The 51,096-nt window shown below is 45.4% G+C and carries 44 protein-coding genes, 1 tRNA gene and 2 pseudogenes; 32 read left to right on the top strand and 15 right to left on the bottom strand.

Annotation, left to right across the window (positions count from 1 at the left end; genetic code table 11):
• Positions 1–169: 169 nt before the first annotated feature.
• The 10 genes and pseudogenes from C8R30_RS11770 to C8R30_RS11725 all read left to right on the top strand — a co-directional run.
• Positions 170–625 (top strand): annotated as a pseudogene (locus C8R30_RS11770) (DUF3473 domain-containing protein); the annotation flags it as partial.
• Positions 622–1,704, top strand: coding sequence for a FemAB family XrtA/PEP-CTERM system-associated protein (locus tag C8R30_RS11765; protein ID WP_090665610.1), 1,083 nt, complete (start codon positions 622–624; stop codon positions 1,702–1,704). The pseudogene C8R30_RS11770 and the gene C8R30_RS11765, both read left to right, overlap by 4 nt.
• Before the next feature lie 3 nt (positions 1,705–1,707).
• A complete protein-coding gene (locus C8R30_RS11760) occupies positions 1,708–2,931 on the top strand; it encodes a TIGR03087 family PEP-CTERM/XrtA system glycosyltransferase (protein WP_107783199.1) in 1,224 nt (407 codons plus the stop codon).
• A gap of 38 nt (positions 2,932–2,969) precedes the next feature.
• On the top strand, positions 2,970–4,568 hold the full coding sequence (gene xrtA, locus C8R30_RS11755) for an exosortase A (protein WP_258192029.1): 1,599 nt from the start codon (positions 2,970–2,972) through the stop codon (positions 4,566–4,568).
• Between the two features lie 153 nt (positions 4,569–4,721).
• On the top strand, positions 4,722–5,867 hold the full coding sequence (locus tag C8R30_RS11750; protein ID WP_090665605.1) for a TIGR03088 family PEP-CTERM/XrtA system glycosyltransferase: 1,146 nt from the start codon (positions 4,722–4,724) through the stop codon (positions 5,865–5,867).
• Between the two features lie 62 nt (positions 5,868–5,929).
• Entirely contained in the window at positions 5,930–7,867 is a 1,938-nt protein-coding gene (locus C8R30_RS11745; RefSeq protein ID WP_107790180.1) for an XrtA/PEP-CTERM system amidotransferase, read from the top strand.
• A gap of 91 nt (positions 7,868–7,958) precedes the next feature.
• Complete coding sequence (locus C8R30_RS11740; protein ID WP_090665602.1) at positions 7,959–8,951, top strand: polysaccharide deacetylase family protein; 993 nt, start codon at positions 7,959–7,961, stop codon at positions 8,949–8,951.
• The gene (locus C8R30_RS11735) at positions 8,951–9,889 is read left to right on the top strand and encodes a GNAT family N-acetyltransferase (RefSeq protein WP_090665600.1); all 939 of its coding nucleotides are present in this window, start codon (positions 8,951–8,953) and stop codon (positions 9,887–9,889) included. Before C8R30_RS11740 ends, C8R30_RS11735 begins: the two co-directional genes overlap by 1 nt.
• 53 nt (positions 9,890–9,942) lie before the next feature.
• Positions 9,943–10,488, top strand: a complete 546-nt coding sequence (locus tag C8R30_RS11730) for a low molecular weight protein-tyrosine-phosphatase (RefSeq protein WP_107790179.1) — start codon at positions 9,943–9,945, stop codon at positions 10,486–10,488.
• A 361-nt stretch (positions 10,489–10,849) separates the two neighbouring features.
• Complete coding sequence (locus tag C8R30_RS11725) at positions 10,850–12,034, top strand: porin (RefSeq protein WP_090665596.1); 1,185 nt, start codon at positions 10,850–10,852, stop codon at positions 12,032–12,034.
• Positions 12,035–12,151: 117 nt separating this feature from the next.
• Here the strand turns inward: C8R30_RS11725 and rluD are convergent, their stop codons facing one another.
• On the bottom strand, positions 12,152–13,210 hold the full coding sequence (gene rluD, locus C8R30_RS11720) for a 23S rRNA pseudouridine(1911/1915/1917) synthase RluD (protein WP_107790183.1): 1,059 nt from the start codon (positions 13,208–13,210) through the stop codon (positions 12,152–12,154).
• Here rluD and C8R30_RS11715 point away from each other — a divergent pair.
• Positions 13,188–13,988 carry an outer membrane protein assembly factor BamD gene (locus tag C8R30_RS11715; protein ID WP_090665594.1) on the top strand — a complete coding sequence of 267 codons (801 nt, stop codon included), beginning with the start codon at positions 13,188–13,190 and terminating at the stop codon, positions 13,986–13,988. The two genes, rluD and C8R30_RS11715, sit on opposite strands and share 23 nt — an antisense overlap.
• Before the next feature lie 88 nt (positions 13,989–14,076).
• Here the strand turns inward: C8R30_RS11715 and C8R30_RS11710 are convergent, their stop codons facing one another.
• Both C8R30_RS11710 and C8R30_RS11705 read right to left on the bottom strand, forming a co-directional pair.
• Entirely contained in the window at positions 14,077–14,523 is a 447-nt protein-coding gene (locus tag C8R30_RS11710) for a universal stress protein (RefSeq protein WP_090665593.1), read from the bottom strand.
• 74 nt (positions 14,524–14,597) lie between these two features.
• Positions 14,598–15,485 (bottom strand): alpha/beta hydrolase, encoded by an 888-nt coding sequence (locus tag C8R30_RS11705; protein WP_239654233.1) that lies wholly within the window; start codon positions 15,483–15,485, stop codon positions 14,598–14,600.
• Between the two features lie 164 nt (positions 15,486–15,649).
• Here C8R30_RS11705 and C8R30_RS11700 point away from each other — a divergent pair, with 164 nt between their 5' ends.
• From C8R30_RS11700 to C8R30_RS11675, 6 genes are all read left to right on the top strand, one after another.
• The gene (locus C8R30_RS11700) at positions 15,650–16,831 is read left to right on the top strand and encodes an EAL domain-containing protein (RefSeq protein ID WP_181258739.1); all 1,182 of its coding nucleotides are present in this window, start codon (positions 15,650–15,652) and stop codon (positions 16,829–16,831) included.
• Between the two features lie 33 nt (positions 16,832–16,864).
• The gene (locus tag C8R30_RS11695; protein WP_107790177.1) at positions 16,865–20,035 is read left to right on the top strand and encodes a hypothetical protein; all 3,171 of its coding nucleotides are present in this window, start codon (positions 16,865–16,867) and stop codon (positions 20,033–20,035) included.
• A 76-nt stretch (positions 20,036–20,111) separates the two neighbouring features.
• The gene (locus C8R30_RS11690) at positions 20,112–20,498 is read left to right on the top strand and encodes a RidA family protein (protein ID WP_258192028.1); all 387 of its coding nucleotides are present in this window, start codon (positions 20,112–20,114) and stop codon (positions 20,496–20,498) included.
• 18 nt (positions 20,499–20,516) lie between these two features.
• Positions 20,517–22,265: an NAD(P)H-dependent oxidoreductase subunit E gene (locus C8R30_RS11685; RefSeq protein WP_107790176.1), complete on the top strand. Its 1,749-nt coding sequence runs from the start codon at positions 20,517–20,519 to the stop codon at positions 22,263–22,265.
• Positions 22,266–22,273: 8 nt separating this feature from the next.
• Positions 22,274–23,020, top strand: a complete 747-nt coding sequence (locus C8R30_RS11680; protein WP_107790182.1) for a 2Fe-2S iron-sulfur cluster-binding protein — start codon at positions 22,274–22,276, stop codon at positions 23,018–23,020.
• Complete coding sequence (locus C8R30_RS11675; protein ID WP_107790175.1) at positions 23,010–23,549, top strand: NADH-quinone oxidoreductase subunit B family protein; 540 nt, start codon at positions 23,010–23,012, stop codon at positions 23,547–23,549. The genes C8R30_RS11680 and C8R30_RS11675 overlap by 11 nt, the downstream gene beginning before the upstream one ends.
• A 263-nt stretch (positions 23,550–23,812) precedes the next feature.
• Here the strand turns inward: C8R30_RS11675 and C8R30_RS11670 are convergent, their stop codons facing one another.
• A complete protein-coding gene (locus tag C8R30_RS11670) occupies positions 23,813–24,730 on the bottom strand; it encodes a DMT family transporter (protein ID WP_107783210.1) in 918 nt (305 codons plus the stop codon).
• A gap of 371 nt (positions 24,731–25,101) precedes the next feature.
• Between C8R30_RS11670 and C8R30_RS11665 the strand changes: the two genes are divergently transcribed.
• Complete coding sequence (locus C8R30_RS11665; RefSeq protein ID WP_107790174.1) at positions 25,102–26,130, top strand: universal stress protein; 1,029 nt, start codon at positions 25,102–25,104, stop codon at positions 26,128–26,130.
• Positions 26,131–26,575: 445 nt separating this feature from the next.
• Positions 26,576–26,716, top strand: a complete 141-nt coding sequence (locus C8R30_RS15935) for a hypothetical protein (RefSeq protein ID WP_177182249.1) — start codon at positions 26,576–26,578, stop codon at positions 26,714–26,716.
• 205 nt (positions 26,717–26,921) lie between these two features.
• Here C8R30_RS15935 and C8R30_RS11660 read toward each other — a convergent pair whose 3' ends face one another.
• The 7 genes from C8R30_RS11660 to C8R30_RS11630 form a co-directional block, all read right to left on the bottom strand.
• Complete coding sequence (locus C8R30_RS11660) at positions 26,922–28,145, bottom strand: ABC transporter permease (RefSeq protein ID WP_107790173.1); 1,224 nt, start codon at positions 28,143–28,145, stop codon at positions 26,922–26,924.
• Positions 28,142–28,882, bottom strand: coding sequence for an ABC transporter ATP-binding protein (locus C8R30_RS11655; protein ID WP_107790172.1), 741 nt, complete (start codon positions 28,880–28,882; stop codon positions 28,142–28,144). Before C8R30_RS11655 ends, C8R30_RS11660 begins: the two co-directional genes overlap by 4 nt.
• Positions 28,882–30,030 carry an efflux RND transporter periplasmic adaptor subunit gene (locus C8R30_RS11650; protein ID WP_107790171.1) on the bottom strand — a complete coding sequence of 383 codons (1,149 nt, stop codon included), beginning with the start codon at positions 30,028–30,030 and terminating at the stop codon, positions 28,882–28,884. Before C8R30_RS11650 ends, C8R30_RS11655 begins: the two co-directional genes overlap by 1 nt.
• A gap of 110 nt (positions 30,031–30,140) precedes the next feature.
• On the bottom strand, positions 30,141–31,673 hold the full coding sequence (locus tag C8R30_RS11645; RefSeq protein ID WP_420812406.1) for a M48 family metalloprotease: 1,533 nt from the start codon (positions 31,671–31,673) through the stop codon (positions 30,141–30,143).
• A gap of 420 nt (positions 31,674–32,093) precedes the next feature.
• Entirely contained in the window at positions 32,094–33,470 is a 1,377-nt protein-coding gene (locus C8R30_RS11640; RefSeq protein ID WP_090665570.1) for a phosphomannomutase/phosphoglucomutase, read from the bottom strand.
• Between the two features lie 118 nt (positions 33,471–33,588).
• The gene (locus C8R30_RS11635; RefSeq protein WP_090665568.1) at positions 33,589–33,792 is read right to left on the bottom strand and encodes a zinc-finger domain-containing protein; all 204 of its coding nucleotides are present in this window, start codon (positions 33,790–33,792) and stop codon (positions 33,589–33,591) included.
• Between the two features lie 21 nt (positions 33,793–33,813).
• Positions 33,814–34,734, bottom strand: coding sequence for a branched-chain amino acid transaminase (locus C8R30_RS11630; RefSeq protein WP_090665567.1), 921 nt, complete (start codon positions 34,732–34,734; stop codon positions 33,814–33,816).
• Between the two features lie 350 nt (positions 34,735–35,084).
• Between C8R30_RS11630 and C8R30_RS11625 the strand changes: the two genes are divergently transcribed.
• Complete coding sequence (locus C8R30_RS11625; RefSeq protein WP_090665565.1) at positions 35,085–35,582, top strand: retropepsin-like aspartic protease family protein; 498 nt, start codon at positions 35,085–35,087, stop codon at positions 35,580–35,582.
• Positions 35,583–35,690: 108 nt separating this feature from the next.
• Positions 35,691–36,941 (top strand): NADP-dependent isocitrate dehydrogenase, encoded by a 1,251-nt coding sequence (gene icd / locus C8R30_RS11620; protein ID WP_090665563.1) that lies wholly within the window; start codon positions 35,691–35,693, stop codon positions 36,939–36,941.
• Between the two features lie 157 nt (positions 36,942–37,098).
• Here icd and C8R30_RS11615 read toward each other — a convergent pair whose 3' ends face one another.
• Positions 37,099–37,302: a cold-shock protein gene (locus C8R30_RS11615; RefSeq protein ID WP_090665561.1), complete on the bottom strand. Its 204-nt coding sequence runs from the start codon at positions 37,300–37,302 to the stop codon at positions 37,099–37,101.
• 291 nt (positions 37,303–37,593) lie between these two features.
• Between C8R30_RS11615 and clpS the strand changes: the two genes are divergently transcribed.
• The 5 genes from clpS (at position 37,594) to ribD (ending at position 43,539) form a co-directional block, all read left to right on the top strand.
• Positions 37,594–37,902 carry an ATP-dependent Clp protease adapter ClpS gene (clpS, locus tag C8R30_RS11610; RefSeq protein WP_090665559.1) on the top strand — a complete coding sequence of 103 codons (309 nt, stop codon included), beginning with the start codon at positions 37,594–37,596 and terminating at the stop codon, positions 37,900–37,902.
• A gap of 1 nt (position 37,903) precedes the next feature.
• Positions 37,904–40,165 carry an ATP-dependent Clp protease ATP-binding subunit ClpA gene (gene clpA / locus C8R30_RS11605; RefSeq protein ID WP_107783214.1) on the top strand — a complete coding sequence of 754 codons (2,262 nt, stop codon included), beginning with the start codon at positions 37,904–37,906 and terminating at the stop codon, positions 40,163–40,165.
• A gap of 368 nt (positions 40,166–40,533) precedes the next feature.
• The gene (gene glyA, locus C8R30_RS11600) at positions 40,534–41,784 is read left to right on the top strand and encodes a serine hydroxymethyltransferase (protein ID WP_090665555.1); all 1,251 of its coding nucleotides are present in this window, start codon (positions 40,534–40,536) and stop codon (positions 41,782–41,784) included.
• Between the two features lie 112 nt (positions 41,785–41,896).
• On the top strand, positions 41,897–42,352 hold the full coding sequence (nrdR, locus tag C8R30_RS11595) for a transcriptional regulator NrdR (protein WP_090665553.1): 456 nt from the start codon (positions 41,897–41,899) through the stop codon (positions 42,350–42,352).
• Between the two features lie 116 nt (positions 42,353–42,468).
• Positions 42,469–43,539 carry a bifunctional diaminohydroxyphosphoribosylaminopyrimidine deaminase/5-amino-6-(5-phosphoribosylamino)uracil reductase RibD gene (gene ribD, locus C8R30_RS11590; protein ID WP_090665552.1) on the top strand — a complete coding sequence of 357 codons (1,071 nt, stop codon included), beginning with the start codon at positions 42,469–42,471 and terminating at the stop codon, positions 43,537–43,539.
• A 9-nt stretch (positions 43,540–43,548) separates the two neighbouring features.
• On the opposite strand, the gene C8R30_RS11585 is transcribed toward ribD, so the two are convergent.
• The 3 genes from C8R30_RS11585 to mpl form a co-directional block, all read right to left on the bottom strand.
• Positions 43,549–44,088: a response regulator transcription factor gene (locus tag C8R30_RS11585; protein ID WP_090665550.1), complete on the bottom strand. Its 540-nt coding sequence runs from the start codon at positions 44,086–44,088 to the stop codon at positions 43,549–43,551.
• Between the two features lie 51 nt (positions 44,089–44,139).
• Entirely contained in the window at positions 44,140–45,411 is a 1,272-nt protein-coding gene (locus tag C8R30_RS11580) for an ATP-binding protein (protein ID WP_090665548.1), read from the bottom strand.
• Positions 45,412–45,529: 118 nt separating this feature from the next.
• A complete protein-coding gene (gene mpl, locus C8R30_RS11575) occupies positions 45,530–46,915 on the bottom strand; it encodes a UDP-N-acetylmuramate:L-alanyl-gamma-D-glutamyl-meso-diaminopimelate ligase (protein WP_090665803.1) in 1,386 nt (461 codons plus the stop codon).
• Positions 46,916–47,373: 458 nt separating this feature from the next.
• Here mpl and gluQRS point away from each other — a divergent pair, with 458 nt between their 5' ends.
• The 6 genes and pseudogenes from gluQRS to C8R30_RS11545 form a co-directional block, all read left to right on the top strand.
• The gene (gene gluQRS, locus C8R30_RS11570; RefSeq protein WP_090665545.1) at positions 47,374–48,300 is read left to right on the top strand and encodes a tRNA glutamyl-Q(34) synthetase GluQRS; all 927 of its coding nucleotides are present in this window, start codon (positions 47,374–47,376) and stop codon (positions 48,298–48,300) included.
• A 106-nt stretch (positions 48,301–48,406) separates the two neighbouring features.
• Positions 48,407–49,564 carry an NAD(P)/FAD-dependent oxidoreductase gene (locus tag C8R30_RS11565; RefSeq protein ID WP_090665543.1) on the top strand — a complete coding sequence of 386 codons (1,158 nt, stop codon included), beginning with the start codon at positions 48,407–48,409 and terminating at the stop codon, positions 49,562–49,564.
• Positions 49,565–49,590: 26 nt separating this feature from the next.
• Positions 49,591–50,061, top strand: a complete 471-nt coding sequence (locus C8R30_RS11560; RefSeq protein WP_090665541.1) for an SRPBCC family protein — start codon at positions 49,591–49,593, stop codon at positions 50,059–50,061.
• 86 nt (positions 50,062–50,147) lie between these two features.
• Positions 50,148–50,600, top strand: coding sequence for a PAS domain-containing protein (locus C8R30_RS11555; protein ID WP_090665539.1), 453 nt, complete (start codon positions 50,148–50,150; stop codon positions 50,598–50,600).
• 162 nt (positions 50,601–50,762) lie between these two features.
• A tRNA-Ser gene (locus C8R30_RS11550) sits at positions 50,763–50,850 on the top strand.
• Between the two features lie 123 nt (positions 50,851–50,973).
• Positions 50,974–51,096, top strand: a pseudogene (locus C8R30_RS11545) (ISAzo13 family transposase); the annotation flags it as partial.

Genomic DNA, 51,096 nt, shown 5'->3' with positions numbered 1-51,096 from the left:
AATCAGAGATGGGTGCTGGGTGAAATTCGTGTTTTTTATGCGAATTCTCTTAAAAAACACAATTAGGAACATATTTGAAGGAATAATTTCATTGCGCTTCTAGGAAGTGCTTAAAAATTAGGCAGCTCACTGTCGAAAAAATGGGGTTTTCGGGCTGACACTAAATAGTCAAAATCTTTGGGCATTCGATTTGCTGGAAGAAACGGGTTACCGATATAGCTCTAGTGTCTATCCAGTACGACACGATCATTACGGTATGCCAGATGCGCCTCGTTTTGCATTTTATCCAAATCCAAAAGCAAAATTACTGGAATTACCCGTGACCACGGTCAGCCTGTTTGGACGAAACTTTCCTGCTGGCGGAGGAGGGTATTTCAGATTATGGCCTTATGCTGTTTCGCGATGGTTTATTCAGAAAGTGAACGACCATGATCAACGTCCAGCAATATTTTACTTTCATCCTTGGGAGATCGATCCTGAACAGCCTCGTCAGAAGGGTATCGGTATGAAAACACGCTTTCGTCATTATCTGAACCTTGATTGTATGGAAAAACGGATCAGATTACTAATGAATGATTTTAACTGGGGGCGTATGGATGAAATCTTTCTGGATCATGCGGGATGAGCACTCCGGATGTTGGCGCTCATCAACAGGCTAGGGTTCCACTATTTGCTGATATCGCTAATGTATTTTTACTGCAAACGGACGCTGTCGCTGCATGGGATGATTTTGTCGCAACGTGCCCAGATGCAACTTTCTTTCATCGAGCGGGCTGGCAGTATGTCATCGAGCAGGCTTTCGGCCATAGAACCTGGTTTCTTTATACGGAGATGGCAGGAGAGATCCATGGCATATTGCCCTTGGTGGAGATTGATAGTGTTCTTTTCGGCCATTCACTGAGTTCATTACCTTTTTGTGTTTACGGTGGGATAGCTGCCCAATCCGATGTGGCTCGATCGGTGCTCGATGATGCCGCTCAAAGGCTGGCTGCCCAATTAAAGGTTGATTACTTAGAGTATAGAAACCTTAAACCCTTTCATACCGATTGGCCAACCAAAAATCTCTATGTGACATTTCGCAGAGAAATCAATGATGATAATGAGAGCAATCTGCTGGCTATTCCCCGCAAACAGCGGGCAATGGTACGTAAAGGTATTAAAAATGGATTGGAAAGCTGTATTGATGAGGTTGTCGACCGATTCTTCTATGCTTATTCTGTGAGTGTCCATCGTTTGGGAACGCCCGTATTTTCAAAGCGTTACTTCCAACTACTTAAAACAACATTTGCAGAAGATTGCGAATTACTGATCATCACACAAGAAAATGAAGTGGTGAGTGCTGTCATGAGCTTCTATTTTCGAGATGAAGTTTTACCCTACTATGGAGGAGGGACAGATAAAGCTCGAGATTTGGCGGCCAATGATTTTATGTATTGGGAATTAATGCGGCGTGCCTGTGAACGTGGCTATAAAATATTCGATTTCGGGCGGAGCAAGCAGGGTACAGGCTCTTTCAGCTTTAAGAAAAATTGGGGTTTCGAGCCTCAGCCCCTTTTTTATGAATATCAACTGCATCAAGCAAAGGCCATACCGGATCACAATCCACTTAATCCAAAGTATCAATTCTTCATAAAAGCTTGGCAAAATCTTCCTTTACCGTTAGCCAATCTAATCGGCCCGCATATCGTGCGCAATCTAGGTTAACAGATGCAAGCTGCACTGCTTTATCTAACACATCGGATTCCTTATCCCCCCAATAAGGGCGATAAAATTCGCTCGTATCATTTGCTGAAGTATCTTAGTAAGCATTATCGTGTTTACTTGGGGACATTCATTGATGATGAAAGGGATTGGAAATATGTCGAAGAAGTGAAAGCTTTCTGTGAAGACGCCTGCTTTATCAAACTGAATCCTTTCGCTGCACGCATCCGCAGTCTTACTACACTTTTATCAACAAAACCGCTTACGCTATCTTATTATTACAATGCGCAGCTGCGCGCTTGGGTGGATCAGCAGCTTAAACGGAAATCAATCAACCGTATTTTGATTTTTTCATCTGCAATGGCGCAATATACTGATTGCGCATGTGATTGCCACCGAATTGTCGATTTTGTTGATGTGGATTCAGATAAATGGCGTCAGTATGCAGAGGCTAAAGCCTGGCCACAAAGCTGGGTTTACCGGCGGGAAGCAGAATTGTTGCTTGCCTATGAGAAGCAAGTTGCCAGAAATTATGACTATGTGACCTTTGTATCCGAGAAAGAAGCCGGCCTATTCAAACAGCTTGCACCAGAGGTTGCTGATAAAACACGCTTCTTTAATAATGGTGTCGATGTCGAGTATTTCACACCCCATTTTGATTATGCCAACCCCTACCCAGGAGATGCAGCAGTACTCGTTTTTACGGGGGCCATGGATTATTGGCCCAATATTGATGCAGTAAGCTGGTTTGCACAAGCTATTTTTCCTGCGATTCGTGCAGAAATACCGCGTATGCAGTTTTACATCGTGGGGGCTAGACCCTCTCGAGAGGTCACGGCGTTAGCTCAACTACCTGGCGTCACCGTAACAGGTGCAGTAAAGGATATCCGACCTTATATCGCACACGCTGCAATGGCGGTGGCACCTTTACGGGTAGCGCGAGGTATCCAGAACAAAGTACTAGAAGCGATGGCAATGGGGAAAATAGTGATCGTGTCACCCCAGGCAATGGAGGGTATTTATGCCGTTCCTGAATCGGAACTTTTTATTGCTAGTGACGCAAATCAATTTATTGATAAGATCATTCTGCTAGCCAAAGAGAATCGGCTAACCAGCAATGTCGGTCAGGCCGCAAGATTACGGGTACTACAAGATTATAACTGGACAGAGAACTTAACTAGGGTAGATTCCCTGTTTGCTGACAATGTCGGTAAAAAACAGATCAAGTGACGTCATAATGGGCCGTTAATTTTTAATTGATATTATCGATGAGTAATGTTGACAAGGCTATGAATACGAGATTATCAGCAGAAATAGGAGGGGATATTTCAACCAGAAGCCAGCTAGCACCTGTCTTCATTGTTCTTCTCGTTATTAGCCTGATTCTGGGCGTGTACTATGAGGTGACGTGGTCGATCGTCTCAATTTGGATGAGATCCGAAACTTATGCACATGGTTTTCTCATTTTTCCATTTAGCGCCTACATGATCTGGAAGCAGCGGCATCGTCTTGATGCGTTAAGGTGTCAGCCAAGTATTGGATGGGTGTGGGTGTTGGGAGTCATCGGATTGAGTTGGTTGCTGGCGACACTGGCAAGTGTTCAGATAGTCGAGCAGTATGCCTTGATTGCGATGATACCCGTAACGGTATGCATTATTATGGGCTATCGGGTAGCTTGGGCAATTGCTTTCCCGTTGGCCTACCTTTTTTTTGCTGTGCCTGTTGGTGATGCGCTCATACCGCCCTTGATCGATTTTACGGCAGATTTTACGGTTGCTGCGTTACAAATGACGGGTGTTCCCGTTTACCGGGAGGGTACTTTCTTTAGTATCCCAAGTGGTAATTGGTCAGTGGTTGAAGCCTGCAGTGGTCTGCGGTATTTGATCGCCTCGGTGACGCTTGGCACCCTTTATGCCTATCTCACCTATCGGAGCTGGGTAAGGCGCGTGCTTTTTATCATTTTATCCATCATCGTACCCATTATTGCCAATGGGATGCGAGCTTATATGATCGTAATGACGGGGCATCTCAGTGATATGCAACTGGCCGTGGGGGTGGATCACCTGATTTATGGCTGGATATTCTTTGGTTTAGTGATGATATTGTTATTTTGGATTGGTTCATTTTGGCGAGAAGATCAGGAAGATCAATCTGAGACTGGAAATGGGAAACAAGCGATTACCGATCATCAAACGAATGGTACGGTTTCGCTTAAGCAAACATTGTTGGCAGCAAGCTTAGTAGTGATTACGGTATCGATTTGGCCCGCTTACGCAATCTATCTAGAATCAATTTCGCAAAACGACACATCTCCTGAAATAGATATCGCCGATCCTCTTGGAAAATGGAGGGTTAACTCAGAACCGTTCGTTAACTGGGCGCCGACCTATGTAGGTGAGCCTCATAAATTCTATTATCACTTTGAGGGAGCAGATCAGGCTGTCGGTGTTTATATTACTTATTACCGCAATCAGAACCAAGGTTCTGAACTTATTAACTCCGGAAATGTGCTGGTTTCTGATAAGTATTCAGGCTGGCGTCATCTAAGAAGTACCAAGCGTAATATTTCATTGGGTTCTGAAGCACTCTTGGTTACGCAGCATCAACTTACTGCACATACAAACAATTTGCTGGCATGGAGATGGTATTGGTTGGGTAATGAGCAAACAGCTAATCCCTATTTGGCTAAGGCTATTCTTGCAATCAACAAGTTGTTGGGAGAAGGTGACGATGGAGCAGAAATCATCATCACAGCAATCTACGATGATCGCCCAGAGGAAGCGGAAGTGGTGCTACAAGGTTTTATTGATGACATGTTTCCCGCAATAGCGAGTGGGTTACGTACTGCATATTACGGTGAACAATAAGCTGCCATCATTGCTTTTAAAAGATGTGTGTTGTCAGAGAAGGTTAGTCTACATGCATGAGTCAGTTGAGGGATTTGAGCGATAGGTTGAAGGGCCATCTTTTTTAAGCATCCTGCATTTTGCTGCTAATCGTTTTTATTCATTAGGGAGATAATGAATTCCACTTACCCTCCGCTTATCGTTCATGTTATTCATCACCTCGGTGTCGGCGGGTTGGAGAATGGGCTTGTGAATCTGATAAATGCGATCCCACCCGAACGTTACCGACATGCCATCATTTGCCTAAAGGGATATTCTGATTTTCATCAGCGTATTAAAAGAAAAGACGTGACCATCGTTGCATTGAATAAGCGTGAAGGAAATGATTTCCGCATTTACCCGAGTCTTTTTAAAATATTCAAACAGCTTCAGCCAGATATCGTACATACCCGTAATCTTGCTACTATGGAAGGTCAGGTAATTGCTGCTTTGGCGCGAATAAAGGCGCGTGTGCATGGAGAACACGGTCGGGATATTTTTGATCTTGAAGGAAAGAGCCGCAAATATAATTTATTGAGGAAAGCCATTCGCCCGCTTGTACATCACTTTATTGCAGTGAGTAAGGATTTGGAGAAGTGGCTGATTGATACGGTGAAAGTAGATCCAGATCATATCGATCAGATTTATAACGGTGTTGATATTCTGCGTTTTTCTCCCAGCGATACGTTGCCTTTTACCGCCGCGCCGGCTGGTTTTATCAATCAACATTCTTTTGTCATCGGAAGTGTTGGGAGAATGGCCGGCGTAAAAGATTATCCAAACTTAGTACAGGCCTTCTTGCTCACATTGGAAAAAATTCCTGAAGCAAGGAAGTATTTTCGGCTTCTCATTATCGGTGAAGGAGAGGCGCGGGAGAAGTGCATTACGATGCTGCGGGTTGCTGGTGCTGAGAATTTAGCCTGGCTTCCGGGAGAACGTGCTGATATACCTGATTTGATGCATATGATGAGCCTTTTTATACTGCCCTCCTTGGCAGAAGGGATCTCTAACACCATTCTTGAGGCGATGGCGAGTGGTTTACCTGTGATCGCAACCAGGGTGGGGGGAAATATCGAGCTAGTAAAAGAGGATGAGACTGGCAAACTCATCCCGCCTGGAAATCCTGAGAGGCTTGCTGAGACGATGTGTGATTATTATATAAACAAGGGTCTGCTGAGAAAGCATGGGATGGCTGCGCGCCGATTAGTTGAATCCCGTTTTAGCATGGATGCGATGACTCAAAGCTATCTGAAAGTTTATGATAAAGTTCTTGGGTTGTGAATCTATTGGCTGATTATTAAGGATTTTCGTAAAAACAAAATGAAAATAAAAGGGAAATAATTATGTGCGGAATCGTGGGGTTATTCGATACGCACAGCAAAAGCGAAATCGATCGACGGCTGCTGGGTAATATGAATCAGACCCAGATTCATCGCGGACCAGACGAAGGCGAGATATATACTGAGCCTGGAATGGGTTTTGGTCACCGCCGATTATCCATAATGGATGTTTCCGGGGGGCAACAGCCTTTATTTAATGAAGATCGCAGTGTCGTCGTCGTTTTCAATGGCGAGATATACAATTACCAGGAGTTGGCGAAAGAACTTATCGATCTGGGGCATCACTTCCGGACTCACTGTGATACCGAAGTGATTGTGCATGGTTGGGAAGAGTGGGGGGAGCAATGCGTCGATCGATTTCGCGGAATGTTCGCTTTCGGTTTATGGGATCGTAACCAAGATACCCTTTTTTTGGGGCGCGATAGACTCGGTATCAAGCCACTTTATTACACAATGTTGACAAGCGGATTATTCATTTTTGCGTCTGAGCTTAAGGCGTTGCTTGCCCATCCGGAATTTGTCAGAGAAATGGATGTTCAGGCCATTGAAGATTATTTTGCCTATGGCTATGTGCCTGAGCCCAGAACCATTTTTAGGCACGCATGCAAACTTCCACCCGGTTATACCCTCACGCTGCAAAGTGGTCAGCAATTACCACAGCCTCGTCAGTATTGGGATGTTCCTTTTCAAATGCATGATAAATCAATGGATGAGCGTGAACTCCAGGATGAGTTGATTGTCCGTTTGCGCGAGGCTGTCGGCAGTCATCTTATGAGTGAAGTGCCTTTGGGCGCTTTTCTTTCGGGCGGTGTCGATTCGAGTGCAGTTGTGGCCATGATGGGAGGATTAATGAAGGATCCCGTCAATACCTGTTCAATATCCTTTTCCGATCCGGCTTTTGATGAATCGGACTATGCTCGGAAAGTGGCGGAACGTTACCAAACACATCACTATGTCGATCAGGTCGAACAGGATGACTATGATCTTATTGATAAACTGGCTTCCTTATACGACGAACCCTTTGCAGATAGTTCAGCCTTACCAACGTATCGAGTTTGTGAACTTGCCAGGAAGCGCGTGACAGTAGCGTTATCAGGGGATGGTGGGGACGAGAATTTTGCTGGCTATCGCCGTTATCGATGGCACATGTATGAAGAGCAGCTGAGGTCCAGATTACCAATAGGTATACGTCGGCCTTTATTTGGTTTGTTAGGTCGTCTCTATCCCAAAGCAGATTGGGCACCAAGATTTTTGCGAGCCAAAGCAACTTTTGAAGCCTTGGCACGTGACTCGATAGAAGGCTATTTCCATAGTGTCTCCATTATGGGTGATAAAATGCGCCAGCGACTTTTCAGCCCATCTTTTCAGCGTGATTTGCAAGACTACCAAGCGGTAGAAATATTACGTGATCACGCGAATAAAAGTCCGACGAAAGATCCCTTGTCCATCGTGCAATACCTGGATATGAAAACTTATCTTGTCGGTGATATTTTGACCAAGGTGGATCGTGCCAGCATGGCGCATTCCCTGGAGGTGCGCGTACCGTTATTAGATCACAAACTGGTTGAATGGGTCTCGGGCCTTCCTGCTTCGTTGAAATTACATCACCGTGAAGGGAAATATATTTTTAAGAAAGCATTAGAAGATTATTTACCCAAAGATGTGCTCTATCGTAACAAAATGGGATTCTCGGTACCGCTGGCAAAATGGTTTAGAGGTGAGTTACGTGATAGAGTACGCCAATCATTACTCGGTAAGACATTGGCAGAAACGAATATTTTTAATATGGATTTTATTGAGGAAATGCTAGATCAGCACCAATCGGGCAGAAGCGATTACAGTGCTCCGCTATGGACGTTACTCATGTTTGAATCCTTTCTGCGGAATATCACGCATAGCGAAAATACCGTCACATATACCAATAACAAGGCAAATGCGTGATCTTTTCAGTGAATTTATATTGGGAATCTCATGGGAGCTTTATCTTTTTCCATTTTTCCCCAATTCATGGAAGTGAGCTTGAAGACATTTCATGTTGAATGTTTTTTTGACGATCGATACTGAAATATGGCCATTTTCTCCAGGTTGGCCGGTTCGACCTTTAGCGAGCGATAAGTTAAGTTTTTCAGAAGAAATCGATACCTATCTCTATGGTAAAACCACGCAAGGTGAATACGGTATACCTTTCCAAATGGCGATTCTTAATCGCTATGGGTTGAAAGCCACTTATTTTCTGGAACCACTTTTTGCAGATAAGGTTGGGATAGCTTGTTTGTCGGAGGTGGTAGGCTTGATTCAGAATGGCGGTCATGAAGTACAGCTTCACATGCACACCGAGTGGTTGAGTGAAATCAGTGACGCCTCTATTCCAGCAAGATTTAAGCAGTATATGCATCAATTCTCGCTGGAAGAACAGACCGCCTTGATCGGTAAAGGAATAAGAAATTTGCAAGCTGCAGGTGTAAAAGAAATTCGTGCATTCAGGGCCGGAAGCTATGGCGCGAATCTGGATACACTGCGCGCAGCTTTGAATAATGGTTTATCGTTCGACTCAAGCCACAATTTTTGCTATCTCGGAACGGATTGTAAGATTCATCCGAGTGCGCTAATGCTGCAGCCACAAAAAATGGAAGGGATTTGGGAATTTCCGATCTCATTTTTTCAAGACTATCCTGGACACTACCGGCATACGCAACTGGCTGCTTGTGCTTTCAATGAGCTTAAAACAGCACTACTCGATGCCTGGCAAGCAGGCTGGTTTTCATTTGTAATCGTTTTGCACAGTTTTGAATTGATCAAGGGCAAAACACCTTCGATACTTTCGTTACCAGATAAAACCAATATTAAACGCTTCCGGTTGCTCTGCGAGTTTCTTGCAACTCACCCTGACAAATTTCGCACTGTGCTATTTTCTGAAATCGATACCGCATCCATTCCAGAGATCAATGCAATCAAGCCTCTTCGTTCCCGTTTTCATCATACGGCGAGACGATTTGTTGAGCAGGGCATAGCGAGGTTGACTTAATGGAACATTGGTTGGAGAAATCGATTCATTTCAATTTTCGTATGGGTGAATTGACACTTTTTACTTGGCAATTGCCTGCACTTGTTTCCAATCAGCACTTTACTGAGATGTCGAGTGATCTGGTATCGCTTCAATCATTTCCGGAATATTTTTCCAGCACGCGAGAAGTACTTGTGATACGTTCCCATCCTCTTGAGGCGCCGATACCCAGGTTAACCGTACTATCGCAGGCCATTCGTTATGTTTCATCCTATTACAAGCGATACTGGGTAGAATTTAATGGTGATTTTGATAATTACTTAAAGAAATTTTCAACGAAATCAAGAAATACATTAACCAGAAAAATTAAAAAATTTACCGAATTCTCGGGAGGTGAACTCGCTTGGCGAGAGTTTGTGCATGTCGACGAGATGACCGAATTTCACCGCTTGGCATTGGAAGTCTCTGTTAAAACTTATCAGGAGAGATTGCTCGATTGTGGTCTTCCCACAAGCCAGGCGTTTATAGATACTATGTTGGCGCTCGCCAAACAAGATAGGGTGCGCGGTTACATCCTTTTTCATCAGAGTAGGCCGATTGCCTATATTTATTGCCCTATTCACGATGGGATTGTTTTTTATGAATATGTTGGGCATGATCCTGATTTCCAGCGATGGTCACCAGGCACGATATTGCAATATTTTTGCCTTAAAAGCCTTTTTGATGCCAAAAAATTCAGATTATTCGACTTTACCGAAGGAGAGGGCGCTCATAAGGCGTTTTTTTCAACCCATAGCAAATACTGTGCAGACATTTATTATTTCCGCCGGACATGGCGCAATCTTGCCATGCTGAGATTGCATGCCGGGGTAGATGTACTCTCAAACGGTATAGTAAAAATATTAGAAAAGCTGAGATTGAAAGCCTATATCAAAAAGTTGGTCAGATCAGCCGCGTAAAATAAGATAGTGTTAATAATGATTGGAATTAGACGAGTAACAACAATATAGAAATGGAGCTAAATAATAAAATTAAAGTTTTATTTGTCTGTATGGGCAATATTTGCAGATCGCCTACTGCAGACGCAGTATTCCGGCATCAAGTTAAATCAGCGGGATTGGAAAAATGGATTTACGTCGATTCGGCAGGTACCCATGCCTATCATATTGATGAGCCTCCAGACAGACGCGCTCAAAAAGTGGCGTTAAAGAGGGGGTACAGTATGCATGAATTACGCGCGCGCACTGTCGAGTCGAATGATTTCGAAGCGTTTCACTATATTCTTGCAATGGACAAGAATAACCTGGCTGCACTTCGTGAGCGTTGTCCGCAACAATACACGCATAAACTTGATCTGCTCATGCGCTACAGCAGTCAATGGGATAAATGTCAGGAAATTGCAGATCCCTATTTTGGCGGCAGCCATGGATTTGAGTTGGTGCTCGATTTAGTGGAAGACGCCAATCAAGGCTTGTTAAAGCATATCCTCAGTCAGGAGCGGGGAGACTCTATACAGCCCCGGGCAGAACTGATTTCTGGTTATCGAAAAGAAACCTAATAGCTGCTGCTTATTTTTCTGTAGCCTGATAATTGGAAAAGTATTTATAGAGCGTGATATACCTATACCTATATATATATCAACAGGCCAGTGTAATGCTGACAAAGCTGGAGCTGGCTATGGCGTTGAATTATGTTTTTGACCAAAAAAACAACATAATTCAAAAAAGACAAAACGATTCTTTTTATTTGCGAAACATTCTGTTGCCTGAAAGACACGTATCATAGTATTCTCAACCCTACAATAAGAATGGTTGTTAATGAGCTGGACCGGTAAGCGAGCTTGATTTGCGAATAGGGTTTAGCCATTGCTTTATCCAGTACGAGAGAAGGGAATTAATCAACTTAAGGGAGGGATATGTATGCGTCTTGTTCGTCACAGAAAGATTAACACATGGCCGCTGCTACTATGTGGGATGGTTCTTACTTATCCTGCTTACGCAGAAGATAAGGGGTTAGTTGAAAATTTTACGGGTTTCAAGGTCAATGAAACACCGTTTATGCAATCGTTAGGTGTCAAATTCGGAGGGTGGGTGGATATTGGGTTTGCGGGGAATCCACACGGCCCTAAAAATAGCTCAAATGCACCTGTAACTTTTAACGATGGTGCCAATCATTTTAACCTTCATCAGGTTTATGGTTTTATCGAAAAAGAAGTCAATGTGGGTGGAAAGGAATGGGATGTAGGGTTTCGTGCTGACCTATTATATGGTCGGGATGCGAGATTTACTTTCGCAACAAATTTTGATAGAACAATTTTAGGTGATGATCCAAAACATCAACTCGTATTTCCACAATTATACGCAAGTGTATATGCACCCTATGGGAATGGGATAACAGCGACGATCGGACACTTTTATACGATCATGGGCTATGAATCTGTACCTTCACCCAATAACTTCTTCTTTTCACATGCTTATACCATGCAATATGGTGAGCCCTTTACCCATACCGGCGCATTACTATCCTATCCTGTTAATGAAAATATTACGATTCAGGGCGGGGTTGTCACTGGATGGGATGCCTTTTTTAGGCAACCAGCCAATTTTCTCGGTGGGGTGAGCTATACCACCGATGACGAAAGAACGGCATTGTCAGCTACCTTGATTACGGGGAGCGTGGAAACAGGCGGACTAAACAATGACCACAATCGTACCTTATATAGCATTGTGTTGGAGCACGATATTACGGAAAGGCTGCATTACGTGCTGCAACATGATCATGGAATAGAACAAAAAACATCTGCTTCCCATTCGGCAAGTTGGTACGGTATCAATCAGTATCTCATTTATGATATCGCAGCCAATCTTGGCGCTGGATTACGTTTTGAATGGTTCCATGATAAGGACGGCGCTAGAGTCCTGGCCGATGGTAGAAAGGAACATTTTATCGCTATTACGGGCGGACTGAATTATAAGCCAATAGCAGGATTAACTTTGCGTCCAGAAGTGCGGTACGATCTTGCGACTGAGAACAATACCGTATATCGGGATGGTAGAAAGGGTGATCAGGTACTGCTCTCAATCAGTGCAATTTTTCATTTCTAGATTCATCACCTTTACTGAGTATGATAAGACTGGGATTGAAACATGTATCTATACCCCGCTGCTGGCAGCGGGGTATTTTATTTCTACAGTCTTCAATAATAGGTTGCAATCATTTGCTTATCTCGTCCCGTGACTTGAGGATATTTGTTCGCTCCGCAAGGCTTGCAAGAGTGAATCCATATCGTCAGGCAAATCAGAATACCAGCTCATGATTTCGCCATGCTGAGGGTGGGCTAAGGAAAGTTGCTGCGCATGAAGCGCCTGCCTTGGAAACTGCATCATGAATTGAGCCATGAATGGGGATGTCTTTCTAGGCCTACCCGTATAAACGGGGTCGCCCACGAGGGGATGGCCTATGCTATGCATATGAACCCGTATTTGATGCGTGCGTCCAGTTTCTAGACTGCAGCGAAGCAGCGTGCAGCCATGGAAAGCTTCTAAGATTTGGTAGTGAGTACGCGCAGGCTTGCCTTGTGAGCTGACGGCCATTTTAGTGCGTTGCACAGGGTGCCTACCAATTGGCGCATCGACGTAGCTACTTTGTTTGACTTCACCGAGGACGACAGCGAGATAATCCCGTTTGACAGTATGCTGCTGCAATTGGCGAACGAGACTGATTTGCGCTTCAATTGTCTTGGCAACAACAAGTAAACCACTTGTATCTTTGTCTAATCGATGCACAATGCCCGCTCGGGGAACGTCATTGAGTTGGTGAGCATGATGCAAGAGCGCATTTAAGAGCGTGCCCTGCCAATTTCCGTTACCTGGATGTACAACCATGCCCGCAGGTTTATCAACAACAAGTATATGAGCATCTTCATAAATGATGTTGAGAGGGATCGCTTCTGCGGTATGGGCCTCATTGACTGATACAATATGGGGATACACACTGATTTTTTCGTTTCCCCATATTTTTTGTTTAGCACTCACGATGTGACCGTCTACACGTATGCGCCCCTCTAGTATCCACGATTGCAAACGGTTGCGCGACCATTGGGGGAGCAATTGCGCGAGTAATTGGTCTAACCGCTGTCCAGCGCTTGTCAGTGGGGCGATAAATTCGATTGGTGATTCTAGTTGCGGGGTCAGCGTGGATGAGGATGACTTTGCGCTATAATTTTTAATGGTTTTTTCGGTTTCTAGAGGTAATTTTATGTGGCATCGTTTAATTCTCATTCTGGTTTTTGGATTATCGGCATGTGGCTTGCTAAAAGAAAAGTCGGTCGATCAGAGTCAGTGGTCAGCGAATAAATTTTATTCCGAGGCTAAAGAAGAATTAAACAACGGTAATTATGCCGCTGCTATCAAATTATTTGAAGCACTGGAGGCACGGTATCCCTATGGACGCTACGCGCAACAGGCGCAACTTGAAACAGCCTACGCCTATTATAAGGATCAGCAACAGGCCTCCGCTATTGCGGCGGCGGATCGGTTCATCCAGCTTTATCCACATCATCCAAACCTTGACTATGCATATTATATCAAGGGGTTAGCAAACTTTCACGACGATCTTGGCATCTTGGGCTACATCACATCGAAAATTATCAACCAAGACATGAGTGAGCGTGATTCAAAGGCTGCGCGCGAATCCTTCGAGAATTTCAAAGAATTGGCGACTCGGTTTCCCAGGAGTAAATATACGCCTGATGCACTCAAACGCATGGCGCATCTAGTCAATGTCGTCGCTAAAAGCGAGATCTATGTTGCTCGTTATTATATGAAGCGTAAAGCTTACGTTGCTGCGGTAAGGCGTGCCCAATTTGTTTTAGAGGAATATCCGCAAACACCTGCAACCGAAGAAGCTTTGTATATCATGGCGAGAGCTTACGACGAAATGGGGCTGACTGATTTGCGAGATGATGTCGAGCGTGTGATGAGAAAAAATTTTCCAGAAAGTGAATTTCTCTCCGATTCAGGGCCATTAGGAAAAAAATCGTGGTGGAAAATATGGTGAGTTTGAATAGCAGGGGGATGTGCTAAGCGAGACAGAGCCGTTTACGCTAACTCACTAAGATTCTGCAAGGTAAATTTCAGCGTTTTCTTCAGTCCATATCTTGAAGACGGACAGCTAACACATCGCATGGCGCGTGGTGGAGTACACCAGTCGCCGTAGAGCCTAAAAGTAATGCAAGACCATGACGTCCGTGCGAACCCACAACGATCAAGTCAACACTTTGTTCGTTCGCAATGCGGATGATCTCTATTTCTGGTTTACCCCAAATTAACCAGCGTTGAGCAAGATCGAGGGTTAATCTACTTTCTATTTGAATGAATTTCTCTTTTTCTGACTCGAGCAATTCATAAGATGAGCCGGAATCAAGGGGAATGACGGTACCATAAGCGGTATCGGGCATCGGGATGTTATCCAATACATGAATGATGCTCAGCTTAGCCTTATAAAAGGTCGCTAACCGCTCAGCTTTACGTGCTACATAGCTATCTTGATCTGAAAAATCAACCGCCAACAAAATATGCTGATAATCAGCCACTATTTACACTCCTTTAATTTACTGAAAAGATTTATGGTATGAAACCCTATAAACCTATATGTGCTCTTTATGTGCTAGAGATATTGATCGAGAAATGAGGAAACGCGCTCCTCATAGCTTTTGCTGTCGTAGGTATGCATATTGTAATGACCTGCTCCCGGGACGATCCATAATTCTTTGGGTTGAGGGGCCGCATTAAATAATCGTTCGGCTTCAGATTGTGTGGTATGCCTATCATGAGTGCCTGAGATAAAAAGGACAGGGGCGGTTAGGTTGCTTATCCGGTCGATAGGATTGAGTTCCTCAATGGAAAGATCCAAAAGCATTGATAAATAAGAAAGCAATAACGGCTTGATCCATAATCCGAATTCACCGAGATGCAATTTAAGCCGATTTTCGACCGCTTGTTCGAATGTCGGATGGAGCGATTCCAAGACTAAGGCGTCAAGCTTCGGTGGGGGATTTGCCAGCAGAATAGCCGCTGCGCCCAAGGTGACGCCGATAGCGGCAATTTTTTCGTGAGGATAATGGTTACGCAGATAAGTTACTGCCGTTTTGACATCTTCCGATTCAAGAAAACCAAAAGTGATGCGTTTTCCCGGTGTTTCGCCATGAGCCTGCAGATCGATGAGTAAGACACTATATCCTCGTTCATTCAAAAACCGAGCCCTCCCCAGCATTTCCAGGCGATTGCTGCGTATGGAGTGAACAAGTAGCACTATCCCTTGACCCCGCACGCCATTTGCTAGCCAACCCTGGACAGCATGATCTTGGCCAGCCGGAATTCTGACAGCTTCAACAGGAAAATCAGGCATGAGTGAACCTACGGCAGTCGATGCAGGGCCTGTCAGGATCTCGCCCAAAATCACAATCCCGATCGCGGCGGCAACCAGAATCGAAACAATCTGAATCAATAGCCAGCGGTATAGGGTTTTGGGGGTGAATTTTAAGGGGAATCGCAAAGTAATTAAGTAGGACTATCTGATCATAGAGTGTATTTTTATATCATGCTCATGAAACATAATCTATAGTAACAAATAAGATAGAAGCGCATCTCTTTGATTTGCTATGATGACTTAATTGGGGCGTAATCGTAATCTACGGGCAAGCGATGGGGCGGGATTATATGTCAAGCGATCAGCGATATATTTTTGTTGTTCAACTAAATCAACCAGAGCAGTTTAAAGCGATATTTGGTGAAGCAATTGTGAAATTTGCTTATGCCGATTTAACCCGTGATCTACAGCAATTGTCAGAAAATTTACTGCAGAAATATCAACTTTATGGCCCTATTGTCACCGAATATTTCGGACGCTGGTTTAGGTTATTTGGCCCAAAAAAATCTTTGATGCCCTTCGATATGCTGGAGCAGATACCGCTATTGCAAGAAGTAGGCATGGCAAAGATGCATCAATTACTGCTGGCTAATTTTGGCCAGGCTACGGGAAGTCGGCAGGATTTTAGAGTACTTATTCTCCCGGCGCCAGAAGAGATGCATCGTGAGGCAATTAATCAAGCGATTGATCTGGCGCTACTGACGCCCCCCGAGGCAGTCTCGTCGCTGCATAGTGCTGAATCACAGGCATTACTGCAATTACTGATCGAAGGGGATCGGCTGACAAGCTATTTCCAGCCCATTTATTCTCTGACTGATCAAAAAATTGTAGGGTATGAGGCTTTGACACGCGGGCCGGCTGATTCGGCTCTGTATTCTGCCGATGCGCTGTTTACTGCAGCACGGCAATTTGGCATGACACAGTTGCTTGAATTTGCTTGCCTTAAACGTTCGATCGATTGGCTGATTCATATTCCTGAACCTTTCTGGATATCCGTCAATCTAGGACCCGAGCTGTTCATGTCAACTCAATTCCAGCAATATTTAACCAACCCGCAAATCGTGCCTTTGCTAACACGCGTTGTATTCGAACTGACTGAACATCTGCCGATCGAATCGGCAATCAAGTTGCATAGCGTATTGACTGAACTTCGGAATGCTAGATTTAAATTATCTTTGGATGACACTGGTTGTGGCTTCTTCGATTTGTCGACTGTAGAGGCGTTGCGGCCGGAGATCATCAAGCTCTGCATCACGGTGATCAGCCGCATTGGCCGCAAAGATGGCGTGGAGCGGGATATTGCGAGAACTATTCAAGCCATTACCCGGCTGGGCGGTATTACGCTCGGTGAAGGCGTGGAAAATGCACTCCAGGCGGAGGTGCTTAAGCAATGTGGCGCCGGTTTGGCGCAAGGTAATTATTTTGGTTTACCCAAACCTGCGCATGAATTATTCACAACGCAAGATGATTAATGGCTTTGTTATTGTGATGCCGCTATTCCTCTCATGAATATGCAACATGACCGCAAAGGTTTACTGATTAATCCTTTGCCGATCATCATGCTGCTGCTCTTGGCAGCAGGTGTATTGGTCAAGAATATACCCTTGGAGAGCGCGCGTCCGAGTGATGCTGATCGAGTGAAATTCGTGCCAATCGGACAGCAGAATGTCGAAGCGCGGCTCTGGCAAGATCCTTTCGTCGCTATCGAAAAGCATGAAGAACGTTTTGTGCAGTCTGCGGCTACGAGTGCAGATGAATACCCAGATCAAACCGGACCACTGGCACCAGAGGTACTGCGCGCAAGAATCGAAACGCATCGGTTAGCGAACAGTAAGGTGACGGTATTAGCTGTGAGCGTTTTTGGGGGTTCTTTTGCCGAAGCGGCGGAAAGTCGGAGGCGTTCGCGTGTTGCAGTAGTCTCGGCGCTGGGTTTTCATGGTTATAGTCCCGCAAATCCGGATGCAATAGGCTATTTCCGTATGGAGCAGGGAAAGCTGTTACATGCTGAGGAGGCGGCGAGCGAGCATCAGGTCAAACAAATCACTATCCCTTTTGAGTGGTTCGAGAGAGATGAGCCATTCGCTTCTAAAGTATTGTTGCTTTGGTTGAATGAGAGCTTATACGAACCTGCGCTGATTCTGGACGAATTACCTTCGTTATTTGGGGAGGTGGTGTTGGTCGGCCCGGCTGGATCGGCCACGCTGATGAAATTAGTCCGCAGCGCCAACACAGCGCAGCGGGACCAACCCCCGCTGATTAAGATGTTTTCTCCCAGCGCGACGATTACTGATTGCAATTTGTCTGATGCGTTGGGTACAAGCAATCAGCAGCCGTGGCAATGTTTCTTGGATCGAGATCATTATCGGCAAATCCTGGAAAAGAGAAATATTGTGCGCACCATTGGTACCGATGATGTACTCGCCGTCACCTTGTTATGGGAACTTTGGCAGCGGGGGGTTAACCGCCAGCGGAGCTGGATGCCGGAAGGCGAGCAAGAAGTTGCGGTTTCTCGGCAAGATGAACCCTGCAAGGATGGGCTTGTGTTGATCAGCGAGTGGGATTCCGCCTATGCCCGCACATTATCGCAGAACCTGATGGATAGTTTTGCTGCGCTTTGTAAAACCAATAGAGGTACCTCGCCGCCAGTGCATCGCTACCATTACTTGAGAGGATTGGATGGGGTATTGCCTAGTGGTGAGAAACCTGCTGTAAAATCAGTGCAAAAGCATGATAGCAGCCAGACCATGGATTTACGTGCACAGCTTGAAGCAGCACCACCTGAACATGCCGAAGGGCTGAGTCAGTATGACTATTTGCGTCGGCTGGCTGGTGAGATCGTAAAATTAGACCGCGATCCACAGTTCGCGGCTCATGGTGTCAAAGCGATTGGTATAGTGGGGTCGGATGTTTACGACAAACTATTGATTCTGCAAGCCTTGAGAGGCTATTTCAAGGGTAAAATCTTTTTTACAACCGATCTGGATGCACGCTACTTACATGCCGATCAGAAAGATTGGGTGCGTAATCTCGTTGTGGCATCTAATTTTGGGCTGGCATTACATCCTTTGCTACAGCAATCCTCTTTGCCATTTCGTGACGGCTATCAAACTTCGGTTTACTTAGCGAGCTTAATGGCGCTTTCAACAAAACCTTTTGAGCATTGGTCTGGCCAGATACAGAAGTGGCTAAGACCGCAGATTTATGAAATTGGCCGAACTGAGGCAGTGCTGGTCGCATCACCGGCAGTAGAAGATTTGGCCAATTGGATCAACGGCCATAATCCAACAGGGGAGAGTCGTATCAATTACGCGACACTTTGTAATGATTGGACAGCGTGTGACCAGATAACACCGATCAAGCAATTAGGCATCTTTACGATTTCGCAACCATGGACGATAGGGCTGGCAGGCCTCTTGCTGGTAATTTGGCTAAGCATTACCAGCCGCCATGCACAACAGTTGGTATCGGTTTTCATGCATTCTTTTCGATCATCCCATCGCTTATCGAAATATTCTTACCCTGCCATATTTTGGGCCATCGTGCTGATTGTGATTACGTTCCCTGTACTGATGCTGATTTATCAGGCGATGCAGGCTTCAATCGAACAGGGAACGGGTGAGCCTTATGTCTGGTTGGAGGGGGTAAGCGTGTGGCCTAATCTCGTGATCCGCTTCATTGGTCTGATTACAATGCTGGCCCTGATAGGGATATTTATCGTTCGTATTCAGCGACAAGCTTTGGCCATCGCCGAGCGTTTCAGTTTAGCGATGCCTGCAACTGGGTCGTTGGCACGAAGTCGATTTTCTGCAATAGTGGCTGGACCCTATGTTGATCTGCTCGCGTTTGATGCAGATGGAAAAGTAAGACCGATGACGGCAACTGGTGAGGCTGAAGTATCCACTTTGTGGCAGAATTATTTGCGTGCTACCAGCTGGCGCGAGATGATCGGCTGGATCGCCTTGTCGACCGTAATTGTATTTGTGTTGAGCCTCGTAATCTTTAGCATTTTCGAGATTCCATCATTCCCCCATCGTGGTGAATTGGTCAGGCATTTGCACTATGCGCTCATGATAATGACCGCACCCGTGCTTTGGTTGATTATTTTCTGGATTGGCTATGAAAGCCGTGCGTGTACGCGATTTATCGATGCACTCGGCACCATCCGTCGGCAGTGGCCAACACACTTGCTTGACCGAGAAGCCAATGAAACTGGCATACCACGCCCTTATCTCGATGATTATCTTGACTTTCAGCTGATCGTTGCAGCAACACGACGCATCCAATGGCTCATTTATCTGCCGTTTGTATCGATCCTGTTCATGGTGATTGCACGCAGCGACCTGTTCGATGCCATGGATTTTCCATTGGTACTGATCCTGATTGTCATTGTTGCATTGCTTTATACGCTGTACACAGCCAGGTTGTTGAGTATCAGTGCGGCAACCCTACGCGCCAAAGTGTTGGCCCATTATGAAGAAGTGCTGTTACGGCTTGCGCAACCCAAGGTTCAACTGCACATCACTGCAGAGCAGATCAAGCAGTTGATCGAGCGGATTCGTAATACGCGTGAAGGCGCTTTCGCGCCTTTGACCCAGCAACCGGCAATCCAGGCGCTGCTCTTACCCTTTGGCGGGTTTGGGGGAGCGCAGTTGATTGATTATCTGTTTACTTTCTGATGATCGGGTTGACTTAGCATGGAGTCAGGTTAATCATAGCAACAGTCCACGGATGACCTTTATTCTTTGAGGAGAAATGATGACAAGACGGTTGATCAGTTCAGGTTCTACGTTTGAGGCGGAAATTGGTTATTCCCGCGCAGTAGTAGAGGGAGACTGGATTTTTGTATCAGGTACGACAGGTTTCGATTATTCCACCATGACCATCTCAGATGATTTGCTCGAGCAAGCCGAGCAGTGTTTCAAGAATATCGAATCAGCCTTGCGGCAGGCGGGTTCCGGTTTGCAGGATATCGTCCGAGTGACGTATGTACTGCCTAATGCGGCAGATTTTGAATTGTGCTGGCCGGTTTTTCGTCAATACCTGGGTAAGGTACGCCCGGCTGCCATGATGATTTCGGCGGGATTGTCCGATCCGCGTATGCGAATTGAGATCCAGGTAACAGCCCGGAAAAGTAGCTAAAATCAGTGGAATCCTGGCATGGCTGAGTCCCCGCATTTGCTGCATCGCTTGTACGAGATCCAGCAAAAGCATCGATATATTCCGGATGAGTCAATCGGCGAGGTGGCCGATCAGTTCGGCTTGCCTATCAGCCAAGTCAGGGCAGTCGTCGATTTCTATGCTTTCTTTTATACCTCTCCTCGAGGTGATTATCATATTTTGTTCAGTAACTGTACCAGCTGCGGCTACCAGGCTCGTGGGGTGGATTTGCTGCAATTGCTTAGCCAACAATTGGGGGTGAGCGTCAATCAAACGCGTGCGGATGGCAGGGTGAGCGTGCACGAAACTTCCTGCATCGGTTTATGTGATCACGGCGCATCATTGCTCATAAACGGCATACCGCTGGTTCGTCTGGATCCAGCAGGAATCTGGCAGATGGTGGGTTTGATCGAGTCCGGCAAACCGTTAACCGAGTGGCCGCAAGCATGGTTCCATATCGACAATACCCTTCATAAAAGGGGGCTGCTGCTCGAAACTGATCTGTCGCCAGGAGAAGGTTTGCAGGCGCTACTTGCGCGCGGGTGGGAAGAAATACTGGCTGAAATCGTTCAATCAAAACTGCGAGGGCGGGGAGGAGCTGGTTTTAACACCGGTCTCAAATGGCGCTTATGTAAAGAGGCGGTCGCTGAAGCACGCTATGTGGTCTGCAATGCGGACGAAGGGGAGCCAGGCACCTTCAAGGATCGCATGCTATTGCAGCAGTATGCCGATACGTTATTCGAGGGGATGACGATCTGTGCACATATCATCGGTGCACGCGAAGGATATGTCTACCTGCGGGGTGAATACCGCTATTTGCTGCCGCATTTGCAGACGATACTCGCACGCCGGCGACAAACTAGTTTATTGGGTAAGTCTATTTTGGCTAAGACAGGGTTCGATTTTGACATCGAGATTGTGGTTGGAGCTGGTGCATATATATGTGGCGAGGAATCAGCTTTGATCGAGTCCCTCGAAGGAAAACCCGGTATTCCACGCAGTCGTCCGCCTTTTCCGGTGACACAGGGTTATCTGGGACAACCCACTGTCGTGAATAATGTCGAAACGTTTATTGCGGCAGCCCATATCGCTTACAAGGGAGGCGCTTGGTTTAGTTCGGTGGGCACGGTCGAATCGGCTGGAAGCAAACTCCTGAGCATCAGTGGCGATTGCGCTGCACCCGGGATTTATGAGTATCCATTTGGTGTCACCCTACAGCAAATTTTGCAGGATTGTGGTGCCGATAACGTGCAAGCGGTGCAGGTCGGCGGCCCGTCGGGAATTTTGATAGATCAAAGCGCGTTTCATCGCCGAATCGGTTTTGAGGATGTGTCAACCGGTGGTTCTTTGATGGTATTTAGCGATCAGCGCGATGTGCTCGATATCATCTATCAGTTTGCAGCATTTTTTGCGCATGAAAGCTGTGGTTTCTGTACACCATGCCGCGTTGGCACGACCTTGCTCAAGCAAAACCTCTATAAAATCGTCACAAATCAGGGTACGCGTTACGATATGGCTGAGTTGCAGCATACCAGTGAGTTGGTCAGGCGCTATTCCCATTGCGGACTGGGTCATACCGCAGCGAATCCAATTTTGGACGGATTGCAGTCTTTTCCGCAGTTTTTCGAGCGACGATTGATTCAGCGTGATTTTTCACCCCATTTCAATTTGGATGCCGCGTTGGAAGAAGCCCGGCGGATGACACAACGTGATGATGTCGATGCGCACCTCGAACAAGACATTGAATGAGAATGGCCATGGTTACCGAACCTGAGGCGAGTTTGATCACTATCGATAACCAGAAAATCCCGTTTAAACACGGGCAAACCATTATGGATGCCGCGCTTGCAGCGGGTATTTATATTCCGCATCTCTGCCACTTCCCCGGTATTACACCCCATGGCAATTGCAAACACTGCACTGTCGAAGTCAATGGTAAACCGGTGACAGCGTGCACCACATTGGCCACAACTGGACAGAAGATACGTAACGATACCGTGGAACTCAACGAAGCACGCAAATCACTTACCCAAATGCTGTTTATCGAGGGGAATCACATCTGCCCATCTTGTGAGAAGACTGGGAACTGCCCCTTGCAGGCGATGGCTTATCATCTTGGCATGCTGGAGGGGCATTATCCTCAGCAGCACCCCGTGCGCGAGGTCGATGCTTCGCATCCAACGATCATGTTGGATCGGGACCGCTGCATTTTATGCAGCCTATGTGTACGTGCAAGCCGGGAAGTAGATGGTAAGAATGTTTTTGCCATTGCCGGCCGAGGCATCGATGCCCGCCTCATCGTCAATACCCCTAGCGGTAAACTGATCGATAGCGACATCGAGGTCGGTGATCTTGCTGCCAAGATTTGCCCAGTCGGCGCAATCCTGATCAAGGAGCGGGGTTATGATGTACCCATTGGCCAGCGCATTTTCGATCAACACAGAATCAGCGAGATTGGCTTGGAAAACGAGATTGTTAAAAGGGCTCCCTCTGATGACCCATAAACTCAAACTTGCAACGACATCACTGGCCGGTTGTTTTGGCTGTCACATGTCCTTCCTGGATATGGATGAACGGCTTGTGGAATTGCTGGAGCATATCGAATTTGACCGATCACCCTTTACGGATATCAAGCAAGTGGGTCCTTGTGATATCGGTTTAGTGGAAGGCGGTGTTTGCAATGCAGAAAATGTACACGTGCTACGCGCTTTCCGCACACAATGCCGAATTTTGGTTGCGGTTGGTGCATGTGCGATTAATGGTGGCGTACCGGCCATGCGTAACCACTACAGCCTGCAAGAATGCCTCGAAGAGGTGTACTTGAAGGGGGCCGGCTTGGAAAACCCTCATATTCCGAATGACCCCGAACTGCCTTTACTGTTGGATAAAGTTTATCCCGTCAGTGAAGTCGTCAAGATCGATTATTTCCTGCCTGGCTGCCCGCCTTCTGGGGATATCTTTTATAATTTCCTGAAAGATTTGATAAGGGGAAAAGTACCACGAGTGAACAAGCACGAGCTAAGGTATGATTAGGCTGGTGAATCTGCAATAAATCCTGTTGAATTCAAGCTAGGAGGGCGCCTGAGAAGAGACTGAGCTACTGGATGAGCCTGGGTGGCCGGATTTTCCGATCCTTTTAGTTGAATAGAACGACGATTCGCCTCAAATGATCGAAAAATTCAACTCAACCAAACTCATCTTCGCTACCATCGATATTCTCGGGCAGACTCATAGCAATTGTACGATCGATGTGTTGAGAAAATCAAAAAAGTTGGTCGATCAAACAACCGATTATTCTACCGTGGAGGATAAGCTGCTTTCGTTGGTCGTCTCATGTTTGAAGTCACAATCCCAGCGAAAACCAGTATGAAACCGACAAAATGATATATTTCAATCGATTCGCCCAGAAAGAGTACTGCAAGCATGCTGCTGAAAATGGGGATGGTATAGTAGATCAAGCTGGTTTTGACTGAACCGATTTTTTCTACTGAATATTGCCAGAGCAGCCATGCAATAAGCGATGCCGCGATACCTACATACAAAAATACCGACCAGGTTTGCCATGATGATAAATCTACAGTGTGCGCCTGTATTTCCCAGCCATAGAACGGCATTAATCCAAGCAAACCAAAGATCATTGCTATCGTCATTAACGTGACAGGGGACATGCCTGCCGGTTTGAACCGTAGCCCCACACTCCATCCAGCCCATATCAGTGCGGCGACAAGCGCCAAAATATCGCCTGGTCGCCATGCTTGTTTGAACAATGCGCTGATGTCGCCGTGATTGATAATGGTGAGTGCACCTAGACAAGCCAATACAGCACCAAATACGGGATATCGTGATAGCTTTTCTTCACCGACCAACCCCGCAATCAACAGTGTGAAGATAGGCGTGGCAGCCGAAATGATCGCAATATGACTGACAGTGGTGGTATGGGCGGCAAGGTAGATCAGCGTATTGAACCCGGCGACACCAATAAACCCCATAAAGAAAAGATAACGAAGATGAGCGGTGACAATTTGCCATTCCCGTTTTAATACCATCAAGCTGAATGGCAATAGTGCAAATAATGCGACTGTCCAACGCCCGAAAGCAAGGGTAAAGGGAGGTATCCATTCATGAACGCTCCGTGCAATCACAAAATTGCCGGACCAGATCAGACAAGCCAGTAATGCGCAGACGAGTGCAATAAGTGTGTTGTTATGAACCATGTATTTTTTATAAGGGTTTTCTGGGGATTACAAAATGAATTTTATCGTTGCGAAACATATTCTTGATTATCGCCTGATCATGCACAGTTTGAACTCCTGATGAGTAAAGCTGACAAATATTTGTATCAAAGAGGGTAAGGGAAAATACGTGCTTGTTTTTTTAAAAGATATCTGATGAAGTTGATTGACGATTATTTTTCCTTCGAGATATTTTCTTCGATCATCCAGTGTAGGGGTCAAAAGTCTGCTACTTCTTTCCGAAAAACAAGTAATTGAAGAAATCTTAAAATATTCATGTGTTGCCGTCTTATCTGGAGAAACGATATGGAAAGGCCTATACACGATCACGTTTATAAATAACGGGGATACGCATGATCAAGCGAGTGCTCATACCACTGGATGGCTCTGAATTGGCAGAGCGGGCCGTACCTCATTTGCTGCGCTTTATAACCTCAGAGCAGACTGAGCTTCTACTGATGACGGCTTTATCGTCCTCTGTTTTTCCTTTATTAAGCGATAAGATGAGATCTCTTACATCGGAACGGATCGTTTTATCGGACGAAAGTGAAGCAAGTGAGCAGATGCAAATGATAGCGCAGCAGCTAGTCCAAAGAGGGTTCAGAGTAGAAAGTCAGTTTTTACCGGGTGTGGCAGCTGAATGTATTTTACATTTGTCAGAGAAAGCTAATGTCGATTTGATCGCCATGTCAACACATGGAAGAACCGGAATTGAATTGGCGCTGTTGGGAAGTGTAGCGGACAAAGTGGTACGCAATGCGCGTTCCCCTGTTTTTATAGTCCCTTCCAAGCAATGTGCAGCTCAGGAAACGCTTGTCGTTAATGCGCGTTCCCCTGTTTTTATAGTCCCTTCCAAGGTTATGACAGAGACAGCCCCTCCGCCTCGAGCCATTGTTCTACCCCTTGATGGCACCACTTTAGCAGAAACAGCCTTACCCGTGGCTCGTCAGTTTGCAAAGGATACGGGGGCGGTCATTCATCTTCTTCGAGTCATTGAGTTTCGAGATTCTGAAGATGAGTTAGTAGCTGATGAAACCGCTATCGATTTAAATGAAGCGAAAGGACAGCCCGTCGTCCGGCAGGCAGCATGTTATCTAGAGCGGATACAGTTGCAGTTGCAGCTTGCGGGAGTAGTGTCTCGTTGCCATACTGTGGAAGGTGATCCGGCTGAAGCCATTATTCGTATGGCTCGGGCAGAAGATGCCGATCTGATCACTATGAGTACGCATGGCCGGAGCGGGGTAGAACGGATAGTTCATGGCAGCGTCGTCAGTCAAGTGATCAGCAACGCAATGTGTCCGCTGTTATTAATGAGGGGTAAAGTGCCCGTCGAAGCATTTGAGTGCGAAGGCAGCGCAGCTACTGCAAACTCATTTTGTTAGGAGTATGTCTGGTCTAGATGTGGGCTTTTGATAGAAAGCCTCACCCTGAAGATTGTGGCGTGATATTTCAAGGCTACCATCTTGTGGCTAAAAATAAGTTTTTCAGAAATGACAAGTAAGGTTGAAACTCATTTCTAGCCAGGCTAAGAAGGGTGAGAAAGCGTAAATAAATGTGCCAAGTGTTTTAACGCGGGTAATTAGAAAACTAAGACACTGATAATATCGTTATCTATTTGTTCTATATAATAATAGTGTGCCGCCTTGCTTTATGTGAGTAGGCCTATATTGGGTGACGAGTATTTGTGCAAAAAATAAATTTGCTGGACAGTGCATTATAATTCTGCTATTAAGAATACGGTCTTTCTAGATATGAATGGCCAAAGAGTTGTAAGTATATTTAAATATAATTAATTCATCATATTTGTTCATATAGGAGATTAAGAAAATGAAATTCGCACTCTTAGCAGCGATGCTTATGGCAATTACATTGACCGCTTGTGGTGATCCTAAACCAGCGCAGTATCCCCCAAGCATGATGATGGAACGTGAAACGATGCCTGATACAGGCGATGAGAAAAAAGACTAAAAAATAAAGAAGACTTAATAAGTGATAAAAATTTTAAACCGCCCTTAATAGGGCGGTTTTTTTAGGGGGATATATCGCTGATGTCTTTATTCGGTGTAAAGAGACGTTATCTCCATCTTTGTCTATAAGATAGCGGTGACCCTTGTAAAAGGGATAAATATGCCGCATAGCAGAAAATGTGTTGTTTGCAGAGGGTTTTACTAAGCTATTCATAACGCAATGCTTCGACTGGCTTTAAGGAGGCTGCTTTTTTGGCGGGGTAAAAACCAAAAAATACGCCGATGATAGAGACAAAGGTGAATGCGAGACCGATCATGCTGAGCGTAATGACGACAGGCATGTCGGCAATTTGACTGATTGCCCAGGCGCAAGTGATCCCAAGCGCAACGCCTGTTATACCACCCAGAATACAAATCATCAGGGCTTCCAGTAAGAACTGTGTGAGTATCGCTCGCTGGCTGGCACCGATTGCCATACGAATTCCAATCTCCCGGGTTCGTTCAGTTACGGATACCAACATGATATTCATAATACCAATACCTCCAACCAACAATGAAATTGAAGCAATGGCACCTAGCATCCATGCCATGATTTTGGCTGTAGTGCTTGCAACAGCAGCCAGTGCGGTCAGATTGCGTACCGTAAAATCATTTTCCATTTTGCCCGTGATGCGATGACGTTGACGGAGTAAACGTGTAATTTCCTGTTCCGCTTCTTCCATCATTTCGGCTGATTTTGCTTGAACCAGCATAAGATTGATTGAACCCGGGAATTGATTGCCCAGAACCTGACGCTGAGCGGTGGTCAGTGGGATAAGCACATTATCATCTTGGTCTCGACCGCTAAGACTTTGACCTTTAGCGGCAAGTACACCGACTACTAAAAAGGGTCTGTTACTAATACGAAGCGTTTTGCCGATAGGATCTTCTGTTCCAAATAAATTTTCGGCCGTAATTTTTCCAAGTACAGCCACGCGTGTAGCAGAGCGCACATCCGCTTCTGAAAAGATATCTCCGCGTTCTATTACCCAGTTACTGACTGTGAAATAATCCGGGGTTACGCCTGATATGCTTGTGCTCCAATTATTCGCGCCATAACTAAACTGTGCGATACCAGAAACAACGGGAGCGGTTGCTTCGACTGACGGAAGCTCTGCGATGGCTTGAGCGTCTGCCGCTGTCAGTGTTTTTACGCTCCCTATGCCAAAACGTAATCCACCCGAGGAAGTGGCCCCGGGTACGACGATCAGCAGGTGGCTTCCCATGGAAGCAATAGTGTTGTTGATATTCGCTTGGGCACCTTGTCCGATTGAAAGCATCAAAACGACAGCAGCTACACCGATGATCATGCCGAGCATGGTAAGCCCCGTGCGCAAACGATTAAGGCGTAGTGCGCGAAAGGACTCAGTGATAATGATCAGCAAATTCATACAGTCGTGGGGGATCGCATTTCATCTTGAACAATGTGCCCGTCTTTCAACCTAATTAGGCGGTTAGCGTAGGCTGCGATATCGTCTTCATGTGTGACCAATATGATCGTTATATCACGATCACGGTTGAGTTGCGCAAATAATGCCATGATTTCCTGGCTGGTTTGTGTATCAAGATTACCGGTAGGTTCATCCGCCAGAATTAACTGTGGCTGGTTTACCAGTGCGCGGCTGATCGCTACGCGCTGCTGCTGCCCGCCTGAGAGTTGATTCGGATAATGCCGTGTGAATTGACCGAGGCCAGTTTGCTGCAATAATGATAGCGCTTGCTTGCGGCTTTCACTTCGATTCATACCAGCGTACAGCAATGGTATGGCAACGTTGTCTAGGGCTGTCATGCGCTTGAGTAGATTAAAGCCCTGGAACACAAAGCCTATATTGCGATTTCTTACACGCGCAAGCTCATCGCCAGAAAAGGTCGCGACATTACGGCCAGCTAACCAGTAACTGCCTGCTGTGGGTGTATCAAGGCATCCTAGTATATTCATTAGAGTAGATTTTCCAGAACCGGATTGCCCCATAATGGCAATAAATTCACCAGGGTAAATCTCAAGATTGATATTAAAAAGGACCTGGTGGCAGGCTGATTGATTCTCGGGATGATCCAGGTTGTAGGCTTTACACAAATTTTCTACTCGAATCAGAGGTTGATTGGGAGCGATGTTTGTGCCTGACATTAGAACATCCTAAACCTGAAGTTACTGGCAGAGCCTTGGCTCTGCTTTTGAGCTGCATTATCACCGATAATCAGTAGGTCCCCCTCTTTTAGATCACCGGAAATCACTTCGGTGAAATTACCATCGGTGATGCCGGTAACGACATTGATTGGTACAGGTACTTTGTTTTCAAGGCGATAGAGAGGAGATTGATGAGCCTGTTTGTTGATAGGCATGGAAAGTAGGTCATTGCTCGGTTTATAGCGAAGCGCAGCATTAGGCACCCGAATGACTGCCGTTTTTTGTTCGACGATGAAGCGCACATTTGCCGTCATTCCAGGGAGTAAGATGCCATGATCGTTAATAACTGTCGCGACCACATTGTAAGTTACGACATTCTCTTGGATAGTGGGATTGAGGCGGATTTGCTTCACATAAGCAGTAAATTCTTGATCCTGAAAGGCATCGACCGTGAATATGATTTCTTGGTTGGTGTGGATTTGTCCAATATCCGCCTCAGCAACACTGATATTGATTTGCATTTGCCGGAGATCACGAGCAATCTGAAAAAGTATGGGTGTTTGGAAACTGGCTGCAACGGTTTGGCCAACATTGACGTCGCGCGCAACGACGACTCCTGAGATGGGCGATCGGATGACACTGTAGTTGAGGTTGGCGCGATCCCGTTCAACATTGGCTTGGCTGATTGCAACCTGCGCACGGGCTATATCCAGCTGTTGCTCGATTTCATCGAGTGCTTCATCAGAAATAAATCCTTTTTGCAACAACCTTTGGCCGCGATGAGCTTTACTAATTGCGTTTTTCAAAGTTGCCTGAGCGCTCTTAAAATTAGCTTCTGACTGGTGCAGCTGTGCTTTAAGCAAGGCAGGATCAAGTTCGGCCAAGATTTGGCCAATTTCGACTTGATCGTTGAAGTCTACATAAATTTTGGATACGGTACCGGAAACTTGTGTCCCTACATTGACCAACTCCAGCGGTGTCAGTGTGCCATTGGCTGAAATGATCTGCACAATATCGCCTCGATCCACTGCTTTAGTTCGATAGTTTTCTTTATTGGATTCCGATTTATTGTTGGTATAGCCATAAACAGCGCTAGCTAATAGGATGATCAGCAGAAAAATCAGTTTGTTTTTATGTTGTAAACGCATTGTCCGAACGTAATTGAAGTCTTGCTTAATTAAAATAGTAGCAGAGTGAATACCGTCGCGTGGAGGGTTGCATAACAGTAAGGGGGGTACGATAAGGTGGGATCAGTTCATCAATCTTTTTCGAAAGCGGCGACAAATTCTTTCAGTTGCCGCAAGCGTGCCTCCACGCTGGATAATTGGTAGAAATTACCATTGCTCATACGTAAAGCGATTTCTAATTGCTCAATTGCAGCATGGTATTTTCCTTCCTGGATATAGATTTCAGCCTGAGCGCGATGCTGAAGCATATGATTATCGAGCGCTGCGTGAGCCTTTGCTTCTAACCGATAAAGATTGATATCTTCATGAATGATTTGAGATTGTTTGTTGATAAAATCAAGGGCAGCCTGCGCGCTCTGATGATCGAGTAAAGCTGCGATATAATCGTAAATTAACGCACGGTGTTGAGGATATGTCTTTAATGCCGATTGATAAACTGCAAAAGCGTCCTTGATTTGTTTGTTGGCGAGCTTAACACGTGCTGCGAGCGTTTCAATCATGGCGCCAGTCTGTAAATACTCGCTTTCAACTAAAACAGGTTTACCCAAACGGTGATTTTTCAGTACGCCGAGAGATTGATCGGATTGTATTAGTCGATATAGTTCATTGAGCTCCTTATCCGCCCGCTGGAATTTTTTGTCGCGTAATAGGGCATAAATCAAGCCGTAACGCTCAGCGATTTCGTTTGCATAGCGTTTGTCCCGAATGCGAGAATCGAATTCTGCGACGGTGTCTGCAGGGTTACCTTGCAATGCTTTTAACTTGGCGCGGACTAAGTGAAAGTCGATGCTGTCTGGAACTTGACGGTATGCTAGTTCGCGAGTGCGGTTTTCTATATCTGCAATCCGCTCGTATGTGAGAGGGTGAGTTCTAAGGTAAGAGGGCGCACCGTTTTCATAGTAGCGTCCTGCATTCTGCAAACGCTCAAAAAAAGCTGCCATACCGTGCGGGTCAAATCCAGCTTTTTGTAATATATTAAAGCCGATCCGGTCTGCCTCCTTCTCGTGCTTGCGCGTAAAATTGAGACGAGATTGGATTGCGCCAGCTTGTGCAGTAGCGAGTACGGCTTGTCCAGCTTGTGGATTAGAACGGGAAGCAAGAATCGCTATAGCAAGCGCAGCAATGGACGTAATGAGGCCGATATGTTGCTGTCCAGAGATCATTCTTGCAAGATGCTTTTGGGTTACATGAGCAATCTCATGCGCCATGACGCCAGCTAGCTCGGATTCACTTTGCGCCGCGATAATTAGTCCGCTGTTAAAGCCCATGAATCCCCCTGGTAAAGCAAATGCATTGATAGAAGGATCTTGTAAAGCAAAAAATTCAAACGATTGATCAGGTTTTGCTTCGTTGGACGATGAAATCAAACGATTGCCTAGGTTATTGAGATAGCTATCGATTTCAGCATCGTTGAGATAGCTTGGATCTGCACGAATTTGGCGCATGATCTGCAATCCTATTTGTCGTTCCTGGCGAGGCGTGATTGTGGCTTGTGATACATCACCTAAGTCTGGTAACTCATCAGCGAAAATGCTCGCTGGAAATATGAGTGGAATGACGATAATCAAATAGAGAAACTTCATGCCAATTTGATAATTGTTCACAAGCCAAGTTCCCAAGTATATACCCCTGAGTAATTGAGATGACTGGGAGGCTGTCCGAGAATAGTGATCGTAGTGAGGGTGAAACTGGCAGAGCTGGATTTTTCGATCATTTGAGGCGAATAGTTATTCTATTTAACGAAAAGGATCGGAAAATTCGGCCTGGCAGGTTCGTCCGTAGTAGATCAACCTATTTTCGGATAGCTCCCTAACGTTTAAACGACATGAAGTGCTTCCTCCATTGTAAGGAAATACAAAATCGATGGAAGATTGAGGCAAGTAGGCATTACTTGCGCTCACTGGCAATCGACCAAGCATCATTCTTTCTGAAACGGGCTAGTCGTACCCGCTACGTACTACGCTATAACATTTTCTTGCCATAACGGGGCCAACAATGCTTGTTTATAGGGCCTCTATGAGTAGCTAGAAGGGTAAAACAGCGTCAGGTTTGAACGTCAAAATGACATTACGAAAATCTTGCTGAATACGATGTAACGCTTCTGGATTGTCAGCTTCAAAGCGTAATACTGCAACTGGAGTGGTATTTGATGCGCGGATCAGGCCAAACCCATCTTTGTATTCGACTCTCAGCCCATCAATGGTAATAATGCGCTCTGGATGATCAAAGCGAGCACTCTTCTGAAGTTGGGCGATTAGCGTATGGTTCTCGCCCTCTTTCAGTTTAATCTGCAGCTCCGGTGTATTAAGTGCATCTGGAAGTGCATGCAGGGTTGCATTGATATCACTTTGCTTGCTCAATAATTCCAATAGGCGCGCTGCTGTATAAAGCGCATCGTCAAAGCCATACCAACGTTCTTTGAAAAAAATGTGGCCGCTCATTTCACCAGCCAATAATGCGCCGGTTTCTTTTAATTTACCCTTAATGAAGGAATGGCCGGTTTTCCACATGATGGGCTTGCCGCCATGTTGTTCGATCCATTTCGCTAGATTGCGCGTACATTTCACATCAAAAATAATTTCCCCTCCAGGGTTCCTGGCCAATACATCTGCTGCAAATAACATAAGTTGACGATCAGGATAAATAATGCTGCCATCTTTCGTTACCAGTCCTAGCCGATCACCATCCCCATCAAACGCAAAACCAAGCTCGGCATCCGTTGTCTTCAATGTGCGAATAACATCCTGCAAGTTTTCGGGAACAGAGGGGTCAGGGTGATGGTTGGGGAAAGTGCCATCTACATCACAGAATAATTCTGTGACTTCACAGCCCATTTTTCGGTAAAGCTCGGGGGCGAATGCCCCAGTTACGCCATTGCCGCTATCAACGACGATTTTAATCGGACGGGTAAGCTTGACATCATCGACAATGCGCTGAATGTAAGTTGGCGTAATAAGATGTGTACGATAACTTCCTTCCCCGGTTATTAAATCATTATTTTCTATACGAATACGTAGAGCTTGAATGGTTTGTGCGGCTAGCGTTTCACCGCCCAGTACTATCTTCATGCCGTTGTAATCGGGGGGATTATGGCTGCCCGTAATCATAACGCCGGTATAGTCGCATAATTCGTGCGCTGCGAAATAGAGTATCGGGGTGGGCACCATTCCGACATCAATGACTTGGAGGCCGCTTTTTTGTAATCCATTTGCCAGCGCTTGCGCGAGAGAGGGGCTTGATAGTCGGCCATCTCGTCCTATTGCAATTGCTTTGAGTCCTCGTTCGCGTGCTTCAGAACCAATAGACTGGCCAATCATTTCGACAACATCACTTGTCAGCACGGTATCGACGACACCTCGGATATCGTAAGCTTTAAAAATTTCAGATGGTACTCTGTTCATGGCGTAATCCCTGATTGGTCGAGCTATATATTATTGGAAAGCAAATTTAGGTCATTCTGCTGGTTCTCTCCCGCAATCCTGATGGTTGATTCAATCTGAAATGCGGGAGGTCGTTGATTTAATGATGTCCTGCTTTGGCGCCACCTTTCAAAACGTAGTGCGTGCCGCAATAGGGGCATTGTGCTTCACCGGTAGCTTCAATCGGTAAAAAAACACGTGGATGCGCATTCCATAAGCGCATTGAGGGCATGGGGCAGTGCAGGGGCAGGTCTTCTTCGGTAACTTCAATTCGTCGTTGATCGAGAGTAGTCGGGTTATTCATTAAGTACTCCATTATACTAATTCAAACATAATGTAACCAATCGGTATGGTGCGTCGCCTTGCCACTAACGCAATCAAAAAACAAGGACTGCAATTGCTGAGTAATCGGGCCCCGTTTACCATTACCGATGATCCGATTATCCAGCTCCCGGATAGGCGTGACTTCGGCTGCTGTTCCGGTAAAGAATGCTTCGTCAGCACAGTAAACTTCATCTCTGGTAATGCGTTTTTCAATAACGGGAACACCCATTTCTTGTGCAAGTTCGATAACTGAGTTACGGGTAATCCCTTCAAGGCAAGAAGTTAAATCGGGCGTATAAAGTTTGCCTTTTTTGATAATAAAGATATTTTCTCCTGAGCCTTCGGCAACATATCCATCAACGTCCAGCAGCAAAGCTTCTTGGTAGCCATCCTGCGCGACCTCTTGGTGTGCCAAAATAGAATTTGTGTAGGTTGCTACCGATTTTGCGCGGCACATATTGATGTTGACATGGTGTCGGCAGAAGGAGGATGTTTTCACGCGTATGCCATTCTCGAGACTATCGGGACCTAAGTATGTTCCCCATGGCCAGGCGGCGACTGCGACATGAACTGTAAGGTTTTTAGCCGACAGACCCATTGCCTCCGAGCCATAAAAAACGATAGGACGGATATAGCCGGATTCTAAATGATTCTGTTTAACGACTTCTTTTTGTGCCTGCATTAAGGTGGTTCTATCAAAAGGCATGGCCATCTTGAAGATGTGAGCTGAATGAAATAGACGGTCAGTATGCTCGACTAAACGGAAGATGGCAGGTCCTTTGTCAGTTAGATAAGCGCGTAGACCTTCAAATACACCCATTCCGTAATGTAAAGTATGAGTAAGGATATGCGTGGTAGCATCTCGCCAAGGAATCATTTTTCCGTCGTACCAGATTACACCATCGCGATCTGCCATTGACATGGAGGGGCTCCCGATAAAAATTCGTAAAGCTACATTCTAGCGTATTTTTTGGCAAGTAATGATACATACTCCGCTTGATTGATCTGGCTGCTAAGCATTGCTTGGGATAGGGCAGGATAGGTCATGGGTTTTAGATGAGATAGATTTCATGACATTTTGATTAGGCGGGCGGGTTGAGTAACTAAAAAGAGCGAGCGCCTGGTTTTGATTTAAAATGTGTCGTCGTGCTGGATTAGAAATAACAGAAATTAATGCGGAGGAAAACTCTGCTGGGAGTTTGAACTAAGTTTTTACTCTGATTTTTTGATTATTTTTAGGCAGTCCATTTTCGAAAATGACACAATCTAATAATGCGTAATGATATTCCTTGGGGCCATGTTACAGCATTAGTGCTCAGCTGGTTAATCATCTTTGGATTTGCTTATTTATTTTTTGCAAATTGGCAAGAGCCTAAAATTGCCGTAGCCCAAAATAACCAGCAAGAAACCGAAATTGTGATTCCTCGATCGAGAGATGGGCATTATTACGTTCGAGGAGAGGTGAATGGATATCCGGTCGACTTTATGGTTGACACGGGGGCGAGCATTATTTCTATTAGCCATGAAGTGGCACGCGCAGCTCATTTACCGCGCGGAAGACCGGCAATTTTTTCGACTGCAGCAGGTAATATTATGGGGGAGATCGTAGCGGATCAAGATATCAAAGTGGGAAATATCTCCGCAAGAGGTTTGACTGTGAGTGTTGGTATACAAGGGCGGATCGGCTTGCTCGGGCAAAATTTCTTGCGCAAGGTAGAGGTTATCCAGTCAGGAGATAAAATGGTGCTGCGCGTAAACGGAAGCCGTTAAAGTTTGGATTGATTTCATGATAGCGGTGATGTGCAACTATTGGCATCACATGGTCGAGTAACATTAGATTTTGAAAGTATCTTATAACCCACTATTTTTGGAGATTTTATGTTTCAGCATATAAAAGTACCTGTCGAAGGCGAGAAAATTCTTGTCAATGATGATTTCTCGTTGACCGTACCTGATTATCCAATTATTCCTTTCATTGAAGGGGATGGTATTGGAATAGATATCACACCTGTCATGATAAAAGTTGTGGATGCGGCGGTGAGCAAGGTATACGGAGACAAGAAAAAGATTTTTTGGATGGAAGTATATGCTGGAGAGAAATCGACAAAGTTATATGGTGAAGATGTTTGGTTGCCAGATGAAACCCTCCAGGCTGCAAGGGAGTATGTGGTTTCAATCAAAGGGCCTTTAACGACCCCCGTTAGTGGAGGAATTCGCTCTATTAATGTGGCGTTACGTCAATTGCTCGATCTTTATGTTTGCTTAAGACCCGTTCGCTACTTTGATGGTGTGCCCAGCCCAGTTAAAAATCCAGAAAAAGTCGATATGGTGATCTTTCGTGAAAACTCAGAAGATATTTATGCTGGCATAGAGTGGCAAGCTGAATCTGCATCTGCGCAAAAGGTGATTAATTTTCTGATAAATGAGATGCAAGTCAAGAGTATCCGTTTTCCGCACTCTTCCGGAATTGGTATCAAGCCTGTGTCGAGAGAAGGGACGGAGCGGCTCGTAAGAAAGGCGATCCAGTATGCGATTGATAATAAGCGTTCATCAGTAACATTAGTGCATAAAGGCAACATCATGAAATTCACTGAGGGCGCATTTAAGAATTGGGGGTATGACTTGGCGTCAAGAGAGTTTAATGCTGAGCCGTTGGATGGTGGGCCGTGGATGAAATTGCCGGCAGATAAAGGGGGCATCATTATCAAAGACGTGATTGCTGATGCGTTTCTGCAGCAAATTCTGCTGCGTCCTAATGAGTATGACGTGATTGCTACGCTGAATCTTAATGGCGATTACATATCCGATGCATTGGCCGCACAGGTAGGCGGTATCGGTATCGCACCTGGAGCAAATCTTAGTGATTCAATCGCAATTTTCGAGGCTACGCATGGCACAGCGCCAAAATATGCCGGCAAAGACCAAGTCAACCCGGGATCGATCATTCTTTCAGCGGAAATGATGCTAAGGCATATTGGCTGGCATAAAGCTGCCGATACCATCATTAGCGCTATGGAAAAAACTATCCAAGATAAAATAGTAACTTATGATTTTGCACGTTTAATGCAAAACGCTACTGAGGTCACATGCTCCCGTTTCGGAGACGCAATCGTAACCAACATGGAATAGAAAGCAAAATCAGAATTCTATTAACCCCCCTGTCAATTTGTTGCTTGCATGACGTAGGGGGGTAGCTTAAATTTCCAAGAAGTTGATTTAGCCACCCTAGTTTTCGACTAGAGTGCCTTTTACTTGTAGTAATTAATCTTGTCTTGAATTTTTCGCCTTAGGCAGTCTGGATATTCGATGCTTGTTTCCCTTTTGGCCCTTGAGTTACTTCAAAGCTCACCTTCTGGCCTTCCTTCAGAGTTTTAAACCCCGTCATGTTGATTGCGGAGAAATGCGCAAACAAATCTTCGCTGCCATCATCAGGAGTTATAAAGCCAAACCCTTTGGAATCATTGAACCATTTTACTGTACCTGTTGCCATCACTACTTCCTATTAAAAAAACTGGGCCGGACACCCTAATACTATTTGAATTTCAAGACCACAAACAGCTCTAACCAGTACTGCGGAGAACTTGAAGCCAAACGCCAGTTGCTGTTTTACGCAAATTTTTAGCTTAAGTCAAGCCATCAAGTAAATTTTGAAATGGCTTATTTGCAGTAAAGTAGAATGATATATTTTAAGATGCTTGAAAATTTTGTCGTAATCGTCAAATATGTTAAAAAAGATTGTATGGTTTTGTAGCTTACGCTTTCTTTAATGGGTGGATGAGTCATGGCAACAAAAAATCGTGAAAACGGAATGCTGGAGGAAAGCAAAAACAAGATTAAACTTCCTCCCTTATACAAAGTGATGTTACTAAATGATGATTTTACACCTATGGATTTTGTGGTGATGGTGTTGCAAAACTTCTTTTTTATGAGCCAAGAAAAGGCTACTCAAATTATGCTTAAGATTCACACGGAGGGGGTGGGTATTTGTGGTATTTATCCCAGTGATATCGCTACGACTAAGGTTCAGCAAGTAAATGAATTTTCTAGACAGAATCAGCACCCATTAATGTGTGTTATGGAGAAAAACTGACATGATCGCACAAGAATTAGAAGTAAGTTTACACATGGCGTTTGTGGAATCACGCCAAAAGCGCCATGAATTTATCACAGTTGAGCATTTATTACTTGCGTTGCTCGATAACCCTAGCGCGGCAGAGGTGCTGAACGCGTGTGCAGTTGACATTGAAGATTTACGTGGCTTACTTCAGGATCATATCAATCGTCATACACCTATCGTCAGTGGGAACGGGGAAGTTGATACACAACCCACGCTCGGTTTTCAGCGAGTGATTCAACGTGCAATATTGCATGTTCAGTCATCTGGCAAGAAAGAAGTCACAGGTGCCAATGTTTTAGTGGCCATTTTTGGTGAAAAGGATTCTCACGCGGTTTATTTTTTGCAACAGAAAGGTGTAACCCGCCTGGACGTGGTGAACTATATATCTCATAAGATTTGTAAAGTATCGCAGAATAATGATCACAATAAGATTGAGGATGAGAATGATAGCGAGCAACAGCAGAATGCAGGGAATACCCTTGAGAGCTACACGGTCAATCTTAACAACCTGGCCATCGCCAATCGCATTGATCCCCTGATTGGGCGCGAAAAGGAAATAGAACGCGTTATTCAGACGCTATGTCGACGCAGAAAAAACAATCCGCTCTTGGTAGGTGAAGCGGGTGTAGGAAAAACGGCAATTGCGGAAGGATTGGCCAGGCGGATCACTGAAGGTGATGTGCCGGAAGTGCTTGCACATCATCAGGTGTATGCTCTGGATATGGGGGCTCTGTTGGCAGGGACCAAGTACCGTGGTGATTTTGAGCAGCGATTCAAAGCGGTATTGAAGCAGCTGGTTGATAATCCAAAAGCTATCTTGTTTATAGATGAAATTCACACTTTGATTGGCGCAGGAGCAGCTTCTGGCGGTACCTTGGACGCGTCTAATTTGCTTAAGCCCATGTTAAGTGCGGGACGCTTGAAGTGTATTGGCGCCACGACCTACAATGAGTACAGAGGGATTTTTGAGAAAGATCATGCGTTATCCCGGCGTTTCCAAAAAGTTGAAGTGTCAGAGCCTAGTGTCGATGAAACGGTAGCAATTTTGCGTGGCTTGAAAACACGTTATGAGAAGCATCATAACGTCAAATATACTGCAGTAGCATTGACGGCTGCCGCAGAATTATCAGCTCGCTTCATCGGTGATCGGCATTTGCCCGATAAAGCCATTGATGTCATTGACGAAGCGGGTGCAGCACAAAGAATCTTGCCAAAATCGAAGCAACGCAGGATTATAGGTAAGCACGAGATTGAAAGCATTGTTGCCAAAATTGCCCGGATACCCTCGCAGAGTGTTTCGAGTGATGATCGTAATAAATTAAAAACACTCGATCGTGACTTGAAATCGATTGTTTTTGGACAAGACGCAGCGATTGATGCTTTGGCATCAGCCATTAAAATGGCGAGAAGTGGTTTAGGTAACCCACAAAAACCTATAGGTTCGTTTTTGTTCTCTGGCCCAACCGGCGTAGGGAAAACCGAAGTGGCTCGCCAGCTTGCGTACGCAATGGGTGTTCCTTTGCATCGATTCGATATGTCCGAGTATATGGAGCGCCATGCCGTTTCAAGATTGATTGGTGCACCTCCAGGATACGTGGGATTTGAGCAGGGCGGTCTGCTTACTGAAATGATTATCAAGCAACCTCATTCTGTATTGTTGCTTGATGAAATTGAGAAAGCACATGGAGATATCTACAATGTCTTGCTGCAAGTCATGGACCATGGCACTTTGACCGATAATAATGGACGAAAAGCCGATTTTCGTAATGTGATTATTATCATGACTACCAATGCTGGTGCAGATTCTTTGACGAAATCGTCTATCGGTTTTGCTAAAGTAGCTAAAGTTGGTGATGAAATGGCTGAGATTAAACGCATATTTACGCCAGAATTTCGTAACCGATTAGATGCGATTATCTCATTCGCGCCATTGAGCAAGGAAATTATCTTGCGTGTTGCTGATAAATTCTTAATGCAGCTTGAGTCACAACTGCAAGAGAAAAAAGTAGAGGTTATCTTTAGCGAAAATTTACGTAACTATCTCGCCGAGCATGGATTCGATCCGGTAATGGGTGCTCGACCGATGTCGCGTCTTATTCAAGACACCATTCGGCGTGCGCTAGCAGATGAATTGCTGTTTGGTCGCTTACTCAATGGCGGTAGAGTGACAGTCGATATCAATAATGAGGGTATGATTGAACTTCAGTTTGAAGATAGTGCATGTGATATCCATTAAAATAAAGATTCCTAGCCCGTAGCAGAACGATAGATAAGGTTATGGAATAAAGCACAGTAATTTTCCTTCGCCATGATTATTTACTGACCGTGAGGTATTAAGAAAAAACCCGAGAAATATCAGATGAATGAAAGTAGGTGCTGCATCAATTTACACATCTAAATGTACTTAGATGTGAGCAGTGACCGGGGGGTATACTTAATATCTTTAAGTCTGCTCAAGATTTAAGGGTGTTTTTCCTGGTAGCATTACTCGATAACTATCAATCTTAAGATCTAGATCGTTATCTATACATCGCTGCTGCTATTCGAAATGGTAGAATGCAAAAATTTTTAAATATCTAATTTTTTCAAAGAGTAAATGCTGTCATGTTTTCGTATAAAAAAACAATAGAAATAGTCGATCCTGATTTATGGCAAGCGATTAAAGGCGAGATGCAGCGTCAAGAGGATCATATCGAATTGATCGCATCCGAGAATTATGCAAGCCCGGCTGTTCTTCAAGCGCAAGGATCGGTACTAACGAATAAATACGCAGAGGGATATCCTGGTAAACGCTATTATGGTGGTTGTAAACATGTCGATGTGGTGGAACAACTTGCGATCGATCGCTTGAAAGCGTTATTTAATGCTGAATATGTTAATGTCCAGCCGCACTCCGGTTCACAAGCAAATGCAGCCGTTTATTTGTCCGCACTTAAACCAGGCGATACGTTGCTAGGTATGTCCCTTGCGCATGGTGGGCATTTAACACATGGTGCCTCAGTCAATCTGAGCGGCAAAATTTTTAATTCGGTAGCGTATGGTCTTGATCCCAAGACAGAAGAAATTGATTACAGCGAGGTTGAACGATTAGCGCATGAGCATAAGCCTAGAATGATTGTTGCGGGTGCTTCTTCTTACGCAAGAGTCATCAATTGGAAATATTTTCGAAAGATTGCAGATGAAGTAGGGGCTTATTTATTTGTCGATATGGCGCACTATGCGGGATTGATCGCTGCGGGTTTTTATCCTAATCCAGTAGGCATAGCCGATTTCGTGACCAGTACGACCCATAAAACTTTGCGTGGCCCACGAGGTGGCGTGATTATGGCTAAGCAAGAATTTGAGAAAACACTCAATTCAGCCGTTTTCCCACAAACTCAGGGTGGTCCCTTAATGCATGTGATCGCTGCTAAGGCGGTCTCTTTTAAAGAGGCGGCAACCAAAGAATTCAGGGCTTATCAGCAGCAAGTAATCGAGAATGCTCGCGTCATGGCGAAGGTATTGCAGAACCGTGGATTGCGAATTGTTTCTGGGCATACTGATTGCCATATGTTCTTAGTCGATCTCCGTGCGAAGAATCTAACGGGCAAACAGGCGGAAGAAGCATTAGAGAGCGCTCATATCACGGTCAATAAAAACGCTATCCCTAATGACCCACAGAAACCCTTTGTAACGAGCGGCATACGGATAGGTACGCCAGCCGTTACTACAAGAGGCTTCAGGGAATTAGAGTCGGAACAATTGGCAAATTTGGTTGCCGATGTACTAGATGCGCCGGCTGATACTGCTGTTCTGGCGCGTGTCGCGCAAGAAGCAAAAAGGTTGTGTACTAAATTCCCGGTTTACGGAGAATGAAATCCTGGCTAAGTTGGAGTGTTGTTTATGGAGTAAGGCAAATCGAATCTTGTGGCAAAATTGTAAAAGCAATTTTGCAATTTTAGTTTGCACACTCGATTGACGTTTAATAATGAGATGCCCTTTCTGTAACGCTGAAGACACCAGTGTAATAAATTCGCGTGTGAGTGAGGAGGGGGATCGTGTGCGCCGCCGGCGGCATTGTGCAGCGTGTGGTAAACGTTTTACGACTTATGAAACAGTAGAGTTGCATTTACCGCGAGTCATTAAGCAGAATGGTAACCGCGCAGAGTTTAGTCGCAATAAGCTTATGACAGGCTTCTTGCGTGCGCTGCATAAGCGACCTGTACCTACTGAATATGTGGATGCAGCGATCGACCGCATCGTTCAGAAATTGCTCAGTCTGGGCGTAAGGGAGATACCATCACGCAGTATTGGTGAGTTGGTGATGCAAGAGCTTTATAAGCTCGATAAGGTCGCGTATATCCGCTTTGCTTCCGTATACAAAAGCTTCCAAGATGTGGGCGACTTTCAGGATGTCATCAAAGAAGTTCAGGAATTACACTAGATCTTAAAAAATTGTCTGTAGCGAAAATGAATAGTTGGGCAGCAACAAAGCCATTACTTGTAGAATAATTTGTGCCAGACAATTCTCTAGATTTTTCCCCTAGCGATTATGCTTTCATGTCTCAAGCTTTGAGGCTTGCTGAAAGGGGGTTATATACTACGAGCCCCAATCCGCGTGTTGGGTGCGTCATCGTAAAAAATAACCAAGTAATCGGTACAGGCTGGCATGAACGCGCGGGTCTGCCCCATGCTGAAATCAATGCGCTGCGTTCTGCTGCCTATGAAGTAAAAAATGCGACTGTTTACGTAACCCTGGAACCGTGCAGCCATTATGGGCGGACACCTCCCTGTGCACAAGCACTCATCGAAGCGGGTGTGGCTAAGGTGGTGGTGGCGATGCAAGACCCCAATCCCTTGGTAGCAGGAAAAGGGATCGCCCTGCTGCAGCAGGCAGGCATTATGGCCCAGTGCGGTTTATTAGCGGCACAAGCACGCGCGCTCAATATTGGTTTTGTGACTCGCATGCTTCATCAACGGCCTTGGGTAAGATTGAAAATAGCAACAAGCCTGGATGGTAAAACAGCGTTGATCAATGGGGAAAGTCAATGGATTACAGGCGAAGCTGCACGTATGGACGGGCATCGATTGCGTGCCATGTCTTGCGCCGTCTTGACCGGAATGGGGACAGTCAAGCGGGACAATCCTCAATTGTCGGTGCGCCTTATCGAAACCACACGCCAGCCAGTGCGTATCGTGCTTGACAATCGCTTAGAAATTTCACCCGATGCGAAGTTGTTGCAAAGCGGGAGGGTATTGATTTTCTCTGCTCAAGGGGATGAGGATAAAAGAAAAGCGATAGAAGAGAAGGGCGCGTGCGTATTTATCTTGCCGAGTACTAATGGTAAGGTCAATCTCAATCTGATGATGGCTAAGTTAGCCAATCTGGAAATTAATGAAGTACTCGTCGAAGCAGGGGGAGGGTTAGGAGGCGCTCTGCTGCAGGCGGGGTTGGTTGACGAACTCTTTGTTTATCTTGCACCTTGTATATTGGGTAGCCAAGCGCAGGGGATGTTGAATCTGCCCGTGCTAACCAGTCTAGCTAACAAGCATAATCTTGAATTTACCGATTTTCGTATGGTGGGGAAAGACATTCGAGTGACGGCAAGGATAGTGAATACTAATCTGTAAGGTCTATTGCTAAATTGGTTTTTTGGCCAGCTTGCGCTGTAATGTTCTCCGGTGCATATTGAGAATTCTTGCAGTAACAGAAATATTGTTATTGTTTTCGGTCAGAATACGATGGATATACTCCCATTCCAAGCGGCCTACTGAAAGCGGGTGTGCGCTTATGGGGACCTCGGTGTCACCCGAAGTGCGTTCGAAAGCTGCCATGATGTCGTTCACATCAACCGGTTTAGCCAGATAATGTGTCGCACCGAGCTTGATGGCTTCAACAGCAGTTGCAATGCTGGCGTAACCCGTCAGCATGACGATACGTGTCCCAGGATCGAGTTTTTTGATTCTATCAACCAACGTCAAGCCGGACTCGTCGGCTAGTTTGAGATCAATAATGGCATATTCAGGCATAAGCGCTTCTACTTTTTCCAACGCGGAGGTAATGGTGTGAGTACACGTAACATCGAATCCCCGTTTGGTCATTGCTTTGGCTAATACCTCGCAGAAAACTGGGTCATCATCGACAATAAGTAAACTGGGATGTTCGCTGGATTCATTCATAGGTTAGGGTTTCTTAGCTCAGAACATTTGTAGTGGATAAATACGCTTGCTTTAAGATATCAAGGGAAGGGAGACATGTATGCAAGCGCCTCCCTCGGGGTGATTGAATAAACGTACACTGCCGCCAAAACGCTCGATATTGGCATTTGCAAGAAACAATCCAATGCCAAAGCCTTGTCCCGGCGCTTTACTGGTAAAAAAAGCTTCGCCTGCCCGTTGCATGGCTTCTTTGGTCAATCCTTCGCCATCATCATGAATTTCTAGATTGAGCATCTGTTGATCCCAATGACTCTTGATCTTGACTTCATTGGTTGAGGCGTCTGCAGCGTTGTTCAGCAAGTTTAGGATAGACTGGCTGAGTAATTGCGTGTTCATGATGCGTGGTACGGGTTGTACACCATCGGACAGATAGTTGAATTTCGTCGAAGGTCGAATAAGCTGCCATTTAGTCAGGATTTGTTTCAGAAAGTAATCTACGGGCTGGCTATTCCCATCCTCGACGCGTGCTTGTCCGGCATTGGCGAGTAGCTGCGTCAATGTTTGCTTGCAATGGGTGATTTGGTTACGCAGGATTTGGATATTATTCTGGAATTCTTCATTCTGAGGGAATTCGCGTTGTAACTCTCCAGCAATAACTGCCATGGTCGAGAGCGGGGTGCCGAGCTCATGGGCTGCACCGGCAGCTAACGTGCCTAGTGCGATGATTTGTTCGTTGCGTAGCGCTTGTTCTCGTGCCTGGGCAAGATCCTTATCGCGATCGCGGATGGAACTGCTCATTTTAACGACAAACCAGGCAATCAAAATAGTACTTAACACAAAGGTCAGCCACATCCCCGAAATATGTAGATTAAATTCCATCAGATGCGCGCTATGATCATCCGAGTGATCATGCGGCAGTGGGATGTATTCAAATAACAGGATGGTATAGCAAGTTATCGTAATGCCAGCGATCGCCCAAGTATAGCGCCAAGGCAGGATCGCTGCAGCAATGGTGAGGGGCAGTAAATAAAGCGAGATAAAGGGGTTGGTCGAGCCCCCGCTCAAATACAGTAATGCGGTTAACGCAAATATATCAATCAGAAGCTGCGCAAAAAACTCTAGATTCGAAACAGGAAAAGTATGGTGCAATCGAACCCAAGTGAAAAAATTGAGTAAGCTGAGGATGACGACAACGATTGTCATCTCGGTCCACGGTACTTCTATTTCAATAGCGGAGTAGACGAAGACAAACAGAATGCATTGCACGACGATTGCGATGCTTCTCAAAAAAAACAAACGCTGCAGATTTTTACTCAGGGGGGATTGATGAAAAATGTTAAACATTTGGGCTGCTAATCAGGCATGACGTATTTTGTCTCAACATTAACGTAAAACAACTGTTTAGGCTATGTGACAAATTGTCACACCTTTAGTTGTTAAAAAGGGGGTTATAAATGCTGAGTCAATGATGATGTTTGCTGAGGGAAGTCTGTAGTTTTTCGTGAATGCCCTCAAAGCCGCCATTGCTCATGATCACGATATGATCGCCTGGGAGTGTGGCGAGCGTAATCGCGTCGACCATAGGCATGAGTTCTCCATAGAGATGCGCTTTTTTTTCTAGTGTGCTCAATGCCTCTTCCACATTCCATTCTGCGTGATGGGTATAACAATAAATCAGGTCTGCTCCTTGTAAGCTGTCCGCAAGCTGATCTTTCCAGATGCCCATTTTCATCGTATTGGAGCGGGGTTCTAGCACGGCGATGATACGTGCGTTGCCGATCTTGTTGCGCAGACCCGCTAATGTTGTTCTGATTGCGGTGGGGTGATGGGCAAAATCATCGTATACGGTGATGTTATGGATGACGCCGCGAATTTCCATTCGTCTTTTAACGTTCTTGAACTCGGATAGTGCCGAAATTGCGATATCCGCAGGGACGCCAGCGTGACGTGCGGCAGCAATTGCAGCGAGTGCATTCATGCAGTTATGCTCTCCAAGCAGTTCCCATCGCAGTATGCCTTGATGTCTTCCTTTAAAGGAGATATCGATTTCCTGATTCTGCAGTAATTTGGCTTGCCAGCCGTCATCGACACCAAATTGTTCAACGGGTGTCCAGCAACCAAGCGACAGTACTTGTTGCAGGTTTCTCTCAAGGCCATTGGCGACAATTAATCCATTTCCTGGAAGCGTTTTAACGAAATGGTGGAACTGCCGTTGGACGGCTGCTAAATCTGGAAAGATATCGGCATGGTCGAACTCTAGGTTATTCAGTACCGTTGTTTTGGGACGATAATGAATAAATTTGGAGCGTTTATCGAAGAATGCCGTATCGTATTCATCGGCTTCGATGACAAAAAAGGGCGAAGACTCATAACCGTTGGATGAGGATTGACCTCTCCCGCTCAGTCGTGCGGAAATTCCAAAATTCTCAGGGATACCGCCGATCAGGAAGCCTGGCGCAAGTGAGCTATATTCCAATATCCATGCAAGCATTGAACTTGTGGTCGTTTTGCCATGGGTGCCTGCAACAGCGAGCACCCACTTATTTCTCAGAATGTGTTCTGAAAGCCATTGTGGGCCTGAGATATAGGGTAGGTTTCTATTGAGAATCTCCTCCATTAAAGGATTGCCACGAGAAATGGTGTTGCCGATGACAAACAAATCTGGATTAATCTGTATTTGCTCAGGTGTGTAACCTTCAATCAGCTCTATGCCTTGAGCGATAAGTTGCGTGCTCATCGGCGGGTAGACATTCGCATCGCAACCTGTAACTTGGTAACCCGATTCTCGTGCAAGTACAGCAAGTCCGCCCATAAAAGTGCCGCAAATACCGAGAATGTGAATATGCACCACGTGTCCTTCTGAGAAAAATGATAGAGAAAGCAGTTTATTAGAGTGGCTGGTTCTTTGTTTGATAGATTTAGGCTTAAATTATCCAAGATACGATTGACTGTTCAGACGGCAACAGTTAAGTATGCGTATGGACTTTCTATCAAGCTGTCAGCCGCAGTTTCAGGGATTATACTTATTAACCGTAAATTTTCATAAATTACCTCGCGCGCTCATTTGTCTTTTAATTAATAGGGAAGATTTTGCTCGGTAGAGTGGATGAGTCACTTCATTATGCTAACTAAAAATATTATTATTAATCAGATTGATGCGTGATCATTACATGAATTTATGAAATATTCGGGCTAAGTATTACCCAGCCGATTTTAGCGTTTTGCCTTAAAAGTTGAGGTAAGTTCTTCTGTGCGTGAGCACAAATACTGTGTAAGGAAAAAATTTCTAAATCAACTCGAAGTTTGATGAAACAACAATCAACGGGTATATCTACTTATCGAGGGCGTTTTGCCCCTTCGCCGACGGGTGCCTTGCACTTGGGATCGCTGGTAACCGCAATCGCCAGCTATCTTGAGGCTAGAACGCGAGGAGGAGAGTGGCTGGTTAGAATCGAAGATTTAGATGTGGTTCGCACTCTGCCAGGTGCTGCACAGCAGATAATGCAAACACTGGAATTGCTTGGAATGAGTTGGGATGGGGAAATCATTTATCAAAGTCAGCGGCAAGCAGCGTATCAGGCCGCATTGTTGAGGCTTGAGAATGAGGGGTTTATGTATCCTTGCACGTGTTCCCGTAAAGAAATCGCAGATACTGCCTTGATTGGGGTTGATGGTCCGATCTACCCCGGAAGTTGTCGCGCGGGTCGTTCGATTGCCCTGAGTGATCGACCCTCTGCTTGGCGCATCAGAACCGATAACAGATTGATTCATTTCGAAGACAGCGTGCAAGGAAGCATTTGCCAGAGGGTGGAAAATGAGATCGGTGATTTTGTGTTGCGGCGGGCGGATGGCATTTACAGCTATCAATTGGCCGTGGTTGTCGATGATGCATGGCAAGGAATCACGCATGTTGTGCGAGGGGCTGATCTACTACACTCAACGTCCCGGCAGATATACCTTCAGAAATTGTTAAGTGTTGAAACACCTTGTTATTCACACGTGCCCGTAGTCGTGAACGAGCAAGGAGAAAAATTGAGCAAACAAACCCGGGCTGAACCAATAAACTTAACCAATCCCTTGCCACAATTGGTAGCAGCGCTTCGGTTTCTTGGTCAGAATCCACCGGAAGAGCTCAGCAAGAGTGACCTTTCTACCTTCTGGGAATGGGCATTAGCGAATTGGTGTGTAGGTGAAATACCAAGAAGAAGCCATGTCTTTTTAAAAGAGCCGTGATCTGCCCTTAAAGGTGGAATACAGCATAAAGATCAATAATTCATGCTACGCTACAAGCAGGCATAAATTCTGATCGTTTTAATTTTTAGTGGAATAAGGAGCAAGTGTGGCTTTTTTGCCATTTTATATATCGGGTCGTAAACAGCTAAAAGTCGTGATCATCGGTGGTGGCTATGCCGGTATCGCTGCGTTGACTTCGCTTGTGCGTTATATGCCGGACATTGAAATTACGCTTGTTGATCCACGGAGGCATCACATCAAGATCACGCATCTGCACGAAACATTCCGCTACCCATTATCGGATGTATTGGTTCCTTTTTCAGTGCTTGAGCAGCGATTCGGCTGTCAGCATATTTGTGCAGCCCCGGCATTTGATGAAGCGACTTTGCAGCAATGGCATGACGCGAAATGTGTGATATTTGATGACCATGCAATTCCATTTGATTATCTGCTGATTGCTTCAGGCGCGCCTGGGGCGGGAGCTGGCCATGCAGAAGGTATTCTTGAGTTAAATGATTTTACGAGAACAGCCGGTTCGGAATTGCTGAGTGGCTATCTAGCCGGAGAAGGTGCCGTAAATGCGCCGATCTCGATTATTGGTGGGGGGGCTACCGGCATACAGTATTTGTTTGAGATCGCGCATTTCTTACAGCGTCACAAATTTGAAAACAAGCTGCGTTTGATCGACAGTGGGGAGCGAGTACTCAAACAGTTTCCTGGTCGATTTGCGAGCTATACGCAAGCTTGCATGGCTGACCTTGATATCGATTATTTTCCTGGGATGCTGTTTCGGGGGCAACGTGATAACACTATTATGCTTAAAGCAAAAGATAGTGGAGACGAGTGCGCGCTTCCTTCAGGTCTATCGATACTGTTTGTGGGTAAGAAGCAAGATAATCAGCTTGCCGCGAATGCTTTCGGGCAGGTCATAATCAATCAGCGCTCATTACCCTCTATTTTTGTTGCCGGTGATTGTTCTCATTATCAGGCTTTTGGTTCAAATGCCATGACAGCACAATCAGCCGTGCGTAAAGGAAAGTTGGTTGCGCGGAATATTTTGCGTCACTCAGGATTGCTTAAAATACTTGAACCTTATTTGCACCATGATATAGGTTATGTAGTCAGTCTAGGTCCTGCGGATGCGGTTGGTTGGCTCGCGCTTGAGAATAATGTCGTTACCGGCATTGCTGCGCATGTCATTAAAGAAATTGTCGAGGCACAATATGATTTACTGTTGACAGGGATAGATACCTATCTGATTTAGGGCATCGATATGCAGGAGGTTGTAGCATGTTTAATTTGTTTAGCGACAAGCCGGTCGTCGGAAAAGCGAGTTCAGTGATTCGGCAGTCGGATGAGTACGTATTCAATTTTATTGGCATCGATTTACTCGTTAACTATCCGAGGTGGTCGCCGGAAGTGCGAGAGCTGGAGCAACTGACAGAGGGGCCGTTTGGATTAGGCACATTATGCCGTCAAGTACGGGTGGATCAAGGTAATCGATCGGAATCGACCTTCAAGGTTGTCATTTTCGAGCCTTATGCGCAGATTCGATTTGACGGGGTGTCCAATCCATTTCGCTGTGATTACTTGTTGGAGTCAAATGACGCAACTTCGACTCAAGTCACATTTACTTTTGAATTACTTAGCCTAGAATTGCACATGCGGCCATTTGAGAAGCTTATTCGTATAGCCGTTCAGGATGGCGCGGAAAGAACCGTCAGAAATATCAAGAGGCTAATAGAAGCCGAGTCGATCTGATCAACCCGTGGCTGCCAAGCCATGGTTTTTTTAACCTCCGTTAGGATAAATTTCGGTTTATCACTGGAAAATTTTGGAGAAAAAGAATGGACTTTATCGTTGAGAAAGACCCTGGATTAATTCCACAAGTATTGTCCAAAATTCTTGATTCTTGTGTTAATGGCATCACGCTGGCGGATCCTGACCAGGAGGATTTACCCTTGGTTTATGCCAACAAAGCATTTGAGATAATAACAGGCTATACACAAGAAGAAACAATAGGGAAAAATTGCCGCTTCTTGCAGGGAACGGATCGCGACCAGAAGGAGCGCTATCAATTAAAGGAAGCGATTGATAATAAGCGACCCATTGAAATAACGCTTAGGAATTACAAAAAAAATGGCGAAATGTTTTATAACCATCTCGTGATCACCCCCCTATTTGATGTGCACGGTAATGTGCTTTACTACCTTGGCGTACAATACGATATTACGCAACAACGACATGCTGAAGAAGACATCAAGCGATTGAAAGAGGAGCTTGCTGCATTGAAGAAATAGTTCGCATGCATAGCGGGTTTTGCTGGCATTAATGTCCCTAAAAATGTATCATTCCAACCGGTCAGCCTTTAGAATTTCTTAAAAACCCGACAGTAGACAGATCATAGAATGATCTTCATTATAGAAGGTCATTTTTTTCTGTATCGATGATCGTTGGTTACCGGAAGCGTGGCAGAGTGGTCGATTGCACCGGTCTTGAAAACCGGCAACGGGCAACCGTTCGTGAGTTCGAATCTCACCGCTTCCGCCATCTACAGTGACGTAGGCTATTGGCTGTCAAATGTGATTGACCGACATAATCTACTCAGCCCTGTCTTAGGAATTGTAAATAAATAACTGTAACAAATAAGTCGGAAAATAGTATCATGTCTTCATGATAATTGAAGATAACACCATTGAGTCAATACGAATCAGATTTAATAAACTTGCATGGACATTGGATGAGCGCATGAGGCGGTTGTTTGCTGCCGCTGAGGCTTCGGCATTAGGGAGAGGC

It is taken from the genome of Nitrosomonas nitrosa (genome assembly GCF_003051105.1).
GTDB lineage: Bacteria > Pseudomonadota > Gammaproteobacteria > Burkholderiales > Nitrosomonadaceae > Nitrosomonas > Nitrosomonas nitrosa.
The sequence above is the reverse complement of the archived record's forward strand: the minus strand, read 5'-3'. Positions and strand labels throughout refer to the sequence as shown.

Coding starts and splice junctions, on each gene's coding strand:
- C8R30_RS11765 (WP_090665610.1), top strand. CDS start 622: ATGAGCACTCCGGATGTTGGCGCTCATCAACAGGCTAGGGTTCCACTA.
- C8R30_RS11760 (WP_107783199.1), top strand. CDS start 1,708: ATGCAAGCTGCACTGCTTTATCTAACACATCGGATTCCTTATCCCCCC.
- xrtA (WP_258192029.1), top strand. CDS start 2,970: ATGAGTAATGTTGACAAGGCTATGAATACGAGATTATCAGCAGAAATA.
- C8R30_RS11750 (WP_090665605.1), top strand. CDS start 4,722: ATGAATTCCACTTACCCTCCGCTTATCGTTCATGTTATTCATCACCTC.
- C8R30_RS11745 (WP_107790180.1), top strand. CDS start 5,930: ATGTGCGGAATCGTGGGGTTATTCGATACGCACAGCAAAAGCGAAATC.
- C8R30_RS11740 (WP_090665602.1), top strand. CDS start 7,959: ATGTTGAATGTTTTTTTGACGATCGATACTGAAATATGGCCATTTTCT.
- C8R30_RS11735 (WP_090665600.1), top strand. CDS start 8,951: ATGGAACATTGGTTGGAGAAATCGATTCATTTCAATTTTCGTATGGGT.
- C8R30_RS11730 (WP_107790179.1), top strand. CDS start 9,943: ATGGAGCTAAATAATAAAATTAAAGTTTTATTTGTCTGTATGGGCAAT.
- C8R30_RS11725 (WP_090665596.1), top strand. CDS start 10,850: ATGCGTCTTGTTCGTCACAGAAAGATTAACACATGGCCGCTGCTACTA.
- C8R30_RS11715 (WP_090665594.1), top strand. CDS start 13,188: ATGTGGCATCGTTTAATTCTCATTCTGGTTTTTGGATTATCGGCATGT.
- rluD (WP_107790183.1), bottom strand. CDS start 13,210: ATGAGAATTAAACGATGCCACATAAAATTACCTCTAGAAACCGAAAAA.
- C8R30_RS11700 (WP_181258739.1), top strand. CDS start 15,650: ATGTCAAGCGATCAGCGATATATTTTTGTTGTTCAACTAAATCAACCA.
- C8R30_RS11695 (WP_107790177.1), top strand. CDS start 16,865: ATGAATATGCAACATGACCGCAAAGGTTTACTGATTAATCCTTTGCCG.
- C8R30_RS11690 (WP_258192028.1), top strand. CDS start 20,112: ATGATGACAAGACGGTTGATCAGTTCAGGTTCTACGTTTGAGGCGGAA.
- C8R30_RS11685 (WP_107790176.1), top strand. CDS start 20,517: ATGGCTGAGTCCCCGCATTTGCTGCATCGCTTGTACGAGATCCAGCAA.
- C8R30_RS11680 (WP_107790182.1), top strand. CDS start 22,274: ATGGTTACCGAACCTGAGGCGAGTTTGATCACTATCGATAACCAGAAA.
- C8R30_RS11675 (WP_107790175.1), top strand. CDS start 23,010: ATGACCCATAAACTCAAACTTGCAACGACATCACTGGCCGGTTGTTTT.
- C8R30_RS11670 (WP_107783210.1), bottom strand. CDS start 24,730: ATGGTTCATAACAACACACTTATTGCACTCGTCTGCGCATTACTGGCT.
- C8R30_RS11665 (WP_107790174.1), top strand. CDS start 25,102: ATGATCAAGCGAGTGCTCATACCACTGGATGGCTCTGAATTGGCAGAG.
- C8R30_RS15935 (WP_177182249.1), top strand. CDS start 26,576: ATGAAATTCGCACTCTTAGCAGCGATGCTTATGGCAATTACATTGACC.
- C8R30_RS11660 (WP_107790173.1), bottom strand. CDS start 28,145: ATGAATTTGCTGATCATTATCACTGAGTCCTTTCGCGCACTACGCCTT.
- C8R30_RS11655 (WP_107790172.1), bottom strand. CDS start 28,882: ATGTCAGGCACAAACATCGCTCCCAATCAACCTCTGATTCGAGTAGAA.
- C8R30_RS11650 (WP_107790171.1), bottom strand. CDS start 30,030: ATGCGTTTACAACATAAAAACAAACTGATTTTTCTGCTGATCATCCTA.
- C8R30_RS11640 (WP_090665570.1), bottom strand. CDS start 33,470: ATGAACAGAGTACCATCTGAAATTTTTAAAGCTTACGATATCCGAGGT.
- C8R30_RS11635 (WP_090665568.1), bottom strand. CDS start 33,792: ATGAATAACCCGACTACTCTCGATCAACGACGAATTGAAGTTACCGAA.
- C8R30_RS11630 (WP_090665567.1), bottom strand. CDS start 34,734: ATGTCAATGGCAGATCGCGATGGTGTAATCTGGTACGACGGAAAAATG.
- C8R30_RS11625 (WP_090665565.1), top strand. CDS start 35,085: ATGCGTAATGATATTCCTTGGGGCCATGTTACAGCATTAGTGCTCAGC.
- icd (WP_090665563.1), top strand. CDS start 35,691: ATGTTTCAGCATATAAAAGTACCTGTCGAAGGCGAGAAAATTCTTGTC.
- C8R30_RS11615 (WP_090665561.1), bottom strand. CDS start 37,302: ATGGCAACAGGTACAGTAAAATGGTTCAATGATTCCAAAGGGTTTGGC.
- clpS (WP_090665559.1), top strand. CDS start 37,594: ATGGCAACAAAAAATCGTGAAAACGGAATGCTGGAGGAAAGCAAAAAC.
- clpA (WP_107783214.1), top strand. CDS start 37,904: ATGATCGCACAAGAATTAGAAGTAAGTTTACACATGGCGTTTGTGGAA.
- glyA (WP_090665555.1), top strand. CDS start 40,534: ATGTTTTCGTATAAAAAAACAATAGAAATAGTCGATCCTGATTTATGG.
- nrdR (WP_090665553.1), top strand. CDS start 41,897: ATGAGATGCCCTTTCTGTAACGCTGAAGACACCAGTGTAATAAATTCG.
- ribD (WP_090665552.1), top strand. CDS start 42,469: ATGTCTCAAGCTTTGAGGCTTGCTGAAAGGGGGTTATATACTACGAGC.
- C8R30_RS11585 (WP_090665550.1), bottom strand. CDS start 44,088: ATGAATGAATCCAGCGAACATCCCAGTTTACTTATTGTCGATGATGAC.
- C8R30_RS11580 (WP_090665548.1), bottom strand. CDS start 45,411: ATGTTTAACATTTTTCATCAATCCCCCCTGAGTAAAAATCTGCAGCGT.
- gluQRS (WP_090665545.1), top strand. CDS start 47,374: ATGAAACAACAATCAACGGGTATATCTACTTATCGAGGGCGTTTTGCC.
- C8R30_RS11560 (WP_090665541.1), top strand. CDS start 49,591: ATGTTTAATTTGTTTAGCGACAAGCCGGTCGTCGGAAAAGCGAGTTCA.
- C8R30_RS11555 (WP_090665539.1), top strand. CDS start 50,148: ATGGACTTTATCGTTGAGAAAGACCCTGGATTAATTCCACAAGTATTG.